Genomic DNA, 57,671 nt, shown 5'->3' with positions numbered 1-57,671 from the left:
GGGGAGACGGTCGAGAAGCCCGGGGATCTCGCCGGGGCGCTCGGACGCGCGTTCTCCGCCGGGGTGCCCTATCTCGTGAACGTCCTGACGGACCCCGAGGACGCCTACCCGCGTTCGTCGAACCTCGCGTAGCCGCTACTCCAGCCCCAGCAACCGGGGCAGGGAGCCGATCGAGCCGATGACCTCGTGCGCGCCGGCGGCCTGCAGCGCCTGCCGGTCGCCGGCCCCGGTGAGCACGCCCACGAGCAGGCCCGCGCCCGCGCGCTGGCCGGCGATGAGGTCCAGGGGCGTGTCGCCGACGACGACCATGCGGCGCACGTCCTCGACGCCGAGCTTGAGCGCCGAGACGAGCATGAAGTCGGGGAAGGGGCGGCCGCGGCCGGCGTCGGCGGGGGAGAGCACCAGGTCGACCTGGCCCCACCAGCCGAGCGCGTCGATGATCGCCTCCTGGGTGGCCCGGGCGAAGCCGGTGGTGAGCGCCACCTTGATGCCGTTCGCGCGCAGCGTCTTGATCGCCTCGATGGCGCCCGGGATCGGCAGCACGGCGCCCTCGTCGACCAGCAGCCCGTACGCCTCCTCGAACGTCTCGTTGGCGGCCTGGGCCCGTTGCTCGTCCCCGTCGAGCAGGAGGCGGAACACCTCGATCCGGCTCTGGCCCATCGTCTTGCGCACGACGGCGAGCATGCGCTCGTGCTGGGGAGTGCCGGGAGCGACGCCCTCCCCGGCGAAGGCCACCGTGAAGGCCTGCTCGACCAGGCCGTCATCACGCACCGTAGTGCCTGCCATGTCGATGCAGGCGAGTTGCCACGCGGTCATCACGCGATGGGAGCACGGCGAAGAGACCGGAGAGTGAACGGCACAAAACCGTCAGAAGGCACCCGCCCGCCGCATGCCGTGCGGCCGTCCGTCGGGGTCGTGCACGAAGCGGTAGAGCACCCCGGACCACTGCCGGGTCCACCAGGTCAGGTGCGGTGCCTCGTAGCGCTGCACGCGTCCGCGCGGCCGGGGGCCCGGGCGGCCCTCGGCGTACCAGCGTTCCAGGTCCGCGGCCGCGCGCTCGAAGGCGCCGACGAACGTTGCGTGGTCATCGTCGTCGATGTCGGCGCCGAGGTGCTCGCGGGCCAGCCGCCGGCGCAGTGACCGTGCGTACCGCCCGGTAGGGTCGGCGACCGCGCACGTCAGCTCGGAGTCGTGGGTCCACGAGCGCAGCGACACGTTGTCGGAGCCGACGGTCGCCCAGGCGTCGTCGACGATGCACACCTTGGCGTGCACGTAGATCGGCGTGCCGTCGGCGTTCTCGGGGCTGAACACGTGCACGCGGTCACCGCCGGCCTCGTCGAGCATGGCGAGGGCGCGCTCGCGGCCGTACAGCTGCGGGGTCTTGCCGATCTTGCCCGGCGCGTCGGGCTGGCGGGGCACGACGGCGACGAGGTGCAGCCCCGGCCTGGCGCGCAGCGCGTCGGCGAAGCACTCGGCGACCTGGGGCGACCACAGGTACTGGTCCTCGATGTAGATCAGGTGCCGCGCCCGCGCGACGGCCTTGCGATATCCGCGGGCCACGCTGCGCTCGCCGTCGGGGGCGAACGGGTACGCGCCCGAGCGCATGTGCGGGTACGTCCGCAGCAGCTGCACGCTGAGATCGCCGGCCGGCGGCGGGTCCGGCAGCTGCTCCGGCAGGGGGTCGGCGTGCGTGTCCTCGTGGTAGAGCCGGTCGTGCAGCCGGAAGAAGGGGTTGCGCGACAGTGGGGTCGGATCGGTCCAGCGCTCCCGGAACGTCGCCTCGACCTGCCCCACGGCCGGGCCGCGCAGCTCGACCTGCGCGTCGTGCCAGGGCGGGCGGGGGCCGTACACCGGCGCCATCGAGATCGCCTGCGGATCGCCCTCGTGCTCGTGGGAGTCGCCCCGGCTGTGGCACAGGTCGATCCCGCCCACGAACGCGACGTCGAGCTCGGGGCGGCCCGGGTGGCGCAGCACCACGAACTTCTGATGGTGCGAGCCGCCCGCGCGGACGCGCATGTCGCGCAGGCACTCCCCGCCCGCCGCCTCGATCTCGTCGCCGAGGTGCTGGTTCTCCTCCTCGTTGAACTGCAGCCGGTCGAAGTGCGAGCGCCACATCAGGCCCTTGACGATCACGCCGCGCTCGGCCGCCTCGCACAGGACCCGGGACACTTCGGTGCCGTCGCCGTCGAGACGCTGGTCGGGGTCGCCGCGCCAGTCGGTGAACAGGATCAGGTCGCCGCGGCGGGTCGCGCGGATCGCGGGCAGGAGCGCGTCGTAGTACTCGCGGCCGTCGATGAGCGGCCGCACCGCGTTGCCGTCGGTCCACGGGGCCAGGCCGGTGTGCGGGTTGCCGCGCTCCTCCGCGCTCAGAAACCAATCGCTCATTTCGCGGCCGCCTCGGCCAGCTCCGGCTCCCGCGCGGGGCCCGGCTCCGCCACCAGGTCGTGGTTGGGCCGCAGCAGCCACCACACGGCGGTGACCCAGAGCCCGGCGAGCACGCAGCTGCCCAGGATGTCGGTGGGATGGTGCATGCCGCGGTACATCCGCGACACCGCCACCCACAGCGGCATGAGCACCGCCGCGGCCACGAACAGCCAGCGCCACCACGCGCGGGTGCGCGGCAGGACGAGCACGGCCGCGGTGGCCCAGATGCAGATCGCCGCCGCGACGTGCCCGGACGGGTAGCTGGAGGTGGGCATCGGCCCGTCCATGTTCTCCACGTCCGGGCGCGCCCGCCCGACGATCGCGGCCGAGCCCAGGAACAGGCTCAGCTCGCCGAACATGACCGTGACCAGGAAGATCACGGGGCGCCAGCGGCGGGCCACGGCGAGCGCGAGGGCGCCGATGACCAGGCCGATGGCGAGGATCGCGTGGGTGTTGCCGACCTCGCTGCCGACGATCGTGACGTGGCCGAGCACGTCCGTGCGGTGCCCGGCGAACCAGTGCGGGATCGCGCGGTCGCCCAGGATGTTGCCGTTGCCGTCGCGGTAGTGCGCCAGCGGGATGCCGAGCGCGACCAGCGCCCCGAACGTCAGCACCCACGCCACGCCGAGCCCGGCGAGCACCCAGGCGCGTCCGTGCCCGGCCCGCTCCGGCTCGTGCGGGTGCTGCTCGGTCGGGCGCAGGTCGTCGGCGGCCTCCGGCTCGAGGCCCTCGGCCAGCGGGGCGGTGACGCTCTGGCCGCGCTCGTACCGCCACAGCTCGAACGCGGCCGCGCAGAGCCCGACCCAGGCCACGCCCAGCGACCAGCCACCCAGCACGTCGGACACGAAGTGCACGCCGAGCGCGAGCCGGCTGAAGCCGATGAGGACCACGATCGCGCCGACGGCGATGAGCACCGGGCGGCGCCACCGGGGCGCGAGCGCCGGGAGGAACACGAGCAGCAGCGCGGCGTAGCAGATGAACGAGTTCAGCGAGTGCCCGCTCGGGAAGCTGTTGCCGCCCCCGTGCGCGACTGGCTGCTCGACCACCGGCCGCAGGCGGCCGACGGCGTGCTTGAGCACCGGGTCGAGCACGAGGCCGCCGAGCGTCGTGGCCAGCAGGAAGCCGGTCAGGCGGAATCGGCGGCGCACCAGGAGTACCGTTGCGGCGATCGCGATCAGCCAGGCGAGCACGCCGAAGCTGCCCAGCCGGCTGATCCCGCCCATCAGGTTCACCAGGAACGCGCTCGGCGCGACCAGGGCGTTGAGTCCGTTGGCGACCCCGCGGTCGACGGACTCCAGGGGCAGCCAGCGCACGCGCACAGCGATCACCAACAGGCTGAACAGCAGGGCCGCGACCCCGAAGCTTGTCATTCTGATCAGGGTCGCCTTGTCACGTCTCACGTTTGCCAACATGCCCAGGATGGGGATTGGCAGAACATGACGAACAACGATCTCCTGAAGTACCTGACGAGGGTCGGGTTCATCGGCTACGGGCTGTTGCACCTCGCCCTCGCCTGGGTCGCCGCGCAGATCGCGTTCGGTCAGGGCGGGGAGGAGGGCGACCAGTCCGGCGCCTTCCGGAAGCTCGCCGAGCAGCCCTTCGGCGAGATGCTGCTGTGGTTCGTGATCGTCTGCCTCGTGGCCCTCGCCGTGTGGCAGGCCATGCTGGCCGTGTGGGGACACCAGGACAGCCACGGCAAGGAGCGCGTCTTCGAGCGCGTCTCCTCCGGCGCCCGGGTGGTCATCTACGGCGCCCTGGCGTGGACGGCGGGCAAGGTGGTGCTCGGCGCGCCCGCGTCCAGCGCCAACCAGCAGCAGGAGGCGGCCGCCGGGATCATGGCCAAGCCCGCGGGGGCGTGGCTGGTCGGGCTGGCCGGGCTCGCCGTGCTCGGGTTCGGCATCGGGATGGTGTGGTACGGCCTCAAGCGCAAGTTCGCCGGGAAGCTGCACTTCGCCGGGCCCCACGGGCACCAGGCGGCCACCCGCGCGGGGCAGATCGGCTACGCGGCCAAAGGTGTCGCCTTCGGCATCGTGGGGTATCTCCTTGTGGACGCGGCGGTCACGAACGACCCCGGCAAGTCCCGCGGCCTCGACGCGGCCCTGCACACGCTCGTCGGGCAGCCGTTCGGCAAGTTCCTGCTCCTCGCCGTCGCGCTGGGCGTGGCCGCGTTCGGCGTCTACTGCTTCTTCCAGGCCAAGTACCGCAAGGTCGGCTCGTGAGCGTCCGCTCGGCGGTGGTGATCAACCCGTCGAAGGTCCTCGACCTCGACGAGCGCCGCCGTGAGCTGTGCGGGGCGCTCGCCGACGCCGGCTGGCCCGAGCCGCTCTGGCTGGAGACGACGCCCGAGGACCCCGGCTGCGGCATGGCCCGCGAGGCCGTGGCGGCCGGGGTGGAGCTGGTGCTCGTCTGCGGCGGCGACGGCACCGTGATGGCGGTCGCCGGCGAGCTGGCCGGCACCGACGTCGCGATCGCGCTCGTGCCCTCCGGCACCGGCAACCTGCTCGCCACCAACCTCGGCATCCCGCGCGACGTCGCGGAGGCGGTCGCGGTCGCCATCACCGGCACGCGGCGGCGCATCGACGTGGGGGAGGTCGAGGGCGTGGGCGTGTTCGCCGTGATGGCGGGCATGGGCTTCGACGCGGCGATGGTCGGCGACACCCCCGACACCGCCAAGGCGCGCTTCGGCTGGGCCGCCTACGTCGCGACCGGGCTGCGCAATCTCACCCGCCACCGGGCCTCGGTGCGCATCCGCCTCGACGGCGGGCGCTGGCTGCACCGGCGGGCCACCAGCGTGCTCGTGGCGAACGTGGGGCGGCTGCAGGGCGGGCTGCCGCTGCTGCCCGGCGCCGAGCCGGACGACGGCTGCCTGGACGTCGCGGTGCTGACCCCGCGCCACGTGGGGGACTGGGTGCGGCTGGCGGGTGGCGTACTGCTCCGGCGCGGCCCGGCCACGCACGGGCTGGAGACGTTCCGGGCGCGATCCGTCGAGATCCACGCGGCGCGGGACGAGCCGCGGGAACTCGACGGGGACGTGATCGCGCCCGCGCGGCGGCTGGCCGCGCGTGTCCGGCCCGGCGCGCTGGTCGTCTGCGTGCCGTGAGCGGCCCGGGCTATGCGCCCGGGTTGTCGTCTTCGCGGCGTTTGAGGTCTTCCTCCCACCGGCGCAGCAGCTCGGCGTCCTTGCGCGACTGGGCCGTGTCGATGCCGCGCAGGAAGTCGGGGTCGTCGTCGGGGGCGGTCACCTTCTTGCGGGGCCGCCCGCCCGCGACCACGCCCGCGCGCTGTTCCAGCGACACCGGGCGACCGGCGAAGAACCAGGCCACGGGTCCGATGACCGGCACGAGCAGGATCACGAGCACCCACACGGGCCGGGGCAGCCCGCGAATGTCCCCGCGCTCCGAGGAGAGGCAGTCGATCAGCGCGTACAGCGTCACGACCAGCACGATCAAGAAGGGCAGTGCGCGTCCCATGGCGCCATCATGACTCAGCAACGGGGGTCATGACACCAGCAACAGGGTGCCCATCACGCAGTACAGCAGGATGAGCGCGACCAGCCACGGCAGTTCCCGCCCGATCGGGGTGGCCACCGACCGCATCCGGCGCAGCGCGAGCGCCACCGTGGCGGCCCAGAGCACCCCGACGGCGGCGAGGGCGCCCGCGGCCGCCAGATCTCGCAGGTGTACCGCGGCCAGCCGGGCGAGCAGCAGCGCGACCGCCGTCACCGAGACCAGCGTCCGCCGCCACGACAGCTGGGTGCGCTCGAGCTGCGCGCCCGGGGGCGACTCGCTCATAGCAGCGTGGCCGCCAGCAGCGCGGCCGCGCCCACGGTGACCACGAGCGCGAGGATCGCCGGAAAGCGCGACGGTGGCAGCGCCTCACCCTTGCGCATCGCCTTCTCGCTGCGGGCCCAGTGGTCGACCGCCCGGATCGCCACGAGGCCCCCGAGCGCGAGCAGTGAGACCGAGATCACGATCCGCAAGCGGTGCTCGGGCAGGAACTGCGCGACCGCGAGCCCGCCGCCGATCAGCGCCAGCGCGGTGCGCATCCAGGCCAGGAAGGTGCGCTCGTTCGCCAGCGAGAAGCGGTAGTCGGGGGTGGTGCCCACCGAGCGGACCTCGTCCGGGTCGAACCAGGTTCGGATCGCCGACCACATGGACATGGCTCGTCTGTCCCCCTCACTACAGTCGCCTGGTGCTCCGTACGACGCTCGCCGGGCTGCGTGCTCACAAGGTACGTCTTGTGCTGACCGCCGTCGCCGTGATGATCGGTGTGGGATTCCTCGCCGGGACCCTGGTCTACGGCGACACCGCGCGTGCGGCGTTCTTCGACGACCTGGCCCGGTCGGCCCGCAACGTGGACGCGTCGGCCGGCCCCGCGTGGGTGCCGTTCGGCGAGCAGTCCTCCGGGTTCAGCGAGAGCAGCCGCCGCCTCGGCCTCGAGGACCTCGACGCGGTGCGCGGCCTGCCGCAGGTGGCCCGCGCGGACGGGCGGATGGCGGAGCGGCTGTCGATGCTCGACCCGCACGGGCGCCTGATCGCCAACTTCGGCAAGGTCGGCTGGGCCGTGTCCACGCCCGGCGAGCCGAGCCTGAGCATGTTCGACGTGGCCGGCGGGCGGCTGCCGCAGCGCGACGGCGAGATCGCGATCGACGCGTCGACGGCCCGCGCCTACGGCTTCCGCGACGGCGACGCCGTGCGCGTGATCGGCGCCGACGGCCGCGAGGTCGCGCTCACGCTGGTCGGCTCGTTCGACCTCGGCGCGAACAAGCGCTTCGCGGGCCTGAGCGTCGCCGCGCTCACCCCCGGCGGCATGCGCACGGTCGCGGGCGCGTACGGCTACGCCGAGGTCGTCGCGACCGCGCGGCCGGGCGTGCGCGAGGACGCGCTCGCCGCCGCGCTGCGCGAACGGCTCGGCCCCCGGGCGCGGGTGCTCGGCGGCGAGCGGCTGCGCGAGGTGTACGCGACGGCGGCGGCCAAGTACGTCAACGGCTTCCTGGTCGTGCTCTTCGCCTTCGGCCTCGTCGCGCTCGCGGTGTCGGTCTTCGTGATCGCCAACACGTTCGCCATCCTCGTCGCCCAGCGCGTGCGGGAGCTGGCCCTGCTGCGGTGCGTGGGCGCGTCCCGGCGGCAGCTGTTCGGCTCGGTGGTGCTCGAGGCGCTCGTCGTGGGGCTCGTGGCCTCCCTGGGCGGGCTCGCGGCCAGCGTGGCGATCGGCTGGGTGCTGCTGGTCGGCCGCGACGCGCTCGGCAAGTCGGTGCGCGTCGACCACCTCGTCGTCAGCCCCGCCACGGTGCTCGCCGGGCTGGTCGCGGGCACCCTGTGCACCGTGCTGGCGTCGCTGCTGCCCGCGCGCACCGCGAGCCGGGTCCCGCCGATGGCCGCGCTGTCGGCGGCGCCGCTGGAGGCGGCCGTGCCCGGGCGCCGGCGCGCGCGCCTCCGGGCGGCCTGGATCCTGGCCGTCGGCGGGGTGCTGCTCGTCGCGGGCGGCACGCGGGCGCCGGGGTTCCTGGGGCTGCCGGTGGTGTTCCTCGGCGCCATCGGGCTGTTCGCGGCCGCGGTCGCCGCGGGGCCCTTCGTCATCGGCCCGCTCACGGCCTGGGTGGGGTGGCTGCCGGCCCGCGTCCTCGGCGCGCCCGCGCGGCTGGCCGTGCAGGAGGCGCGGCGCAACCCGAAGCGGGTCGCGGCGACCACGGGCGCGCTGACGGTCGGGCTGGCGTTGATGAGCCTGTTCGCGGTACTGCTGGCGACGACCCGCGCCCAGTCCGAGCGCGAGCTCGACGAGAACTTCGCGGTCGACTACGTCGTCACCGGCGGCTTCGTGTTCAACGAGCGCACCCCCGCCGTGCCCGGCCCGGTGCTCGACGCGCTGCGCGGGCGCCCCGAGTTCGCCGCCGTGGCCGCCGCACGGGCCCACCAGACCGAGGTGCGGGGCCGGCCCACCGAGGCGTGGTCCATGGAGCCCGGGGCGCTGGACACGGTGCTGCGGCCGGAGGTCATGCGGGGCTCGGTCGCGGGTTTCGGGCCCGGCACCGTGGCGCTGAAGGGCTCCCTCGCGGACGCGGTGGGCGCCGGGGTCGGGGCGCGGATCACGCTCGGAGGCCGCCCGCTGCGCGTGATCGCCGTCTACGACGACGCGCCCTCGACCGGCGAGATCCTGCTCGACTGGAGCGACTACGCCGCCGTGTTCGGCGCCGGAGGGCCCGACTCCGTGCTGCTCAAGGCCGCGGAGGGGGTGCCCGCGGAGACGGCGCGGGCGGCGGTGGACGGCGCCGTGCGCGAGCAGCCCCGGCTGCAGGTGTCCAGCCAGGCCGAGTGGCGGGCCAAGGTCACCGAGAGCCTCGACCGCCAGCTGCTGGTGTTCTCGGCGCTGCTGGGCATGTCGATCGTCATCGCGCTGGCCGGCATCGCCAACACGCTCGCGCTCTCGGTGCTGGAGCGCACCCGGGAGACCGCCCTGCTGCGCGCCCTGGGCCTGTCGCGCGGGCAGCTGCGGGCGATGCTGGTGCTGGAGGCGGTGTTCATGGCCGTCATCGGCGTCGTGGCCGGGATCGGGCTGGGCGTGCTCGCGGGGTCGGCGGCGGCCTTCGGGCTCATCGGGCAGTACGGCCACGGCCACCCCGTGGTCCCGGTGGGCCGGCTGGCCTCGTACGCCCTGCTCGCCACGGCCGCGGCCGCGCTCGCCGCGCTGCTGCCGGCTACGGCCTCGGCGCGTGCCACAGTTCGCGGACAGCGTCGGAGACGCAGCACTCCCGCAGGCGTCCGCACGTGCACAAATGGTCGTCCGGGGCCTCGCGGCGCCGGTGTGTGACCAATTCCGCAGCGTGCTGAGCGACCGCCGCCGACAGCGGGCGTTGCGGCTCGAAGATGCCCGTTTTATGCGACATTTCACCCACCCCCGCGGTCCAGGGTGCGCCCGATTCGTGATGCTTTTCACCGACGCAGCGAACCTACTCCCCAGTAACATACGGGAGGGCGGCCTGGTGCCGCTTCCCTTGAGCCGTAACGTGGGGCGCATGTCACCAGCGACGGCGCGGTGACTGTCAAGCAGGAGGACCTCGGACCACGATGAAGATCGTCGTACTCGTCAAGCAGGTGCCGGACTCCGGCGCGGAGCGCAACCTGCGCAGTGACGACAACACCGTCGACCGCGCGTCGGCGAACAATGTGATCAACGAGATGGACGAGTACGCCATCGAGGAGGCCCTGCGCCTCCAGGAGGCGCACGGCGGCGAGGTCGTCGTGTTGACCGTCGGTCCCGACCGCGCCACGGAGTCGATTCGCAAGGCGCTGTCCATGGGCCCGGACTCGGCCGTCCACGTCGCCGACGACGCGCTGCACGGCTCGTGCGCGGTCGCCACGTCGAAGGCGCTCGCCGCCGCGATCGCCCGGCAGAACGCCGACCTGGTCATCTGCGGCGCCGAGTCGACCGACGGCCGCGTGCAGGTGATGCCGCACATGATCGCCGAGCGGCTGGGCATCGCCGCGCTCACCGGCGCGCGCAAGGTCACCGTCGAGGGCTCGCAGCTGACGATCGAGCGGCAGACCGACGAGGGCTTCGAGGTCGTCACCGCCGCGACCCCCGCGATCGTGAGCGTCTGGGACACGATCAACGACCCGCGGTACCCGTCGTTCAAGGGCATCATGGCGGCCAAGAAGAAGCCGCTGGAGACCCTGACGCTGGCCGACCTGGGCGTCGAGGCCGGCGAGGTGGGCTTCGACGGCGCGACGAGCGCCGTGGTCGAGCACAGCAAGCGCCCGCCCCGTCAGGCCGGCAACAAGGTCGACGCGGGCGACGACGGCGGCGTGAAGCTCGTCGAGTACCTGGCCTCCGAGAAGTTCGTGTAAGGGGAGACGTCACCATGGCTGAAGTTCTGGTCGTCGTCGAGAGTTTGAAGAAGGTCACTCTCGAGATGCTCACCCTCGCGCGCACGCTGGGCGGCGACGTCTCCGCGGTCGTGTTCGGGGACCCGGCCCCAGTCGCCGACAAGCTCGGCGAGTACGGCGCCGCGAAGATCTACGCCGCGTCCGGCGCGGACCTCGACGACTACCTGGTCGCGCCCAAGGCCACCGTCCTGGCCGAGCTCATCCAGCGGGTCTCCCCGTCGGCGGTCCTGCTCGCCTCCTCCCAGGAGGGCAAGGAGATCGCGGCGCGCGTCGCGGTCAAGCTGGACAACGGCGTGCTGACCGACGTGGTCGGCCTGGAGGCCGACGGCACGGCCACGCAGGTCGTCTTCGCCGGCTCCACGATCGTCAAGTCCAAGGTCACCAAGGGCCTGCCGATCGTCACCGTCCGGCCCAACTCCCTCACGCCCACCCCCGCGCCCGCCACCCCGTCGGTGGAGGCCGTGGAGGTCAACGTGACCGACCGCGACCGTCTCGCGAAGGTCGTGGAGCGCAAGGTCGAGGCCAAGGGCGCCCGCCCCGAGCTGGCCGAGGCCTCGATCGTCGTCTCCGGCGGCCGCGGCGTGGCCAGCGCGGACAACTTCAAGCTGGTCGAGGAGTTCGCCGACCTGCTGGGCGGCGCGGTCGGCGCCTCGCGCGCGGCGGTCGACTCCGGCTTCTACCCGCACCAGTTCCAGGTGGGCCAGACCGGCAAGACGGTCTCGCCGCAGCTGTACGTCGCCCTGGGCATCTCGGGCGCGATCCAGCACCGCGCGGGCATGCAGACGTCGAAGACGATCGTCGCGGTGAACAAGGACCCCGAGGCGCCGATCTTCGAGCTGGCCGACTTCGGCGTGGTGGGCGACCTGTTCAAGGTCGTGCCGCAGGCGGCGGAGGAGATCCGCAAGCGTAAGTAGCGTCCTTGGTACGTAGCGCCCGCCGCCTGCCCGCGGCGGGCGCTTTCGTGTTCTGGTCTGCTTTCGTGTTCGGGTCAGCTTTCGTGTTCTGGTCAGCTTTCGTGTTTTTGTCAGGGCAGGGTTCCCCGCAGCATGCTCAGCCCGGAGTGTGCGGCATTGCCGTCGTGCGGCTCGACCGAGATGTCGATGATGTTGTACCTCGACAGATCCAGCGACGCCGGCACCGTCAGCTCGGACTCCTTGCCGAGCACCCCGAGCGCCTCCATGCGCACGGTGGGCTCGTCCCGATCCAGCAGCCAGGCCTCGTAGTCGGCGTCGTCCCGCACGGGCATCCCTTCGGCGTGCACGACGAGCCGCCGCTCCCCGCCGGCCACGCGCAGGCACGCGTACCCGCCGGCCCCCGCGGGCGCCCCCGGGAGCGCCTGGAGCGTGACGCGCGCGTCCTGCGCACGGCAGCCCGCTGCGGTCTCGCCGCGCCGCATCCACAGCGCCGTTCCCCCGGCCGCGAGCAGCCCTACGACGGCGGCAGCCGCGGCCGCGACCGCGACGGTGACCCGCCATCGAGGCCCCTTGTCCCGCGTCCGCGCGCTGGTTCCACTCGGCTCTTGCGCGTTCGTTTCGTCTGGAGCCGCCGGGGAACCGGGCCGGGCGGGTGGCGGGTCGGTGTGCAGGCTCACGGCCGGCGGCGGCTGGTCGCGCCCGGACGCGGCGAGTTCCGCGCGGATGCGTTGCCACACGTGCTCCGGCGGCGGCGGGAGCGCCCGCAGCCGCGAGGCCTGCCGCCCCAGCCCGGCGACGTTGCGCAGCGAGTCCATCTCCGCGCGGCACTGCTCGCAGGCGTCGAGGTGCCCGGTCTCGTGCTGCTCGAGGGCCTCTTCACCGAGCGCCAGGAGTACCAGCCGTTCGGGCTCCAGATGCGGCACCGTCCACCTCCCATCGGCTGCGCAGCCGGGCCATCCCGCGCCGCAGGTGGCTCTTCACGGTGCCGAGGGGCAGGCCGGTGAGTGCGGCGATCTGAGGATGGGTCAGGTCGTCGTAGAACGCCAACTCGAGCACGCGCCGCTGCTCGCCCGGGAGCCGGGCCATCTCGTCGGCCAGCACGAGGCGATCGACGATGCGCTCCGGGGGCGCGTCCCCGCCCCCGTCGCGCTCGGGCACGGTGAGCCGCCGGATCGCCTCGCCGATACGCCCGTCCCGCGCGGACGCGCGAATCTGGTCGACCACCTTCCGCCGCGCGATGCCGAGCAGCCACCCGAGCATGGACCCGCGCCCGGGATCGAACCCCTCGCGCCCGAGCCACGCCGCGACGAACACCGCCTGCGTGACGTCCTCGGCGTCGGTGACACTGCCGACGCCGCGCACCGCGAGGTGATACACCGCCGGGCCGAACTGCTCGTACGCCGCCCGCAGAGCCCGCTCGTCCCCGGCCCGGAACAGCTCCGCGAACCCGTCGTCGAAGGGCACCGGCTCGTCCCGCACCCGGAACGCCGCGCCTCGCTTGTCGGGCGCGTCCGGCTCGCGTACGCCGCTGTCCGACACGTCGCGTTGCACGAGGCCGTTGTCGGCTACCTCGCGTGTGCCGAGCCCGTTGTCGGCTACCTCGCGTGCGCCGAGCCCGTTGTCGGCCACGTCGCGTGCGCCGAGTCCGTTGTCGGCCGCGTCGTGTTCGCCGAGTCCGTTGTGCTGCTCCGCAGGCCCGGTGAGGCCGCCGTCGCGTGCGTCGGGCATGTCGCGTTCGGTGGGCGCAGCCTCCCGTGAGCTGCCGTTGTGCCGGCTGTGCGCGGTCGCGTTCCCTCGACCGGCCGGCGGCACGTCGGCGCGCGGAGGCGGGGCGAGGCCACCGTCGGGCGGAACGAGGCCACCGTCGGGAGGGACGGGGCCTCTGTCGTGCGGGGTGGGTTCGTCCGGGGCGCGGTGCGGCTCCGTGAAGCCGTCGTCGCCGCGCGGGCGCCGGGCACTCACCGGGGCCCGCCCGGATGCCGCGGTCGCCACCATTGCACGGGCACGTCCTGAAGCTAGCGCAGTCACGGGGGAGTTCCTGACCGAGCATTCGGCGCGCGGGGGCACCGCGGATGCGGCGAGCGGCGAAAATCTCTTCGGAAGATTCTCCCGCACCGCCTTCATCACGCTTCGTGAGCGGATCGCCGCGTTCCGGTGGCCGGATCGGGGTCGCGACCAGCATTGTTCCGGATCGATGGGTCGGCCGCGTCCGCGCGGGGCCGGGTGTGCCCGTTACAGTCGGTGCCCTGACCGGGGCGGTCGGCCGCCGCCGGCGCGCGGGAGCGTGGCAATCGCCGCCCACCGGAGGGGAGGTAAGGGGTGCCCGGCCGTTAGGCTTGGCCTCGATGCCGTACCTCGACCATGCCGCCACCACGCCGATGCTCCCGGAGGCGCTCGACGCCTACGTCGCCACCGCGCGCGAAGTCGGCAACGCCTCGTCGTTGCACGCCCCCGGCCGCCACGCCCGCCGCCGGGTCGAGGAGTCGCGGGAGCGGATCGCCGCCTCGCTGGTGGCCCGGCCGTCGGAGGTGATTTTCACCGGCGGCGGCACCGAGAGCGACAACCTCGCCGTCAAGGGCATCTTCTGGGCCCGCCGCGCCGCCGACGCGGGCCGCACGCGTGTGGTCGCGAGCTCCGTCGAGCACCACGCCGTGCTCGACTCCGTCGCCTGGCTCGAGGCCCACGAGGGCGCCGCGGTCACCTGGCTGCCGGTCGACGCGTCCGGGCGCGTCCACCCCGAGGCGCTGGAGGAGGTGCTCGCCGGCGGCGACGTCGCGGTCGTCACGTCCATGTGGGCCAACAACGAGGTCGGCACCGTCCAGCCCGTCGCCGAGCTGGCCGCGCTGGCCGCCCGCGCGGGCGTGCCCTTCCACACCGACGCGGTGCAGGCCGTCGGCCAGGTGCCCGTCGACTTCGCCGCCAGCGGCGCGGCCGCGCTCACCGTCAGCGGCCACAAGCTCGGCGGCCCCATCGGCGCGGGCGCGCTGCTGCTCGGCCGCGAGATCGACTGCACGCCCCTGGCGCACGGCGGCGGCCAGGAGCGCGACGTGCGCTCCGGCACCCTCGACGTGCCCGCCATCGTCGCGTTCGCGGTCGCCCTGGAGCTGTCGGTCAAGACCCAGCGCGAGACGGCCGAGCGGATCGGGCGCCTTCGTGACGTCCTCGTGGAGCGGGTCTGCGCGGCCGTACCGGAGGCCATCCTCAACGGCGACCCATCCGACCGCCTGCCCGGCAACGCACACTTCTCCTTCCCCGGCTGCGAGGGCGACGCGCTGCTGCTGCTCCTGGACGCCCAGGACATCGCCTGCTCGACCGGTTCCGCCTGCTCGGCCGGCGTCGCGCAGCCCTCGCACGTGCTCCTGGCCATGGGCGCCGACGACGCGCGGGCGCGCTCCTCGCTGCGCTTCACCCTGGGCCACACGTCGACCATGGCGGACGTGGATGCCCTGGTCGCCGCGCTGCCGGCGGCCGTCGAGCGGGCCCACCGGGCGGCGACGAAGAGCCGCTGACGCTTCACTCGCGCGGAGGCGTCGGGCGGCCGCCGAAGGCGCTGCTCAACGACGTTCGACCCGCGCTCTCGCGCCCCGGCGCTCCCGCGTGTCGATGGACGCGGGGCGGTCGGTGGTCGTGACCGACGCGCGCCCGCTCTGCGCACCAGCCCGCCCGCACGATCCGCCCGCTCCCGCTCCGCCCGCTCCCGCGCCCGCCCGATCCGCCCGCTCCCGCTCCGCCCGCTCCCGCTCCCGCGCCCGCCCGCTCCGCCCGCTCCCGCTCCCGCGCCCGCCCGCTCCGCCCGCTCCCGCTCCCGCGCCCGCCCGCTCCGCCCGCTCCCGCTCCCGCGCCCGCCCGCTCCGCCCGCTCCCGCTCCGCCCGCTCCCGCTCCCGCGCCCGCCCGCTCCCGCTCCGCCCGCTCCCGCTCCCGCGCCCGCCCGCTCCGCCCGCTCCCGCTCCGCCCGCTCCCGCTCCCGCGCCCGCCCGCCCGCTCGCCTGCTCCGCCCGCGCCCGCCCGCTCCGCGCGCCCGCGCGCAAGCGGACGCGGGGAGTCGGTGGTCGTGACCGACGCGGACGCGCTCCCTCGCCCGGCCTCTTCGTGGCGGCGACGGCCGGCGCTGCCCGTGCTTCGCGCCCGCGCTCGCGGCCCCCCGCGCTGACGGTCGTGGCCGAGGACGCCGACGGCTGAAGCGCGGACGCGTGCGGTGTCGCCAAGCGTGCTGGTGGGCGGCGCCGCGGGGCAGCGGTCGCGCGGCGCGGGCGCAGTGGTATCGATCTAGGCACGGCGGCGGAGTCGCGAATTCGGGACCGGGCGCGGACGTGGCACGATTCCGGCGACCGGGCCACACATGGCCGCTGAACAGCCGGAACGGCCTCATCCGAACGGCTTCGAGGAGGGTGAGACGCCGGTGAGGAACGCCGTACGAGGTCGGTCGTCGGGGTGAATCCGATTGGGTGATTCCGCACCGATCAAGGCAAATATGGCCAGCTAGCGGGGCAGCGGATTTGGTTACGGCCTTTCTTTGACGTTTTTCCTCCGCCTTAAGTGGGCCGCTCACCCTATGTTTGCGCCGTGTCTGTCGAAACCCCTTCCATGGATGAAGCAACCGACATCATCGCCAAGGGCGATCTTTCTTCGCCAGTATTCGTCGATGCGTCGGGCCGCCGGGGAAAGCGAATCCGAATTGTTTTCGGGGTGCTCGGAGCGGCAACGCTCGTCTATGGGGCCCTGGTTGCCACGAGCCTGGCCGGAGGCCCGCTCAAGCCGCAGCAGCTGGTGCCGTTCCCGGATCTGGTGAACAACCTGCCGGTGCTCGACGAGGGGCAGCCCGTGGCGCAGCCCGGCGCGAAGAACACGCCGACGGTCAAGAAGTCCCCGCTCAGCACGGCGAAGAAGATCAACGCGACCGGTCAGCCGGCCCAGGGCGGGCCGCTTCCGGTGCCGTCGGGCACCGTGCCCGGGGGGCCCGGCCCGGGCACGACCACGACGACGCCCCCGCCCGCGGAGGCGACGGACGCCCCGCCGACGACGCAGCCGAGCAGCGGGCCGACGACGCAGCCCACGCCCACGCCGACGAAGACCAAGGAGCCGACGACCGACCCGACGACGGCTCAGCCGACGCCGCGCACGAGCGAGGCCGGCACGGCGCTCCCGGGCGAGATCCCGACGATCGGCGCGACGCCGACGCGCTCGGCGGGCACGGTGCCCGTGGGTGAGACGTCGGCCGGGCTCCCGGGCGCGACGCCACTCGCGTCGAGCGTCAGCGGCGAGGGCTCCACCGGTACCGTCGCGACACCCAGCACCACCGCGAGCCTGGGCCCGGCGTGAGCCGCAGGAGGAAGGCCGCGAAGGGCGCGCGGAAGCGGTTCTCGTACACCCGCCTCGTCTTCGGCATCGTCCTGCTGAGCATGCTCGCGGGCGTGCTGTTCGTCGAGGCGTACGTCAACGCCGAGTTCGCCGCCGACCACAGCGAGAGCGCCGGCAGCCAGTCGACGGTGCCGCAGGAGGTCGTCGACGGCGGCCCGATCATCGACACCCGCAACAACCAGGTGCGCTCGTACGCGATGCCGGACAAGACGATCGCGCTCACGTTCGACGACGGGCCCGACCCGAAGTGGACGCCGGAGATCATGGAGGTGCTGCACAAGCACCAGGTCAACGCGACGTTCTTCGTCGTGGGCACGCAGGTGACCCGGCACGCCGACATCGTGACCGAACTCGCGCGCGGGGGCGACGAGATCGGCATCCACAGCTTCACGCACCCGCGCCTGGACCAGCTCTCGCAGTGGCAGCGCGAGCTGGAGTACTCCCAGACCCAGCTCGCCGTCGTCAAGGCCACCGGGCAGAAGTCCGCGCTCCTGCGCCTGCCGTACTCCTCCAGCGCGAACGCCATCGACGACGCGAACTGGCCGCTCATCAAGGACGCCGGGCGCCTCGGCTACCTGTCGATCATGACGAGTACCGACAGCCGCGACTGGAGCCGCCCGGGCGTGGACGCGATCGTGCGCGGCGCGACGCCGGAGGACGGCAAGGGCTCGATCGTGCTCATGCACGACGCCGGCGGCGACCGCCAGCAGACCGTCGAGGCTCTCGACCGCTTCATCCCGATGATGCAGCAGCGCGGGTACACCTTCACCACCGTCTCTGGGGCTTTGACCAAGGCCCTCGCCGGGCAGAGCGTGACGCTCGAGGCCCCCGCGACCCCCTCCGACCAGCGTCGCGCCCTCGCGCTCGTCACCGCCGTCTCGGTGGCCGACTGGATCATGGAACTGCTGCGCATCCTGTTCCTGATCGTTGGCATCCTCACGATCGGGCGCACCGTCGCGCTGTTCCTGCTCGCCGGCCGCCACGCGCGGAAGCGGCGCGCGAAGACGTGGCAGTGGGGCCCGCCGGTCGACGAGCCGGTGTCGGTCATCGTGCCCGCCTACAACGAGAAGGAGGGCATCGAGGCCGCGGTGCGCTCCCTCGCGGGCGGCGACCATCCCGGCGGCATCGAGGTCGTGGTCGTCGACGACGGCTCGACCGACAACACCTCCGAGCTCGTCGAGGCGTTGGGGCTGCCCAACGTGCGCGTCGTGCGCATCCCCAACGGCGGCAAGCCGAACGCGCTCAACGTCGGCGTCGCCCTGGCCAAGCACGACATCATCGTCATGGTCGACGGCGACACCGTTTTCGAGCCGGATTCGGTACGGCACCTCGTCCAGCCGTTCGCCGACCCGTCCGTCGGCGCGGTCGCGGGCAACGTGAAGGTCGGCAACCGCGAGTCCATCGTCGCGCGGTGGCAGCACATCGAGTACGTCATCGGCTTCAACCTCGACCGCCGGCTGTACGACCTCCTGCAGGTCATGCCCACCATCCCCGGCGCCATCGGGGCGTTCCGCCGCCAGGCCCTGCGCGACATCGGCGGCATCAGCCACGACACGCTCGCCGAGGACACCGACGCCACCATGGCGCTGTGCCGCACGGGCTGGCGGGTCGTCTACGAGGAGCGCGCCCGCGCGTGGACCGAGGCCCCGAGCACCCTGCGGCAGTTGTGGCTGCAGCGGTACCGCTGGAGCTACGGCACGATGCAGGCGATGTGGAAGCACCGGCGGTCCATCGTGGACCAGGGCCCGTCCGGCCGCTTCGGTCGCGTGGGACTGCCGTTCATCGCGTTCTTCGGCATCGCCCTGCCGCTGCTCGCCCCGCTGATCGACATCCTGCTCGTCTACGGCCTGTTCTTCTCCAGCTGGCAGATCACCACGATCGCGTGGGTCGCCATGTTCCTGATGCAGCTGCTCACCGCGATCGTGGCGTTCCGCCTCGACAAGGAGAAGCTGCGGCCGCTCTGGGTGCTGCCGTTGCAACAGTTCGTGTACCGCCAGCTGATGTACATCGTCCTCATCCAGTCCATGGGCACGGCGCTGACCGGCGCCCGGCTGCGGTGGCACAAGCTGCACCGCGCGGGCTCGGCGGGCGCGAGCGCCCCGATCCCGTCCCAGCCCTCGACACCCGCCGCGTCCACCGTGCCCGCCGCGTCTGCCGACCCGGCTACGTCCGCGGCGCTCACGCACGAGACGCCGGCCGCGTCCGAGCCCGCCGCGCCCGCGCACGCGCCGGCGGCGCCCGGCAGCGGGGTGTCCGGCGCGTCTACGGCGCCCGGGCACGGGAGGTCCGGGGCGTCCGCGCACGCGTCTACGACGCCTGGCCACGGGACGTCCGCCGCGTCTACGGCGCCTGGCCACGGGACGTCCGCCGCGTCTACGGCGCCTGGCCACGGGACGTCCGCCGCGTCCGCGCACGCGTCTGCCGCGGCCGGTCGCGGGATGTCCGCCGCTTCCGCGCGTGGATCGGCCGCGCATGCGTCCTCCGAGTTCGAGGACGAGCCGCCCGTCGCGCCCGGGCACGGGAAGTCCGTGCACGCGTCGGCGGGGTCCGTTTACAGGACGTCCGCGCGCGGCTTGTCATCGGCGGCTCAGGACGGCGCTCCGATGGTCGGCGACGGCTTCGCCTCGGTGAGCCGCGACGTGACCGCCTCCGCGCGCGGCGACGGCGATGCGTTCGGGTCCGACCGCGACCGGTCCGGGTCGTGGAGTGACGGCAGCGGGTTCGGGTCCGGACGCCGGCACCATGACGCGTCCGCGCGAAGCGATCGTGACGGGCACGGGGCATGGGGCCGCGACGGCCGCGAATCCGCGTACGGCGGCGATGGGGCCGGGTCCTGGCGGCATGACGATGACGCGTCCGCGCGGGGGGACGGCTTCGGGGCGGTGAGCTCGGGATCGGGCGCCTCCGCGCGCTGGGGCGGGGGGTCGGCCGGGAGCGGTGGGTCCGGCGCGTCCGCGCGGGAGCGGGTGCCGGGGGACGGCGAGGGCTCGCAGAGTCGTGGGGTTGCTCAGGTGCCGCAGGCCTCTGCGCCCGGGCACCGGGTTTCTGAGCACACGGCCGTGTTGTACGCGTCGTCGTACTCCTCGGTGCTGCGGTCGCGGGCGGCCGAGCTCGACGGGGAAGAGGACTGAGCGCTCGGCTGGGCGGGGATTGCCGCCGGCCGGGGTCCAGAGGACTGAGTGCCGCGGTCGCGTTCGGCTTCGGGTGGGTGGGGAATTGCCGCCCGGCCCGGGGCCGAGGGGACTGGGTGCTGTCGTTGCGTTCGGCTTCGGGTGGGGGGATTGCCGCCCAGCCGGGGTCAAAGGGGAGGAGGACTGAGTGATGCGGTCGCATTCGGCCGTGGTCGCGCGGGGATTGCCGCCCGCTGCGGTCGAAGGGGAGGTGGACTGAGTGCCGCGCATCTCGTTGCGCCGGGGGCTCGGCGTCGCGGCGTTCATGGTCGCCTCGCTCGCGGTGCGGGCGGTCGAAGGGGAGGTGGACTGAGTGCCGCACGTCTCGTTGCGCCGGGGGCTCGGCGTCGCGGCGTTTATCGTCGCCTCGCTCGCGTTGGCCTCGCTTGCGGTGCGGGCGCCCGAAGGCGGGGATGTCGGGGGCGCCGAGCAGACCGCGGCGCACGCGTCGCCGATTGGTTCGCAGACGCCCGGAGCCGCCGGGACGGTGCCGAGCAGCCCCGACGGGCGGCGCTCCGTGCGCGTCGGGCCCATGCAGAAGGTCGCCGGGGATCTGTCCGACCCGCAGAAGAAGGATATCGCCATGCGGCTGGTGTCCAGTGCGGAGAACTCGACGCTCGACTGGACGGCGCAGTACGGCTACATCGAGGACATTCACGACGGCCGGGGGTACACGGGCGGGATCGTCGGGTTCTGCAGCGGTACCGGGGACATGCGCGCCGTCGTCCAGCGGTACACGGAGGCCGTGCCGGGGAACCGGCTCGCGAAGTATCTGCCGGCGCTCAAGCGGCTCAACGGCAGCGCCGCGCACACCGGGCTCGATCCGACGTTCACCGCGGACTGGAAGGCGGCCGCGGCCGATCCCGCGTTCCGGGCCGCTCAGGATGCCGAGCGGGACCGCATGTACTTCAATCCGGCCCTCAGCCAGGCCAAGCAGGACGGGCTGCGGGTGCTCGGGCAGTTCATCTACTACGACGCGATCGTGATGCACGGCGCCAACGGGCTCGCGAAGCTGCGGCGGGCGGCGGCGGCCAAGGCGGCACCTCCGGCGCGCGGGGGCGACGAGGCGGCGTACCTCGAGGCCTTCCTCAACGCCCGGGTGGGGCTGATGGAGGCCGAGGAGGCGCACGACGACGAGAGCCGGGTCGAGGACGCGCAGCGCGTGTTCCTGGCGGCGCGCAACTTCGATCTCGATCCGCCGCTGCGGTGGCGGGTGTACGGGGACTCGTACGAGATCTCGGTCTGATCGCCGGTCACGCCCACGCGCCGCGGCCGCGCGTGGGCGTCCGGCGTCGGCCGCGGTGGCGGGTGCAGGGACGCGTACGAGGAGCCCGCGCGCCGCGGCCGGGCGTGGGTGTTCGGCGTTCGCGGCGGGGCGGACGGTGCGGGTTTGTCCTTGCCCCGCGGACCTGGCTGGGCGGTCCTCTCCGGCCGAAGGCCCTCAGGACCGCCCATTTGTCTGGCGGGAGCAACGGTCAGTGACTGACGCGGACCCGAGTCATGGAAAAACCGCCCCGGAAAATACGCCCCCGCGCGCCGGTAGGCTGGGGGTGTGAGAGTGCTAGCGGCGATGTCCGGCGGGGTCGACTCGGCCGTTGCGGCTGCTCGGGCGGTTGCGGCCGGGCATGACGTGACGGGCGTGCACCTCGCGCTGGCGCGCAACCCGCAGACCTATCGCACGGGCGCGCGCGGGTGCTGCACGCTCGAGGACTCGCGGGACGCCCGGCGGGCCGCGGATGTGATCGGGATCCCGTTCTACGTGTGGGACATGGCGGAGCAGTTCCACGAGGACGTGGTGGACGACTTCGTCGCGGAGTACGCGGCCGGGCGGACGCCGAACCCGTGTCTGCGGTGCAACGAAAAGATCAAGTTCGCGGCGGTGCTCGATCGCGCGGTCGCGCTCGGGTTCGATGCCGTCGTCACGGGGCACCACGCGCGGCTCGGGGGCGACGGGCTGCTGCGGCGCAGCGTCGACCTGGCCAAGGACCAGTCCTACGTGCTCGCCGTCCTCACGCGCGCGCAGCTGGACCGGGCGATGTTCCCGCTGGGCGACTCGACCAAGGCCGAGGTGCGCGCGGAGGCGGCCGCGCGCGGGCTCGCCGTCGCCGACAAGCCCGACAGCCACGACATCTGCTTCATCGCCGACGGCGACACCAAGCGCTTCCTCGCGGAGCGGCTCGGGCAGGCGCCCGGCGACATCGTCGACGCCACCAGCGGGGCCGTCATCGGGCGGCACGAGGGCGCCTACGCCTACACGGTCGGCCAGCGCCGCGGGCTCGACCTGCGCGTCTCCGCGCCGGACCGTCAGCCGCGCTACGTGCTGTCGATCACGCCCGTGACGAACACGGTGACCGTCGGGCCCGCGTCCGCGCTCGACGTGTCGACGGTGGTCGGGGAGCGGCCGGTGTGGACGGTGCCGTCGGGCGGCGACGTCGCGTGCGAGGTGCAGATGCGCGCGCACGGCGAGACGCTGCCCGCGACCGTGCGGCTCGAGGAGGGCCGCCTCGTCGCCGCGCTCGGGCGCCCCGCGCGCGGGATCGCGACCGGGCAGGCCATCGTCTGCTACGAGCCCTCGCCCGGGGGCGACATCGTGCTCGGGTCGGCCACCATCTCACACACCTCGTGACCACGGAGCGGTAGTGACCTCTTTCCCCTGGCCGGTCGGGGCGGCGACCGGCATCGGCTCCATGCCCGGCACCGACGTCGCCGAGGCACAGCGCGTCGTGCTCGGCGAGCTGCCCGACCTGCCGCACCTGCCGGAGCTGCCCGCGCGGGGGCCCGGGGCGGACATGATCGGGCGCGGGGGCGCGTTCCTGACCGAGCTGCCGATCGAGCTGTACGCCGCGCGGTGGCGCGTCGCGGCGCGGCCCGGCCACGATCTGCGCGTCGCGCGCGACCTGCTCGAACGCGACCTGGACCAGATGACGGAGCAGGCGGGCGAGTTCGCCGGGACGTTCAAGGTGCAGGTGCCCGGGCCGTGGACGCTCGCCGCGTCGCTGGGTCTGCCCATCGGCGGGCAGGTGCTGCGCGATCCCGGCGCCGCGCGCGACCTCGCGGCGTCGCTCGCCGAGGGCGTTCGCCTGCACGTCGCGGAGGTCAAGGCCCGGCTCCCGCGCGCGAGCGTGCTGCTGCAGCTCGACGAGCCGTCGCTGCCCGCGGTGCTGGGCGGGCGCGTGCCGACCGAGAGCGGGTTCGGGACGCTGCGGTCCGTGGACCCGTCGGTCGCGCGGTCGGCGCTGTCGGCGGTCATCGCCGCGGCCGGGGTTCCGGTCGTCGTGCATTGCTGTGCGCCGTCGGTACCGCTCTCGCTCCTGCGCGAGGCCGGCGCCGTCGGGGTGGCCCTCGACCTGTCGCTGCTGCGCGACCTCGACGCGCTGGGCGAGCAGCTGGACACCGGGATGGGCCTGCTCGCCGGCGTGTCCGGGCGCACGGCCGCCGCGCAGGCCGATCAGGTGCGCGACCTGTGGCGCAAGCTCGGCTTCCCGCCGAAGTCCCTGCCCGCGCAGGTGGTCGTGACGCCGCCGTGCGGGCTGCCGGCCGAGCCCCGGATCACCGCCGCGCTCACGGCGGTCCGCGAGGCCGGTCGGCGTCTGACGGCTGACCTGGACTGACGCAGTTTTTGTCGTACCCGCGGGGTAAGTTCACAGCCATGACCGACGCTGAGTCCGAACCGACCGTCGAGGCGCGTGAGCGGCACGCGGAACTGGCCCGTGAGCTGGACGAGCATCAGTACCGCTACTACGTGCTGCAGTCGCCCGCGGTGGACGACTCGGTCTACGACGGGCTCATGCGCGAGCTGGAGGCGATCGAGCAGCAGTATCCGGCGCTGGTCACGCCGGATTCGCCCAGCCAGCGGGTCGGCGGCACGTTCTCGACCGAGTTCGCCTCCGTCGACCACCGCGAGCGCATGCTCAGCCTCGACAACGCGCTCAACGAGCCGGCGCTGGACGCCTGGGCGGAGCGGGTCGAGCGGGACGCGGGGAGCCCGCCGCGATACCTGTGCGAGCTCAAGATCGACGGGCTGGCGCTGAACCTGACCTACGAGCACGGGCGGCTCACCCGGGCCGCGACCCGTGGCGACGGGCGCACCGGCGAGGACATCACGTTCAACGCCCGCACGATCCGCGAGATCCCCGAGCAGCTGGCCGGCGACGACGTGCCCGAGCTGCTCGAGGTGCGCGGCGAGGTGTTCTTCACGCTGGAGGGTTTCCAGGAGGTCAACGCGGCCCAGGTGGCGGCGGGGGAGCGGCCGTTCGCCAACCCGCGCAACGCGGCCAGCGGCAGCCTGCGCCAGAAGGACCCGCACATCACCGCGAGCCGGCCGATGCGGATGCTGGTGCACGGGTTCGGCGCGCGGGAGGGGTTCAACCCGGCCAGCCAGTCCGAGGCCTATGAGCTGATGCGCGCGTGGGGGCTGCCGACCTCGGCCCGATACCGGGTGTGCGAGGACATGGCGGGGGTGCGGGCGTATATCGCGGAGTACGGGGAGCGGCGGCACAAGCTCGAGCACGAGATCGACGGCGTGGTCGTGAAGATCGACCAGATGTCGATCCAGCGCCGGCTCGGCTCGACCAGCAAGGCGCCGCGGTGGGCCATCGCGTTCAAATATCCGCCTGAGGAGGCGATGACCAAGCTCGTCGACATCCAGGTCAACGTCGGGCGGACCGGGCGCGTCACGCCGTTCGCGGTGATGGAGCCGGTCTTCGTCGGCGGGGTCACGGTGCGGCAGGCGACCCTGCACAACGCGCAGGAGGTCGTGCGCAAGGGGGTGCTGATCGGCGACACGGTCGTCATCCGCCGCGCGGGCGAGGTGATCCCCGAGGTGCTCGGCCCGGTCGTGGACCGCCGCGACGGCTCCGAGCACGCGTTCGTGATGCCGGTGGAGTGCCCGTCGTGCGGGACGACCCTCGCCCCGGGCAAGGAGGGCGACGTCGACATCCGCTGTCCCAACGCCCAGCACTGCCCGGCCCAGCTGCGCGAGCGGCTCTTCGGGCTGGCCGCCCGGGGCGCCCTCGACATCGAGGCGCTCGGCTGGGAGGCGGCCGCGGCGCTGCTGGAGTCGGTGATCCCCAACGAGAGCGAGCTCTTCGACATCGACGCCGAGCGCCTCGCCAAGTCCCCGTTCTTCGTCAACATGAACGGCGCCCTCGGCACCAACGCGGTCAACCTGCTGGCCAACCTCGAGGAGGTCAAGCAGCGCCCGCTCTGGCGGGTGCTCGTCGCGCTGTCGATCCGCCACGTCGGGCCGACCGCAGCTCAGGCCCTGGCCCGCTCGCTCGGGTCGATGGACGCGATCGCCAACGCGACCACCGAGGAGCTTGTCGCCGTCGAGGGGGTCGGGCCGACGATCGCCCGCGCCGTGCACGAGTGGTTCGCGGTCGACTGGCACCGCGCGTGGGTCGAGCGCTGGGCCGCGGCCGGGGTACGCATGGAGGAGGAGCGCGTCGACACCGGCCCGCGCCCGCTCGAGGGCGTGACGGTCGTGGTGACGGGGTCGCTGGAGCGGTACTCGCGCGACCAGGCCACCGAGGCGGTGACCTCGCGCGGCGGCAAGGTCTCGGGCTCCGTGTCGAAGAAGACGCACTTCGTGGTCGTGGGGGAGTCGCCGGGCTCGAAGGCGGAGAAGGCGGCGTCGCTGAAGGTGCCGATCCTGGACGAGGCGGGGTTCGACGTCCTGCTCACCGAGGGGCCGGACGCCGCGCGGGCGGCGGCCCAGCCGGCGGACGAGGAGGCGGCGGCGGACGCCGAGGCGGCCGCGAAGGCGGAGGCCGCGGCGGCCGAGTAGGCGTGGCGCATGGGTTCGGCGTCGGTCGGCTGCCGTGCACGGGCAGCGCCGGGCGTTGCGGATGGGCGCCGCAGCCGAGTAGGGCACGACGGCTGCTCATGGCCGGGTGTGAAGCGTCGGCTGGCTCAGGCAAACGTTGCGCACGGGAAGGGCCTGGCCGCTGCGGTGGAGGCGGAGGGCGGCGGCTCCAAGCTATCCGCGGCCGCGCGGGCCGTGCTCGCAGTGCGGGTGTCGCGCTCGGGGCACTCGCCGGTGCTGGGTGCTGCCCGTTGGCTCGGTCCTGACCCGCCGAGCCAGGCCGAAGTCCGGAGTTCGCGACACCCGGGCTCGCCCAGCGCCCGCGGACGGAGCGGGTGGCGGCTCAGCCGGTGGGCGCCGCAGCAGAAGCGGAGAGCGGCGGCGGCCGAGTAGGGGTGCGGCGACCTCCCGCGCCTGGGCAGGAGCGGCCGTGGGGTCGCGCTGGCCGGCTCAGGCCGGCGCCGCGCATGGGGAAGGGCCGGGCGCTGCGGCGGAGGCGGCGGTTTCCTGTGCTCGCGCAGTGACGGCTCCTGCGTTCGGCGTCGAGGAGCTTCAGCGTGCGCCTCCACCGTGCGCTCGGCGAGCCGCAGCCGCGTCGCGACCGCCGCCGTTCGAGTGGCCCTCCGCCACCAGGCGTCGGGTGCGGTCGTCGGCTAGCCCCAATGCCGTTCAGTTAGATGGGTGGCTGGCCTGTCAAGGTTCGCCGGTCGATGTTGGGTCCGCGGGCTTGGTTATTGGAGTTCGAGCGTTTGATCATGCGGGATCTGGTCCGGATGCGGCGTTCTGATAGCAGGTTGGCCAGGACGCGTTCACCGATGACACCGACTTAGGTCGATGACGGTGTCGGCGATGACGCCGGCGGCTGGCACGATCTGGTCGCGGGCGGCGTGCAGGGCGGTGGTGAAGCTGGCTCGGGTTGGGACTAGCCCCGCCGTTCGGCGGCCAGCCGGGCCAGCTCCGTGCGGTTGGCCACGCCCAGCTTGGCGTACACGTGGGCCAGGTGGGTCTTGACCGTGCCGCGGCCGATGTACAGCCGGGCGGCGATGTCCGGGTTGCTCAGGCCCTGCGCGGCCAGGTCGACCACGGACCGCTCGGTCGGGGTGAGGCTGTCCCAGCCGGAGGCGGGCCGGCCGCGCGGGCCGCGGGCGCGTTGCGCCAGGGCCACGGCGTCGCTCAGCTCCATCGTCCGGCCCTTCTCCACCGCCTCGATCGGGTACGGCTCGGCGAGCGGCGCGGGTTCGCCGTGGTACCCGGCCACCTCGCGCGCCTGTTCGGCCGCGCCGGCCAGCACGCCGGCCAGGTTCCGGTCGGCCAGCAGCGCGGCGATCGCCTCCAGGCTGTCCACGCAGACCAGCGTGAGCTCGTGCGCCGACCGTACGCGCAATGCCTCGTGCTGCAGGTCCAGCGCCGCGTCCCCGTGCTCGGCGAGGGCGGCCGCCTGCTCGGCGAGCGCCGTCGCGCGGATCGACGGCAGCGGGGACGTCAGCAGCGGAGCCAGCACCTCCTTGGCGGCGGCGGTGTCGCCGGCACGGCGCAGTGCCCGGGCGCGGACGAGCTGGCCGGCGGGGGTCGGCGGCGCTCCCCATGCCTGTTCCCGGTCCAGCCAGTCCTGCGCCTCCGCCACCTGATCGACGGCCAAGGCGACCAGCGCATGGGCCCGGCCCCAACCGGGCACGTACACCGCGTCGGCTCCGGTGGTGAACGGATCCAGCGGGGCCAGCGTTGCCGCGGCGGCGGAGTACAAACCCTGCTTGGTCTGGATTTCCGCCAGCGTGGCCCGGGCGAGGCCGATGCGGTGGACCTCGCGCAGCGGCGCCGCCGTCGCCACGGCCTGCGCCGCGAGGCCGGCCGCCCGTTCGAGGTGACCGAGCTGGGCGGCGGCCAGGGCCAGCCAGGTCAGCGCCGAGGAGGCCACGCCCCGGTCGCCGAGGGCGTGCAGCGCGGCCGCGGCCGGGGCGAGCAGGTCGATCGCGGCGCGGTGTTCGTCTCGGAGCAGGTGCAACAGGCCCAGCAGAGCGGCCGATGCCTCGGCGACGAACACGTCACCCGCGGCGGCGGCCTCGGTCCGGGCCCGCAGCGCCTGCTCCCGCGCCTGGTCCGGGTCGAGGGCCAGCAGCCCGACCGCGGCGATCGACCTGGCCAGCCGGCTCGCGGCCGCCGCGCCGGTCTCCTCGGCCAGTTCCAGCGCAGTGCGCACGGACGGATACGGCGGGCCGCCGGGCCCCGACGTGAGCTCCACCATGGTCAGGCCGACCAGGCACTCCGCCTGCAACGAGGTGCGCTCGTCCCGGCCCAGCTCGACCGCCCGGCGCATCAGCCGCAGCCCCTCCCGGCCGTACTGCTCGTCGTGCCACAGCCAGGCCAGGCCGGCCGCGAGCCGGCGGCCGTCGGTCGGATCGTCCCGCGCCAGTCCCCACTCGATCGCGGCGCGCAGGTTCGGGTAGTCGGCGGCGATCCGGGTCCGCCACGCCTCACGGTCGGTACTCAGCAGGGGAGCGAGCTCGGTGAGCGTGGCCAGCTGCAGGTTCAGGTGCGCGTCGCGGGCGGCCGAGGTCTCCCCGGCCTCGGCGAGCCGGGCCAGGCCGTAGTCACGGACGGTCGCGAGCATCCGGTACCGCGCGGTGGGCCCGGTCGTGTCCGCCATGACGAGCGACGCTCCGATCAGGCTGCGCAGGGCACGCAGCGCCGCCGGCTCATCCAGGTCGCCGGCCGCCGCGACGTGCAGCGCGCCGGCGTCGAAGCCGGGCTCGAAGACACAAAGGCGGCGGAACAGTACCCGCTCAGGCACGCCGAGCAGGTCATGGCTCCACCGCATCGACTCGGCCAGGGTGCGCTGCCGGAAGGGCGCGGTGCGGCTGCCGCCCTCCAGCATGGCGTACGGGTCGGTGAGCGAACCGGCGATCTGGGCCGGGGTCAGCGTCGCGGTCCAGGCCGCGGCCAGCTCCAGCGCCAGCGGCAGCCGGTCGAGCCGGTCGCAGATGCGCCGGGCGGCGGCCCGCTGATCCTGCTCCACGGGATGCTCCGCGCGCGCCAGGAACAGCGCGAGCGCGTCGGGCAGGGACAGCGGGGGTACCGGCCAGGTCCGCTCGCCGGGCACCCCCAGCGGGATCCTGCTGGTGGCCAGCACGCGCACGCCCGGGCAGGCGCCGAGCAGCGCGGCAACGGCCGCCGCCACGCCGTCGAGCACGTGCTCGCAGTTGTCCAGCACGATCAGCAAGCGGCGGTCGCGCAACTCCCGCACGTCGGTCACTTCCAGCGCGGCCGCGATGTGGTCGGCCACGTCGTCCGGGTGGGACAGTTCCTCCAGCCTGATCCAGCAGGCGTCCTGCGGATCTTCCACGCGGAACCCGGCGGCCAGCCGCAGCGCGAGCCGGGTCTTGCCGCACCCGCCAGGCCCGACCAGGGTCAGCAGCCGCCCGGGCACCGCCAGACGGTCGAGCGCGGCCAGCTCCTCCGCCCGTCCCACGAAGGCGGCCAGCTCGGGCGGAGCGTGCCGGATAGATCTCACCCGAGCGAGTATCCCGCATATCTCCCAGGTGGCAGATGTTCCGGGCCGCGCCATCCAACAGGCTTGTCCCCATGAACACACGCCGAGTTGTTGCCAACATCTCCCTCTCGCTCGACGGCCGGATCAACGGCCCCGCCGGCGACTACGACATGGGCTGGATCGTCCCGCACGCGATGACCGACGCGGCCCGCGAGCACATGATCGCGGTCACCGGCAAGGCCACCACGGCCCTGCTGGGCCGCAAGAACTACGAGGGCTTCGCCGGATTCTGGCCGGGCGTGGCCGCCAACGAGGACGCCGATCCGCGGGACCGGGCGTTCTCCGCCTGGCTCAACGACGTGGAGAAGGTGGTCTTCTCCACCACGCTGCCCGGCACCACGCCGAGCTGGAGCGGTACGCGGGTCGTGTCGACCGACCCGGCCGCCGAGGTCCGCCGGCTGCGCGCCCAGGAGGGCAGCGACATCGTGATCCTGGCCAGCTCGAGCATCATCCGCGCGCTACTGACCGCGGACGAGGTGGACCGGCTGAGCATCACGCTGTGCCCGGCCGTGGCCGGCGGCGGCGCCCGGCTGTTCGAGGACGGCCTGCCGGCGAGTGGGTGGACGGTCGTCGATCTCGCCAGTACCGACTCCGGAGCGGTTTGCCTGCTGTACGACCGGGCGCGCTGACCGCCCTTGCCAAGGCTGGCCGGGCGCCTCTCGGACGGGCGGGTGGCGGCTCAGCCGGTAGAGCACGGCGACGCGAGGCTCGTTACGCTCGGCGTCGACTCGCTCACGCGGCCGTTGCGCGCTGACCGTTCCGAGTCCGAGCGGGGTGCAAGAAAGCGGCGGAGCGTAGTCGACCGGAGCTGTATCCGTAATGTGCACCCAAGGTGATCGTAGTCAATGCGGAATCGTCACGGAAAGCTTTGTCGCCGTTACGCGGCAGGGATATCCAAGCTGATCTGTCTACGTGGGGATCGCCCGGTCGGTTGAATGCGGGTCCCGTTCTGCATCGATTCGGCATCCTTTCCGGAAATTTCCCTCGGGGAGGGTGCAGGCTCGCAAGGCGTCCGAATCGGTACGGCCGGCCTAGCGCGGGGAGCGGGGGGAACGGATGGAGCAGAGCGCGCTGCGCAACGTCGCGCCGCCTCGGCATCGTCATCGGTTCTTCGCGTACGTCGCGGTCGTCGTCGCGCTCGCGGCGCCGCTGTTCGTGGGCAGCTTGGCGCACGAGCTGCGGGAGGGGATCCGGCTCGACACCGCGTTCTGGGTGTTCGCCGCGCTCGCGGTCATCGCGGACACGCCGCCGTTCGTGCAGGGCCTGCGCGACGAGAACATCCAGACCTTCCCGTCGGTGTGCTTCACGTTCGCCATGCTGATCGCGTACGGCTGTGGCCCCGCCGTCGCCGTCCAGCTCGTCGCCGTCCTGGTCGCCGCGGTGTGGCTCAAGCATACGTTCTGGCGGGCCGCGTTCAACGCCGCGCAGTACGTGCTGTCGTTCCTGGCCGCCGGGATGCTGCTGCCCCAGGGGGCGCGCGGCGACGCCCACGACCTGCTGGACGCCGGCGGCATCGGCTGGGTGCTCGCCGCGGCCGTGACCTGGTTCGTCGTGAACAACTTGCTCGTCTCCACGGCGCTGTGGCTGCGCTTCGGGGGCCGCTGGTGGGTCGTATTCTCGCGGGCGGTCCGCAACGACGCACTGCCGAACGGGGCGCTGCTGCTGTCCGCCCCGGGGCTGGTCGCGGCCGCGCACGTCGACGCACTGCTGGTACCGCTGGCGCTGTTGTCGCTCTTCGCCGTTCGGCGCATGACGAAGCTGGCGGCCCAGCGGGCGCAGGCCGGGCGCCTCGACCCGCTGACCGGACTGGCGAACCGCAAGGGCCTGGAGCGCGAGGTCGCGGCCCGGCTGCAGGAGCACGCCGAGCGGGCCGAGGGCGGGGCGGCCGAGCGGCGCCTCGCGCTGCTGCTGCTCGACCTCGACGCGTTCAAGCAGGTCAACGACGCGCTCGGGCACCGGGTCGGGGATCGGCTGCTGGTCGAGGTCGGCGAGCGGCTCACCGCGGCCGCGCGCGCGTCCGGGGCCGACAACCTGGTCGGGCGGCTCGGCGGCGACGAGTTCGCGGTCGTCGTGCCGCATCTGCGCGACGTCGCCGACGCGCGCCGGTGCGCCGCGGAGATCATGTCCGCGCTCGGCGAGCCGGTGCTGCTCGACGGGCTGCCGATCGACGTGGGCGCTTCGGTCGGCGTGGCCGTGTACCCGGAGCACGGCGCCGACTTCGCCGAGCTCATGCGGCACGCCGACGTCGCGATGTACGACGCCAAGGGCCGCGGCGACAACCTCGCCGTCTACGCGCCCGAGTCCGACCACAACACCCCGGAGCGGCTCAGCCTGCTCGCTGACCTGCGCAAGGCGCTCGAGTCGGGGCCGGAGGGCGGCATCGAGCTGTACTACCAGCCGCAGGTCGAGCTCGCGACCGGCACGGTCGTCGGCGTCGAGGCCCTGCTGCGCTGGCGCCACCCGCAGCGCGGCCCGATCGACCCGGAGGAGCTGATCCGCGTCGCCGAGCACAGCCCGGTGATGCGGCTGCTGACGCTGCGGGTCATCGACGAGGCGATCGAGCGGCTCGCGGCCTGGCGCGACAGCGCGCCCGCGGCCGAGGGCCTGCGCGTCGCGGTGAACGTCAGCGTGCGCGACCTGCACACCGGCGAGATCGCGGACCGGATCGCGGCGCGGCTGGCCCAGATGTCGGTCGACCCGTCGCGGCTGGAGCTGGAGATCACCGAGAGCGCGCTGATGGCCGACCCGCGCCGGGTGCTGACCACGCTCGCGCGGCTCAAGAAGCTCGGGGTCGCGATCGCGCTGGACGACTTCGGCACCGGGTACTCCTCGATGCTCCACCTGCGCCGCCTGCCGCTGGCCGAGGTCAAGATCGACCGCTCGTTCGTGCTCGGCGTGGCCACCGATCCCGACGACGCCGCGATCGTGCGCTCCATGATCGATCTGGCCCGGGCGCTCGGCCTGCGCGTCGTCGCGGAGGGCGTCGAGGACGAGCGCACCTGGCGGATGCTGGTGGAGGCCGGCTGCGACGTCGCGCAGGGCTGGTACTTCGCCCGTCCGATGCCGCCGGATCGCCTGCTCGACTGGCTGTCCAAGACTGCCGCACGCCCCGTCATCACCACGAAATAGACTCGTCGGGTTGACGCGCGCATGTCACGCTGCGTCCCGAGCCGACGATCTGAAGGAGAAGCGCGCCGATGGCCACGATTTCCCGCGAGGAGGTGGCGCATCTCGCGCGCCTCGCGCGGCTTGCCGTCACCGATGAAGAACTCGAGACCTTCGCCGGGCAGCTCGACGTGATCCTGCAGGCCGTCGCCCAGGTGGGTGAGGTCGCCGCCGCCGACGTGCCGCCGACCTCGCACTCGGTGCCGCTCACGAACGTGTACCGCGACGACGTCGTCGTCCCCGGCCTGGCGCGCGAGGACGCGCTGGCCGGCGCGCCCGACGCCGAGCAGAACCGCTTCCGCGTCCCGCGGATCCTGGACGAGGAGGCCTGAGCCGTGAGTGACCTGACCAAGCTGTCCGCGGCCGAGCTGGGCCGGCGCCTGGACGCCAAGGAGGTCTCGGCCGTCGAGGTCGCGACCGCGCACCTGGATCGCATCGAGGCCGTCGAGGACAAGGTCCACGCGTTCCTCTACGTCGACCGCGATGGTGCGCTCGAGGCCGCCCGCGCCACCGACGAGCGCCGCGCCCAGGGTGCCGCGCTGGGGCCGCTCGACGGCGTGCCGATCGGCGTCAAGGACGTCATCACCACGCGCGGCGTGCCCACGACCGCGGGCTCGAAGATCCTCGAGGGCTGGCGCCCGCCGTACGACGCGACGATCATGACGCGCCTGCGCGAGGCCGGGCTCGTGATGGTCGGCAAGACCAACATGGACGAGTTCGCGATGGGCTCCTCGACGGAGTACTCCGCCTACGGCCCGACGTACAACCCCTGGGACACCACGCGGATCCCGGGCGGCTCCGGCGGTGGCTCCGCGGCGGCGGTGGCCGCGTACGAGGCGCCGCTGGCCATCGGCACCGACACGGGCGGCTCGATCCGCCAGCCGGCCGCCGTCACCGGCACCGTGGGCGCGAAGCCGACCTACGGAGGCACGTCGCGGTACGGACTGATCGCCTTCTCCTCGTCCCTCGACACACCCGGCCCCTGCGCGCGGACCGTCGAGGACGCGGCGCTGCTGCACGCCGTCATCGGCGGCCACGACCCCCGCGACTCGACCTCGATCCCGCAGCCGGTGCCGGACGTCGTCGCGGCGGCGCGCCTGGGCGCGACGGGCGACCTGAGCGGCGTGCGCCTGGGCCTGGTGAAGGAGTTCGCGGGCGAGGGCGCCGAGCCCGGGGTCGCCGCGGCGTACCGCGAGTCGATCGACGCCCTGGTGAAGCTGGGCGCGGAGATCGTCGAGGTGTCGTGCCCGAGCTTCAAGTTCGCGCTGCCGGCCTACTACCTGATCGCGCCGAGCGAGTGCTCGTCCAACCTCGCGCGCTTCGACGGCGTGCGCTACGGCCTGCGCACCGGCGACGACGGCAGGCACTCGCTGGAAGAGGTCATGTCCCTCACGCGCGACGCGGGCTTCGGCCCGGAGGTCAAGCGGCGCATCATCCTCGGCACCTACGCGCTGTCGGCCGGGTACTACGACGCGTACTACGGCCAGGCCCAGAAGGTGCGGACGCTGATCACCCGCGACTTCACCGCCGCGTTCGAGGTCGCCGACGTGCTCGTCGCGCCGACCACGCCGTTCGTGGCGTTCCCGCTGGGCTCGCGCACCTCGGACCCGTACCAGATGTACCTGGCGGACCTCTACACGATCCCGTCGAACCTCTACGGCGGGCCGGCCATCTCGGTGCCGGCCGGCACGAGCGAGGGGCTGCCGGTCGGGCTGCAGATCATGGCCCCGACGATGGCCGACGACCGGATGTACCGAGTGGCGGCCGCGCTGGAGTCAGCGCTGCCGCCACTCATCCCGCCGGCGTTGTGACCGCGGCCGGATCAGCCCCGGCTGCCCTGGCGCCAGGAGAACGGGCCGGGCAGGTCCACGCGGTTCTTCTTGCTACGGGAGTTCCACGACCAGGGGCCCAGCTTGAAACTCCACGAGGAGAAACCGTCCTGCGTGAAGTGGAAAATGAACGGGCCGATCTTCTTGCTCTTCCGAAACTGCACCGGCATGACGTCGCTCCCTCCAGGTATGCGAGGGATACCCAATGTCGTGCGTTGATACACCAAGGCTGAAAGCAGGCACTTCATGAGCACCGTGACGCACTTGTCGTACGAGGAGGCGGTGGCCGCGTTCGAGCCGGTCATCGGCCTGGAGACGCACGTCGAACTCGGCACCAACACCAAGATGTTCTGCGGCTGCCCGACCGTGTTCGGCGCCGAGCCCAACACGCAGGTCTGCCCGGTCTGCCTCGGCCTGCCCGGCGCCCTGCCGGTCGCCAACCGCGCCGCGATCGAGGCCACGATCCGCATCGGTCTCGCGCTGAACTGCTCGATCGCGCCGTGGGGCCGCTTCGCGCGCAAGAACTACTTCTACCCCGACATGCCGAAGAACTTCCAGATCAGCCAGTACGACGAGCCGCTGTGCGTCGAGGGCTACCTCGACGTCGAGGTCGACGGCGAGATGGTGCGCATCGGCATCGAGCGCGTGCACCTCGAGGAGGACACGGGCAAGACGCTGCACGTCGGCGGCGCGACCGGGCGCATCCACGGCGCGACGGAGTCCCTCGTGGACTACAACCGCGCCGGCATCCCGCTGGTCGAGATCGTGACCAAGCCGGTCCCGGGCACGGGCGCCCGCGCGCCGGAGATCGCCAAGGCGTACGTCGCCGAGCTGCGCGACGTCGTGCGCACCCTCGGCGTGTCCGACGTGCGCATGGAGCAGGGCTCGATGCGCTGCGACGTGAACACCTCGCTCAACCGCCCGGGCGCGCAGTGGGGCACCCGCACGGAGACGAAGAACGTCAACTCCCTGCGCAGCGTCGAGCGCGCCGTGCGCTCCGAGATCATCCGCCAGGCGGGCGTGCTCACCGACGGCGGCACGATCATCCAGGAGACGCGCCACTTCCACGAGGACACCGGCGACACGACCTCGGGCCGCAGCAAGGAGACGGCGACGGACTACCGGTACTTCCCGGAGCCCGACCTCGTCCCGCTCGCCCCGTCCGCCGAGTGGATCGAGGAGCTGCGCGCGGCCCTGCCCGAGCTCCCGCGCGTGCGCCGCGAGCGCCTGCAGTCCGAGTGGGGCTTCAGCGACCTCGACATGCAGTCGGTGATCAACGCCGGCGCCGTCGAGCTCATCGCCGCGACGGTGGAGTCGGGCGCATCGGCCGCGTCCGCGCGCAAGTGGTGGCTCGGCGAGCTCGCCCGCCGCGCCAACGAGACCGAGACCGAGCTCGACGCCCTGGGCGTGACCCCCGCCGCGGTAGCCGAGCTGCAGTCCCTGGTCGACAGCGGCAAGATCAACGACAAGCTCGCCCGCGTCGTCCTCGAGGGCGTCATCGCCGGCGAGGGCACGCCGTCCGAGGTCGTGACCGCGCGCGGCCTGGAGGTCGTCTCGGACGAGGGCGCCCTGACCAAGGCCGTCGACGACGCGATCGCCGCCAACCCGGACATCGCCACGAAGGTCCGCGAGGGCAAGGTGGCGGCCGCGGGCGCCCTGGTCGGCGCGGTCATGAAGGCCACCGGCGGCAAGGCGGACGCGAAGACCGTGCGCGAGCTGATCATCGCCCGGCTGTCCTGACGGTTCGTTTCATCCTTGCTCGGGTCCGCGTCACTTGCGGACCGTTGCTCCCGCCAGACAATGGGCGGTCCCGGAGGGCCTTCGGCCGGAGGGGACCGCCCAGCCAGGTCCGCGGCGCCAAGAACAAAAGCCGCCGTCACTCCTGCGGCACCTCCCAGCCGCCCCGGAGCCTCGCACTGTCACCCGAGCCGGCCTCCCACACCTGGACCCCTCGTGCGGCTCGCTTCAGCGCCTGCTTTCGGCTCCCGCACGTCGACTCTTCGCGGGCTTGCTCCCGCGCTCGCTTTCGGCTCTCGCCGTCGACTCTTCGCGGCTCGCTCCCGCGCTCGGCTCCCGCACGTCGACTCTTCGCGGCTTGCTCCCGCGCTCGCTTTCGGCTCTGGCCGTCGACTCTTCGCGGCTCGCCTCAGCACCCGCCCTCGGCTCTCGCGCCTCGCTCTCTCGCACAAGCCGCTCCCGAGCGCGGGCTCCCGGGCCGGAGTTTCCCCGAGGCATCCCGCGCCCGACCTCGGCTTTCGCACCCCGTCGCCTCGTAAAAGCCGCTCCCGCACTCGGCTCCGACTCGCGCACCTCGCCCTCTCGCGCAGGCCGCTCCCGCGCGCCGGCTTCGACTCGCGCACCTCGCCCTCCCGCGTGGACCGCTCCCGCGCGCTCCGCTCCGACTCGCCCCGTCGAACCGCCGACTCCGCCTCGCGCACCCGCCAAAAGGCGACCCGGCCGCAAAATCCTCCCAAACCGGATTTACAACCCGACAGGCGAAAAATCCGAAAAGTCGCGGCGCGGAGCGCCCGACTTTTCGCGTCCAAACGATCCCTACGGCGTAGGACTCGGCGACGGAGCCGGCGACGAGGACGACGCCGATGCCGAGGGTGCCGGCGTCGGAGCCCCCTTCGTGTCCGGCTGCACGATGTGCCGCTGCAGCGCCACCTCGGTCAACCCGGTGCCCCCGACCTGGATGTCGTCGTAGGCGGAGAGGTGGCGGTCTTCGTCGAAGTACAGGATGGAAAGCGCGAGTGGCAAGGGCTTCGAGCTCTCCAGCCCGCGCAGCCCCGCCCCGCCCGTCGAGCCCTCCACCATGAGCAGGGTGCGCTCCTGCAGGGCCCGCGCGGCCGCGGACGCCGAGGCCGAGGCCGAGGGCGACGTCGCGGGAGCCGGCACCGCCACCGGCGCGGCCGCGCCCGGGTTCGGGTTGAGGCGCGCGATCGAGCGCTCGTGCTTGTGCCCGGCGAGGACCAGCGGGCACAGCCCGGCGAGCTCCTGGGCCGCCACCGGGTCGTGCACCATCGCGACGTCGACCGGCTTGGTGCTGGAACGGATCTTCTCCGCCAGGATGTCGCCCGAGGTCACGACCTGCTTGTGCTGCTCGTCGTTCGACTCGTCGGTCGACTTGTCCGGCGTGAACCGCGGATCGCCGATGCCGGCGAAGGTGAGGCCCTTCACGCTCACGATCGTGTCGTCGAGCACCGTGGCGTTGGGCTGGCGTGCGACCGCGGCGGCGGTGACGGCCGAGTCGTGGTTGCCGCGGATGTAGAGGTACGGGACCTTCAGATCGCCGATGACGTTGACGTAGGACGCCTCGGGCTCGCTGCCCCAGTCGTTGATGTCGCCCGTGTCGACGATGATGTCGATGTCGAACTGGTCCGCGACCGAGCGCACGACGCCCCAGGCCGCCGGGTTGAGGTGCATGTCGGAGATGTGCAGGACCTTGGTGGTGCTCTTGTCCGGCTCGTACACCGGCAGCGCCGAGATCGTGCCGTAGAGCTTGCTGACGTTGAGCACCAGCTTCTGCAGCTGCGAGCGGTACTCCTCGTACCGGTCGGTGATCCGCTTCGCGTCGCCGATGATGGCCGGGGCGTTGACGAGCAGGCCGCGGTACGTCGGCTCCTGGATCGCCGCGGGATTGAACGTGAGCAGCGTCGCGGCCCCGGTCGAGGCCAGCACCCCGATCACCACGAGGCCCCCGGCCGCCGTCGCGCGCCGCGCCCGGAACACCAGCGCGACCAGGATCATCGCGCCGAGCAGGCCGCTGCCCGCCGTCTGCAGCGCCAGCCGCCGCACGCCGAGGCTGAGCTGGTCCACCGCGTCGTGGCTGATCTGCTCGAGGTTGCCGGTCTTCGCCGCGAACGCGCGGGTGCGCGCCTCGTCCAGCGACTCCAGCCGGATGCGCAGGTGCACGGGGCCGTCGTGGCTGTTCAGCTCCAGTGAGCCCAGCGGCGGGATCTCCACCGAGGTGTCGCCGTGCCAGGACGGGACAAGCGAGAGCTGCGCGCGGAAGGGCCCGATGTCCTGCGTCGTGGTCCCGCCGAGCTCGACGCCGATGATCATCCCGATGACCGCGACGGCGCCCACGAGCAGCCCGTGGCCGATCCGCCGCAGGCGTTTGTGCCTCGGTGCCCGGGCGCGGCCGCTCCCGGGCCCGGCCGGGTGCCTCCGGCGACCGGCGGCCATGATGGTCGCGCGGCGCCGGGCCCGTTGGGCGGCCAGCGCGGCACGACGGCTGAACGGCGAGCTCAACTCTTGCCGGCCTCGCCGACGTCGCTGATCACCAGGCGCAGGAGCATGTCGTCATCCGGCTTCGGCGTGCCGCGGCCGTCCTTGTTGGACGTGGAGATCCACAGGCTGCCGTCGGGCGCGACCGCGGCCGCGCGGAGGCGACCGTACTTGTCCTGCAGCAGCGGCACCGGCGCACCCAGGAGCGTGCCGGCCTCGGTGACCTGCATGACGTACATCCGCTGCCCCTTCAGGCACGAGGTCACCAGGTAGCCGCTTAGATAGGCCAGCCCCGAGCACGAGGCGTCGGCGGTCTTCCAGGTCATGATCGGGTTGGTGAACTTCGGGTCGGTGCCGCGGCCCTCGACCGTCGGCCACCCGTAGTTCTTGCCCGCCTCGATCACGTTGAGCTCGTCGGCATCGCTGGCCCCGTACTCCATCGCGTACATGCGCTGGTTCTTGTCCCACGCGAACCCTTGCACGTTGCGATGTCCGTAGCTGTACACGGCGGTTCCGAACGGGTTACCGGGCGCCGGCTTCCCGTCCGGCTGGATGCGCAGGATCTTGCCGCCGAGGCTGTTGAGGTCCTGGGCGCTCTCGGGCTTGTTCCCGTCGCCGGTGGCCACGTAGAGGAATCCGTCCGGCCCGAAGCGCAGCTGGCCGCCGTTGTGGATGCCCGCCTTGGGGATGCCGGTCAGGATCGGCACCGGCGCCTGCCCGAGGGTCAGCTTGGCGACGCGGTTGTCGTCCTGGGCGGTGTAGTACACAAACACCGTTTTATCCGTGTCGTACTGCGGCGAAACCGCGATGCCGAGCAGCCCGCCCTCGCCGCCCGGCACCGCGGCGTCGATCTTCTGCAGCTCCGCCACGAGCATGCCGTCGGACGTGGTCTCCTTGCCGACCTTGAGCAGCCGCTTGCTGTCACGCTCGGTGACCAGCCCGGAGCCGTCCGGCAGGAACGCGATGCCCCACGGCACCGCCAGCCCCTTGGCCAGCACGGTGACCGAGACCTCGGCCCCGCCCTCGTCGCTGCTGCCGGAGCTCGACGGCGACGGGTACGGCGACAGCTTCGGCGGCGACCCCAGCTCGTCCGGCGGCGGTGGCCCGAACGAGCAGCCCGCGAGGGCGAGGGCCGCCGCGGCCGCGCAGAGCACGGCGAGGCTCCGACCAGCGGGCCGGCGGGCAGAACGGTGCGTCCGGGCGTTCACCGGGCCAAGCGTAGCGTTGCCGCTCGGGAGCGGCCTTTTCCGCCGTCGTTCCCACCCCGCGCGTCTTGCTCATATCACCGCGCGCGTCGTTTTGCCCGGGCCGCGGGGACCTGCATCATCGACCGCATGGTGAAGATCTGGGTCGCCCACGAGTACGGCTCGGAGCTCCTCCGCGCCGCGACCGCGCGGCAGGAGGCGGTCGTCGAGGTCATGCCGGCGCCGGGAGAGCTGCCGTCGGACCCGGACGACGTGGCCTTCTGGGTGCCCCCGTTCCTGGCCAAGCCCGAGGTCACCGCGCTCACCCGCGAGATGCCGAAGCTGCGGGTCATTCAGCTGCTGAGCGCGGGCGCGGACGCGTGGGCGGGCCGGGTCCCGGACGGTGTGGCCCTCTGCGACGCCCGGGGCGTGCACGACTCCTCGACGGCCGAGTGGGTCGTCGGGGCCGTCCTGGCCTGCGTGCGTGAGTTCCCGTCGTTCGCGCGGGCGCAGGAGCGGGGGGAGTGGGCGTACCGGCGCACGGACGAACTGGCCGGCAAGCGCGTGCTCATCGTCGGCTCCGGCTCGATCGGCCGCGCGACCGAGGCGCGCCTGGCCCCGTTCGACGTCGAGGTGACCCGCGTCGCGCGGCGCCCGCGCGAGGGCGTGCACGGCGTCGAGGAGCTGCCGCGGCTGCTGCCCGACGCCGATGTGGTCGTGCTGCTGGTACCGCTCACTCCCGAGACCCGGGGCCTCGTCTCGGCCGGGTTCCTGTCGCACATGCGCGACGGCGCCCTGCTCGTCAACGCCGCCCGCGGCCCGGTGGTCGACACCGAGGCCGTGACCGCGACCGCGCGCACCGGCCGCATCGCCTTCGCCACGGACGTCACCGACCCCGAACCGCTACCGCCCGACCACGAACTGTGGCGCCTTCCTAACGTCTTCATCACGCCTCACGTCGCCGGCTCGGTGCCGGGCCTGTGGCGCCGCGGCTACACCCTCGCCGCGTCCCAGCTGCGCCGCTTCCTCGCGGACGAACCCCTGGACAACGTGGTCACCGACGGCTACTGAACGCTCTGGCCCGCCGGCTGCGGAGCGCTCTCGCCGTCGTCGGCCGCGTCCGAGTCGTCCTCGCCGGCGGGGGTCGCGGTGCGGTCGCCCCCGAGCGGCTGTCCGCTGGCCTTGATCAGGCGTGGTACGTCCGCGGCGCGCACGGCGTCCAGCAGCACCAGGTGGCCGTTGGCCAGGCGCGCCTGCACCCGCGCGCCGTCGATGACGAGGCCGTCCACGGCGTTCCACGGGACCGTGCGGCGGCCGAGCAGGGCGCGCACCGTGAACCCGCGCTCGTCGACGTCGGTGCCCGCGCGCCAGGCCCAGATGGCGATGGCGAGGGGAATCAGGAGCACCAGCAGGAACCAGACACTCTCGGCGAGCAGTGGAATGGCGCCGATCACGGTGATGCCCGCCGCCACGGCGAGGGCTGCGCTGCGCCGGAACTTGACCTTGACCTGGTTGCTCACACAGCCATCCTCCCACCTTTCGAGGAACTGCCTCCGGGCGCCCGGCCGGGCATACTGAGCGCCGTGGGGGATGAGAACGGCCGCCCTTCGCCGCCACCGGCGGCCGGGGTTACGCTCGGTGCCGTGTTAGACGAGATCGCGACCGGCCGGGGGGCTCGTCGGGCGATCCGCGCGAATATGTCCGGCTTTGCGGGAGCCTGCCCGTGGGGGGAGGGCAGAACGTGACCGCCACGTTCCGTCGAGACACACCCGCCCCGTGGGCCGAGGGCATCAAGCGCAGCAAGCGCGTCACCGTGCGCCCGACCGGAGCCGTGGCCGCCGGGCTGCTGGGCGCATCGGTCCTGGTCGCGCTGGCCGTGGCCGGCTGGGGGATCAAGGAGCTGAGCATCCTGTGGGGTGCCGCGGCGATCCTGGCGCTCGCCGGTGTGGTGGTGCTCACGCTGCGGGGCTTCCCGCTCTTCGCGATCCTGACCATCGCCGCGGGCGCCGTCGCCTGGGGCGTGGCCACGCGCGGTCGCCTGCCGGACAGCTGGTTCGACCTCCCCGGTGTGCTGGGCTTCATCGGGATCAATCTCGCTTATGTCGTACCGTTGGCAGGCTCTTTTCTTTCCGCCCTGCTCCTCGACGCGCGTCGGGTGTCCCGGTCCTCCATCGACGAGGCCGTGAGCGGGCGCCGCTGGTGGGGCAAGCCCGACGACACGCTCCCGCGCCTGAAGGAGCTCGAGGTCATTCCGAGCTCCCGCTTCTTCGCCCTGGGCGAGGGCGGCTGCACGCATCTCGTCTCCGCCGGCCGCCGCGTCGCACTGTTCCTGCCGACGGTCTGGCCGCACGGCGATTTCACGATGGACGCCGCGGGCCAGGTGCTGCGCGGCGGCCGCCTGTTCGTGCCCGGCTCGGAGGACGTCGACGGCCTCGCCGCGGAGGTGCACACCTGGCGCGAGCAGCTGGCCAAGGTCGGGGGTTCCGTCCGGGGGTACCTCGTGGTCGCCCCCTCCCGCGGCGACGTCTCCGAGGACCTGGTGATCTCCGTCGCACCCGGCGAGCACCTGCACCTCGTGCACGCCCACGAGATGGCGGACGCGGCCGGGCGCTGGCTGGCGGCCGAGCCCTACCGCGTCGACCTGCACGTCATGGAGCGCCTCCTCGTCCTCGCGGCGGGCAACGAGCTGCCGGAGCCCCTGTCGCTCCCGCGCACCTTCGCCCGCGAGGCGACCGCGTCGTCCGCCGAGCGCTCGGACACGGCGTCGCCCACGGACGCGGCGTTCGCCGCCGCCGCGTCCTCGCCGTCGGGCCCGTCCGCCGCGGCGGGCATGCCGACGGTGCTGGGCGGCACCGGCGAACCCACCGCCCCGACCACCGCCTGGCGCCCGGGCAACGGCGTCATGCGCGCACGCCTGAGTCGCCTGGCCAAGAGCGCCGCCGCCCGCGGCGAGCATGCGGATGCCCCAATCGCCGCCCGCGGCGAGCATGCGGATGCCACAATCGCGGGCTCCGAGCCAGCCCCCGAACCGCCCACAGATGGCAACGGACCTGACCCCGCTACCCCGGAGGCCGCGTTGCGCTCCCAAGCCGATTCAAACTTCGGCCCAGCGTCCCGCTTCGACCGCGATCACGACCGTGACGCGGATTTCGGAGCCCCGTCCCGCCGCGACCGCGACGCCGAGTACGGCGCCCCCGCACGCGCCGACCGCGACTCGGACTTCGGCGCGGCGCAGGGCTACGACCGCGACTCGGACTTCGGCGCGGGGCCGGGCTACGACCTCGGCCGCGACGCCGACTTCGCCGCCTCCGCGCGCGCCGGTCGCGACTCGGACTTCGGCGCGGGGCCGGGCTACGACCACGGCCGCGACGCCGACTTCGCCGCCTCCGCGCGCGCCGGCGGCCGCGGCTCGGGTCGCGACGCGGACCTCGGCGGCCCGTCCCGATTCGACCGCGGCTACGACGCCTCCGACCGCGGCTACGACGACGCCTCCTCGCGCGGGCGCGACGGTGCGTCCGGCCGCGGGGGTGCCTCCTCGCGCGGGGACGACGACGCCTCCTCGCGCGGCCGCGACGGTGCCTCCGGCCGCGGGGACGACGACCCCGAGAGCTCGTGGGAGGCCCGCTCGACCCGCGAGCTCGTCGGAAACTGGGACAACGACTCGGCCAGCCGGATCGCGGCCTGGGCCGCCGAGGACACCTCCGAGCCCGACGCCCGCGCCTCCGCGCGGCGGTCCTGGTCCCCGATGGGCGGCGAGACACCGGCCCCGGGCGAGCGCTTCCGCTGGTCGAGCGAGGCGGAGGACGACTTCCCCGCGGCGTACGAGGTAGGCAGCTGGCCCGACCCCACCACCGACACCCAGCCGGCCCGCCCGGACGCGCGGCGCACCGAGGCGAGCGGCGACCCCCGCACCCCCGAGCCGAACGCGGACTCGTGGCGCGACTCGCGCGCCCCCGAGCCGGTGGTGGAGCCGTCGTGGCGCGAGACGCGCACGCCGGAGCCGGTGGCGGACTCGTGGCGTGACTCGCGCGCTCCCGAGCCGGTGGTGGAGCCTTCGTGGCGCGAGACGCGCACGCCGGAGCCGGTGGCCGATTCGTGGCGGGAGAACCGTGCTCCCGAGCCGGTGCAGGAGCCGTGGCGGGAGCGCCGGGCCCCCGAGCCGATCGCGGAGACGCGGGCGCCGGAGCCGGTTGCTGACTGGCGTACGCCGGGTCGGGAGCCATGGGCGGGCGACTCCCAGGACGCGCGGCGGGCGGATGAGCGGCCGGTCGTGGAATGGCCGCCGCCGCCAGCCGAGTCGCGGGGGGCCGAGCGCCTTCAGGTGGACTGGCGGACGCCCGATTCCTCCGCGCCCGAGCGGCCGTCGGTCGAGTGGCGATCCGCGCCGGACGCGCCCGCGCCCGAGCGGTCGTCGGCTGACTGGCTGGGGGCGCCGGAGCGGCCCGCGGCGGAGTGGCAGTCCGGGGCGGAGCGGCCCGCGTCCGAGCAGTCGAACGTTGGCTGGCAGGCCGCGTCCGAGCGGCCCTCCGTGGAGTGGCGGTCCGCGTCCGAGGCGGGTCCGTCGCAGCGGCCGTCCGTGGAGTGGCGGTCCGCCGAGGCGCCCGCGGCCGGGCGTGGTGCCGATGAGGTGCGGCCGAGTGCGCGGCCGTCCGTCGAATGGCAGCCGGCGGCGGAGAACGGCGCGTCCGGGCGACCTTCGGTTGAGTGGCAGCCCGCAGCGGAGAACCGGCCGTCCGTCGAGTGGCAGGCCGCGTCTGAGCGGCCGTCCGTTGAGTGGCAGGCCGCGTCTGAGCGGCCGTCCGTTGAGTGGCAGCCCGCGGCGGAGGCTGGGCCGTCCGTCGACTGGCGGACGTCGCCTCAGGCGGGGGCCGCCGGTGGGGACTGGCGGAACTCGGAGCCGGGCCGGGAACAGCAGCCGACGGCCGGAGAGGCGCGGCGGCGGCCTGAGCGGGCGCCCTTCACCGGGAGCCTGTTCGACGGCGATTCGCCCGAGCTCGTGGCCAAGCCGCTCGAGTTGCGGCGGTCCTGGGAGTCGTCCGATGCCGCGTCGCGGTCGATTCGGCGGCGGGATCGGCAGCAGGCGGGCGAGGCCGAGAACGTCGACGCGCGGGAGCAGCGGACCGCGAGCTGGCCCAGCGTGCCGGGTGCGGATGCCGGACCGATGCCGGGCATGGGGCAGCCGATCGCGGGCCCGGGCGGGAACGGGCGTACCACCGACGCGTGGGAGGCCCAGGCCGGCAGTGGGCGTGCCGCCGACGCGTGGGAGGCCCAGACCACAGCCGCAGGCGGCGGTGGGCGTGCCGCCGACGCGTGGGAGGCCCAGACCACAGCCGCAGGCAGCAGCGGGCGCCCCGCCGACGCGTGGGACCCCAGGTCCGAGAACCCGAACACGCAGGCCCAGCCCGCCGCCCCGGCCGGGGGTGGATGGAACAGCCAGCCGTGGGCTTCCCACCCCTCGGGCCGGGAAGCCCAGGGCCAGCCCGACTTCGCGGCCGGGGGAGGAGCGGGCACCCAGCAAGGAGCGGGCACCCAGCAAAGAGCGAGCACCCAGCCGTGGGAGGCGCAGGCCCCGAGCCGCGACGAGCCGGCCACTCAGGCGTGGCCGAGCCGGAACGGGCGTACCACCGACGCGTGGGAGTCCCGGCCGCAGCGGCCCGCGCCGCCGCCGGTCGACAACCACGCGCCCGCGGGGCGTGCCGGTGAGGAGGCCTGGTGGGACGGGCCCGCGCAGGCGCCCGTGCCGCCGCCCGTCGCCGACGGCGGGGGCGGCAGTCCCGAGAAGGCCAAGAAGTCCCGCTGGGGGCGCAACAAGGACAAGGACAAGCAGGAGCGCAACAGCCCGGAGGAGACCGCCGGCGCCTGGGCCTCCGAGCCGGGCGAGCGCTGGGAACCCGCGGCGCCCAGGAGCGAGGAGCCGCGCAACGAGGGCTGGGAGCGTGCCGCGCCCAGGAGCGAAGAGCCGCGCAACGCCGGCTGGGAGCGCGCCGCGCCCAGGAACGAAGAGCCCGGCAACGAGGGCTGGGGCGGCGGCGAGCGCATCCCGGAGCAGCGCAAGCGCGAGCAGCAGCAGCTCTCCGCGTTCGAGGACCTCGCCCCGCTCGAGCTCAACCTCGACGAGGAGCCGAAGGAGAAGACCCGCAGGTTCCTGCGCCGGAAGTGATCGAAGAGCCGAACGAGGGGGCGCGCCGCGCAGAGCGGAGCGCCCCCTCGGGCGTCAGCGCAGCGGGTAGGACGAGAGCAGCTCCCGAACCTCACCGGCGATCACGTCGAGCGCGTCGTCGTCCGACTTCAGGGCGGCGTCCACGGCGCGGGAGATCCACGAGGCCACCTGGGGCATCGCGGACTCCGTGAGGCCGCGGGTGGTCAGCGCGGGAGTACCCAGGCGCAGACCCGACGGGTCGAAGGGCTTGCGGGTGTCGTACGGCACCGTGTTGTAGTTCGTCTCGATCCCCGCGCGGTCGAGGGCCTTCGCGGCCGGCTTCCCGCCGATGCCCTTGCTGGTGAGGTCGAGCAGGAGCAGGTGGTTGTCGGTGCCGCCCGACACGAGGTCGAAGCCGTGCTCGAGGAGGGCCGAGGCCAGGGCGCGGGCGTTGGCGACGACCTGCTGGGCGTACACCTTGAAGGAATCCTGTGAAGCCTCGCCCAGGGCGACCGCGATCCCGGCGGTGGTGTGGTTGTGCGGGCCGCCCTGCAGGCCCGGGAACACGGCCTTGTCGATGGCGGACGCGTGCTCCGCGGTGCACATGAGCATGGCGCCCCGCGGGCCCCGCAGCGTCTTGTGCGTCGTGGTCGAGATGATCTCGGCGTGCCCGACCGGGGACGGGTGCGCCCCGCCCGCCACGAGGCCGGCGATGTGCGCGATGTCCGCGACGAGGACCGCGCCCACCTCGCGGGCGATCTCGGCGAAGCGCGGGAAGTCGATCGTGCGCGGAATGGCCGTACCGCCGCAGAAGATGAGCCTCGGGCGCTCCCGCAGGGCCAGGTCACGCACCTCGTCGAGGTCCACGCGGCCGGTCTCGCGACGGACCGAGTACTGCACCGGCCGGAACCACTTGCCCGTCGCCGACACCGGCCAGCCGTGCGTGAGGTGCCCGCCCATCGGCAGCGCCATGCCCATGACGGTGTCGCCGGGCTTGGCCAGGGCCAGGTAGACGGCGAGGTTCGCGGGCGAGCCCGAGTACGGCTGGACGTTCGCGTGCTCGACGCCGAACACGTGCCTGGCCCGCGCGATCGCGAGCTCCTCGATGGGGTCGACGAAGCGCTGGCCCTCGTAGTACCGCTTCCCGGGGTAACCCTCGGAGTACTTGTTGGTCAGCACGGAGCCGGTCGCCTCGAGGACGGCGCGGGAGACGTAGTTCTCCGAGGCGATCATCCGCAGCGTGTCGTGCTGACGCTGCTCCTCGCCCTCGACGAGCGCGGCCAGCTCGGGGTCCACCAAGCGCAAAGAAGACATGCAGCCTCCTGATACGTCGGGACACCCAGGCGCGCGGTGCCCGCGATCGGAAGCTCCCCGGTGGTCGGTTCCACCTTGATGTGCGCCAGTCGCGTTGACTGACGCACATCCTAGTGGAACTTTACGGAACCCGGCGGTAAGCGCCGTCACTCGCCGACGTCGCCATCGACGCGTACGCCCGCAGCGCCGCCGACACCGGCCGCTCGCGGTCGAGCGGGGTGTAGGGCCGCTCCCGCTTGTCCTGCGCGATCTTGCGCGCGGCCAGCTCCTCGTCGCCGACGACGAGCTGGATGGAGCGGGCCGGGATGTCGATGTCGATGCGGTCGCCGTCCTCGACGAGCGCGATGAGCCCGCCGCCGGCCGCCTCCGGGCTGATGTGCCCGATCGACAGGCCCGACGTGCCGCCGGAGAAGCGCCCGTCGGTGATCAGCGCGCAGGCCCGGCCGAGCCCGCGGCCCTTGAGGAAGCTGGTCGGGTACAGCATCTCCTGCATCCCGGGGCCGCCCTTCGGGCCCTCGTAGCGGATGACGACGACGTCGCCCTCCACGACCTCCTTGGCGAGGATGCCGTCGACGGCGGCCTCCTGCGACTCGAAGACCTTCGCGCGGCCGGAGAACGTCAGGTTCTCCTCGGGCACGCCGGCCGTCTTGACCACGCAGCCCTCGGGCGCGAGGTTGCCGAAGAGGATCGCCAGGCCGCCGTCCTTGGTGTAGGCGTGCTCGACGCTGCGGATGCACCCGTTCTCGCCGTCGGTGTCGAGCGAGTTCCACCGGTTCTCCGTGGAGAACGGCTCGGTGGTCCGCACGCCCCCGGGCGCGGCGTGGAACAGCTCGAGCGCCTGCTCCGAGGCCTTGCCGCCGCGGATGTCCCACTCGTCGATCCACTCGCGGAACGTCGGGGAGTGCACCGACCAGACCGACTCGTCGATCAGCCCGCCGCGCGACAGCTCGCCGAGGATGGCGGGGATGCCGCCGGCGCGGTGCACGTCCTCCATGTGGTACTTCTGCGTGTTCGGCGCCACCTTGGCCAGGCAGGGCACGCGGCGCGAGATCCCGTCCATGTCGGCCACGGAGAAGTCGAGCTCGGCCTCCCGGGCGGCGGCCAGCAGGTGCAGCACGGTGTTGGTGGACCCGCCCATCGCGACGTCCAGCGCGACGGCGTTCTCGAAGGCGGGCCGGGAGGCGATCGCGCGCGGCAGCACCGAGGCGTCGTCGGAGAAGTAGTAGCGCTTGGCGAGGTCGACGATCAGCGAACCGGCCCGCTCGAAGAGCGCCTTGCGCGCCGCGTGCGTGGCCAGCGTCGAGCCGTTGCCCGGCAGGGCCAGCCCGATCGCCTCGGTCAGGCAGTTCATGGAGTTGGCGGTGAACATGCCGGAGCAGGAGCCGCACGTCGGGCAGGCGGAGCGCTCGATCTGGCCGAGCTGCTCGTCCGTGACGGACTCGTTGGCGGAGGCGATCATCGCGTCGATGAGGTCGAGCTTGGCGTCCTTCTCGTGGACGATGCCCTCGATCGAGACGGTCTTGCCGGCTTCCATGGGGCCGCCGGAGACGAAGACGGTGGGGATGTTGAGGCGGAGGGCGGCGAGCAGCATGCCGGGCGTGATCTTGTCGCAGTTGGAGATACACACGAGGGCGTCGGCGCAGTGGGCCTGCACCATGTACTCGACGGCGTCGGCGATGAGCTCGCGGCTGGGCAGCGAGTAGAGCATCCCGCCGTGGCCCATGGCGATGCCGTCGTCGACGGCGATGGTGTTGAACTCCTTGGCGACCCCACCGGCCTCGGCAACCGCGTCGGCGACGATCATGCCGAGGTTGCGGAGGTGGACGTGGCCCGGCACGAACTGCGTGAAACTGTTGGCGATGGCGACAATCGGCTTGCCGAAGTCGGAGTCGGTCATGCCGGTGGCACGCCACAGGGCGCGCGCGCCGGCCATGTTGCGACCAGAAGTGGAAGTCTTGGACCGCAGCTCGGGCATACTTGGAGTCTGACACGTTCCGCATCCTGGGATAGGTTGACTCAGGCCGTGAGATGCGCCAGAGTGGGCTCATGTCGTCGAGGTCGCTCCGAGTACTTATCATCTAGCGCGCCGACGCCTGCCGTCAGCGCGCTAGCCCCCCGTGCCGAGCACGTGGGGTTTTTTCATGTCCGGAGCCTTGCCTAGACACCTTCGAGCGAAAGTGCGAAAGCGATGACGAGACCCACGCCAGAAGTCCTCGCCCACCGGGGGCACCCCGCACCGCCCGCCACCGCGCCGGCCGCCGACAAGAAGGCCCAGCCGGAGCTGCTCACCGGGGCGCAGGTACTCGTCCGCTCGCTCGAGGCCCTCGGCGCCGACGTCGTGTTCGGCATTCCGGGCGGCGCGATCCTCCCGGCGTACGACCCGCTGTTCGACTCCGAGAGCGTCCGGCACATCCTGGTCCGCCACGAGCAGGGGGCCGGCCACGCCGCCACCGGCTACGCGCAGGCGACCGGCAAGGTCGGCGTGTGCATGGCCACCTCCGGCCCGGGCGCGACGAACCTGGTGACCCCGATCGCCGACGCCTACATGGACTCGGTCGCCATGGTCGCGATCACCGGCCAGGTCGCCTCCGGCTCGATCGGCACGGACGCCTTCCAGGAGGCGGACATCGCCGGCATCACGCTGCCGATCACCAAGCACAACTACCTGGTCCAGTCGGGCGAGGAGCTGCCCCGGGTGCTCGCCGAGGCGTTCCACCTGGCCGGCACCGGGCGCCCCGGCCCCGTCCTGGTCGACATCCCCAAGGACGTGCTGCAGAACAAGACCACGTTCAAGTGGCCGCCGACCATGGAGCTGCCCGGCTACCACCCGACCCTGCACCCGCACGGCAAGCAGATCCGCGAGGCGGCCCGCCTGATCGCCGGGGCCAAGCGCCCGGTGCTCTACGTCGGCGGCGGCGTCATCAAGGCCCACGCCTCCGAGGTGCTGCTGAAGCTGGCCGAGCTGACCGGCGCCCCGGTCGTCACGACGCTGATGGCCCGCGGCGCCTTCCCGGACTCCCACCCGCAGCACATGGGCATGCCGGGCATGCACGGCTCGGTCGGCGCGGTCTACGCGCTGCAGAAGTCCGACCTGCTCATCACCATCGGCGCCCGGTTCGACGACCGCGTGACCGGCGAGCTGTCGACGTTCGCGCCGAACGCGGCGGTCATCCACGCCGACATCGACCCGGCCGAGATCGGCAAGAACCGCACCGCGGACGTGCCGATCGTCGGCGACGCCAAGCACGTGATCGAGGAGCTGCTCGCCGCGGTCTCGGCCGAGCACGCGGCCGGGCGCAAGCCGGTGCTCACGGACTGGTGGGCGACCCTGGACGACATCCGCGGCCGCTACCCGCTGGGCTACGAGGAGCCCTCGGACGGGACGCTGTCGCCGCAGTACGTCATCGAGCGCATCGGCAAGCTGGTCGGCCCGGAGGCGATCTACACCGCGGGCGTGGGCCAGCACCAGATGTGGGCCGCGCAGTTCATCAAGTACGAGCACCCGGCCACCTGGCTCAACTCGGGCGGCCTGGGCACGATGGGCTACGCGGTGCCGGCCGCGATGGGCGCCAAGGTCGGCCGCCCGGACAAGACGGTCTGGGCGATCGACGGCGACGGCTGCTTCCAGATGACCAACCAGGAGCTGGCCACCTGCGCGCTGGAGGGCATCCCGATCAAGGTCGCCGTCATCAACAACGGCAACCTGGGCATGGTCCGGCAGTGGCAGACGCTCTTCTACGACCAGCGGTACTCCAACACCGAGCTCGGCACCCACAAGCACCGCATCCCGGACTTCGTGAAGCTCGCCGACGCCCTGGGCTGCTTCGGGCTGCGCTGCGAGACCAAGCGCGACGTCGACGCGACGATCGAGGCCGCGATGAAGGTCAACGACCAGCCCGTCGTCATCGACTTCGTGGTCGGCAAGGACGCGATGGTGTGGCCGATGGTCGCCGCCGGCACGAGCAACGACGAGATCATGTTCGCGCGGGGCGTCCGTCCCGCGTTCGACCAGGACGACGTGTAGGAGTAGCACCGACATGGCCAAGCACACCCTCTCCGTCCTGGTGGAGAACAAGCCCGGCATACTGGCCCGCGTCGCGGGGCTGTTCGCCCGCCGCGGCTTCAACATCGACTCCCTGGCCGTCGGCGAGACCGAGCACCCCGAGGTCTCCCGGATGACGATCGTGGTCAACGCGGACGAATCCCCGCTGGAACAGGTGACCAAGCAGCTCAACAAGCTCGTGCAGGTCCTGAAGATCGTCGAACTCGACACCACCGCCAGCGTGCAGCGCGAGCTGTTGCTGGTGAAGGTGCGCGCGGAACGCCCGGTGCGCTCGCAGGTCCTCGAGACCGTGAACCTGTTCCGGGCCCGCGTGGTCGACGTCGCCGCCGACGCCCTCACCATCGAGGCGACCGGCACGTCGGAAAAGCTGGACGCGCTGCTTCGTGACCTGGAGCCGTTCGGTATCAAGGAAATGGTCCAGTCCGGCGTCGTGGCCATCGGCCGCGGCTCCCGCTCCATCACGACCGGTCCGGCGCTCCGCGCCGCCTCCTGAAATTCTCGAAAGGAACAAGCACATGCCCGCCGAGGTGTTTTACGACGACGACGCCGACCTGTCGTTGATCCAGGGCCGCAAGGTCGCGGTGCTGGGGTACGGCAGCCAGGGTCACGCCCACGCGCTGAGCCTGCGCGACTCCGGCGTCGACGTGCGCATCGGCCTGCCCGAGGGGTCCAAGAGCCGCGCCAAGGCCGAGGAGCAGGGCCTGCGCGTCCTCACCCCGGCCGAGGCGAGCGCCGAGGCAGACGTGATCATGATCCTCGCGCCCGACACGGCGCAGCGCTCGCTGTACTCCGAGCACGTGGCCCCGAACCTGACCGCCGGCAAGGCGCTCTTCTTCGGCCACGGCCTCAACATCCGCTTCGGGCTCATCACGCCCCCCGCGGACGTCGACGTGTGCATGGTCGCCCCGAAGGGCCCGGGCCACCTGGTCCGCCGCCAGTTCGTCGACGGCAAGGGCGTGCCCTGCCTCGTCGCGGTGGAGCAGGACGCGACCGGCAACGCGCTGCAGCTGGCGCTGGCCTACGCGGCCGGCATCGGCGGCACCCGCGCCGGCGTGATCAAGACCACCTTCAAGGAGGAGACCGAGACGGACCTCTTCGGCGAGCAGGCCGTGCTCTGCGGCGGCGCGTCGGCCCTGGTCCAGACCGGCTTCGAGGTGCTCACCGAGGCGGGCTACGCCCCGGAGATCGCCTACTTCGAGTGCCTGCACGAGCTCAAGCTCATCGTGGACCTGATGTACGAGGGCGGCATCGCCCGCATGCGCTACAGCGTCTCCGACACCGCCGAGTACGGCGACTACACCCGCGGCCCGCGCGTCATCGACGCCCGGGTCAAGGAGGAGATGAAGCGCATCCTGGGCGAGATCCAGTCGGGCGAGTTCGCCCGCGAGCTGATCGCCGAGGACGACGCCGGCCGCCCGAACTTCACCAAGTACCGCGAGCAGGGCGCCAACCACCCGATCGAGGAGACCGGCAAGCAGCTGCGCTCGATGATGAGCTGGGTCGACCGGCCCATCACCGAGACCGCCTGACCTGAACAAACGCGGCCCCTCTCGCTTTGAGAGGGGCCGCGTTTGTTCATGGCTCGGGTCCGCGGTGGTCCGGACCGTCGCTCCCGCCAGGAATCCTGACGTCCGTGGGTGGCAAAGAGCCGGCTCAGCGCACCCGGGCCGCGTTGGCCCGGATGGCATCGCGGATGTACGCCGCGAGCCCCGGGTGCTCGGCGTCGTAGTTCGCGGTGAACCGGGGATCGGACACGTACATCTCCCCGAGCCCCTGATGAATCTCGGCCGAGCAGTCGTAGAACCAGCGGCTGATGTGCTGCCGGTGCGCCTCGGCGAGGTCCATGGCGCGCTCGTCGCCGGCCGGAACGCCGCTGTCGAACGCCGCGGCGAACTGCGCGGTGTTCTCGGCCGCCTCGCCCTTGATCCGCTCCCAGTCGGCCTTGGTGTACTGCGCCGTGCGGCGGGCGGACTGCTGGTACGCCTCGGTGGAGCCCCAGCGCTGCTCGGCCTCCTCGGCATGCTGATCGGGATCGAAGGAGCCGAACAGCTCCCGCTTCTCCTCGGGTGTCAGGTTCATCGTCATGCCCATCAGCCTGATGTCTCCAGTCGCTGGAGAGTCAACACCTGGGACCGGATAACTCCGAACACTCCGTGTCCGGACTTATCCGACTTATCAGCATAAAACGCACGCTGTTACGGTGATTCGATGAGCGAGCTGGAGCGGTTTCTCGCGCCATATGTCCGGTCCGGCGCCATTCCCGGCGCCGTGGCCGTGATCGATCGCGCCGGCCGGCGCGAGGTCGCCGTCGTCGGCGACGCGGTCCTCGGCGCCGCCCCGATGACCGAGGACGCCCTCTTCCGCATCGCCTCCGCGACCAAGCCCATCACCGCGGCGACCTTGCTGACGCTGGTCGACGAGGGCGCGGTACACCTGGAGGATCCGGTGCGGGAATGGCTGCCGGAGCTGTCGGCCCCGCTGGTGGCCCGCACCCCGGACGCGCCCGCCGCCGACGTGGTCGAGGCGGCCCGCCCCATCACCGTGCGCGACGTGCTCACCTCGACGACGGGCTGGGGCTTCCCGTCCGACTTCACCCTGCCCGCGGTCGAGGCCCTGTTCCCGGTCCAGCCGGACGGCCGCAACGTGCAGGCGTTCCCCCCGCGCGACCAGTGGCTGTCGGCGCTGGCCCGCGTGCCGATGCTCTACCAGCCGGGCGAGGCGTGGCTGTACGACACCAGCTCCACCATCCAGGGCGCCCTGGTCGAACGCGTCACGGGCCGCGGCCTGGGCGAGGTGATGACCGAGCGCGTCTTCGCCCCGCTGGGCATGGCGGACGCGGCGTTCTCGGTCCCGCGTCGAAGCTGGGCCGCCTGACCGCGTACTACCGCTCGGGCCCGGAACCCGGCCGATTCGAGCTCGGCGACGCGCCCGAGGGCCAGTGGAGCACCGCACCGGCGTTCGAGCTCGGCAACGGCGGCCTGGTCATGACCGTGGCCGACTGGGTCGCGTTCGGCCGGATGCTCCTGACCGGCGGCACGGCCCCGGACGGCCGCCACGTGCTGTCCGAGGCGTCGGTCCGCGCGATGACCACCGACCAGACGACTCCCGCCCAGCGCGCCCCCGGGGGCCTGTTCCTGGAGGACGGCCAGGGCTGGGGCTACGGCGGCTCCATCGACCTCGCGGCCGCGGCTCCCGGGCTGGTGCCGGGCCGCTACGGCTGGGTCGGCGGCACCGGCACATCGGCGTACGTGACCCCGTCCACATCCACCGTGGCCGTCCTCTTCACCCAGCTCGGGGCGGACAGCCCGGAGCTGGCGGCCTGGGTGCGTGACTTCTGGCGATACGCGGCGGCCTGACGAGGCATAGCCCTTGTTCGTGGCGTCGTAGGTGTCGTCCGCATTGTGGTCCCGCTTCGTGTCCTCGCCGGCGGTGGGGAGCCGTAAGAGCGCGGTGCCGTCGACCGCCGGCGCCGACGCGACTGTGCGGCGACGTTGGGCGTGAGGCGGTCGCGTGGGGGCCGGGCCGGTGGGGTGTTCGTGCGGGAAAGCGCTCTTACAAGGGGATATCGGGCGCGGAGGCGAGGGGCTCGGCCGGCTCACGCTGTGATCGCGCTCACTTGATTGGGTCGGGAAGGGGTGGGGCGGCGGGCCTACCATCGCCTGAAGAGGCCGTCCGCCCGGCCCCGTCGCGGTTTCCCAGTGCGTGGCGGGCAGTGTCGCGCGCCCCGCAGCCGACGCCAACCGAAGCCTGGAAGTCGAGGTCCCATGACCCTCCCTCCTGACCGCCCGGTGGTGCTCATCGCCGAGGAGTTGGCTCCGTCCGCTCTCGAGGTGCTCGCCGACGACTACGAGGTTCGTCACATCGACGGTACCGACCGCCCCGCTCTGCTGGCCGAGCTCGCCGACGCCAGCGCCGTGATCGTCCGCAGCGCCACCCGCATCGACGCCGAGGCGGTCGCCGCGGCGCCTCGGCTCAAGGTCGTCGCCCGCGCCGGGGTCGGCCTGGACAACGTCGACGTGCCGGCCGCCACCGCGCGCGGCGTCATGGTCGTCAACGCGCCCACGTCCAACATCGTCTCCGCGGCCGAGCAGGCCGTCGCGCTGCTGCTCGCCGTCGCGCGCAACACCGCCGCCGCGTCCGCGGCGCTGAAGGCGGGGGAGTGGAAGCGCTCGAAGTACACCGGCGTGGAATTGTCCGGGAAGGTCGTCGGAGTGGTCGGGCTCGGGCGCATCGGTGTGCTCTTCGCCCAGCGCATGGCGGCGTTCGGGGTCCGGCTGGTCGCCTACGACCCGTACATCCAGCCGGCGCGCGCGGCGGGGCTCGGAGTGCGGCTGCTGGGGCTGGACGAGCTCCTCCGGGAGAGCGACTTCATCTCGATCCACCTGCCCAAGACGCCGGAGACCGTCGGGCTGATCGGCGTGCGCGAGCTGTCCATCGTCAAGCCGGGCGTGCGCATCATCAACGCGGCCCGCGGCGGCCTCGTCGACGAGCAGGCCCTCGCCGACGCGATCGCCGACGGGCGGGTGGCGGGCGCGGGCATCGACGTGTTCAGCAAGGAGCCGTGCGTCGCCTCGCCGCTGTTCGCCTTCGACAGCGTGGTCGCCACCCCGCACCTGGGCGCCTCCACGGTCGAGGCGCAGGACAAGGCCGGGCTCGCGGTCGCGCGCTCCGTCAAGCTGGCCCTCGACGGCGAGTTCGTGCCCGACGCGGTGAACGTCCAGGTCGGCGGCATGGTCGCGGAGGAGGTGCGCCCGCTGCTGCCGCTGGCGGAGAAGCTCGGCGCCGTGTTCACCGCGGTCGCGGGCGGCATCGCGGCGTCGGTGACCGTCGAGGTGCACGGCGAGGTGGCCAAGCACGATGTGTCGGTGCTCAAGCTGGCCGCCACGAAGGGGCTGTTCGGCAGCGTGGTGGCGGAGCAGGTGACGTACGTCAACGCCCCCCATCTGGCGGCCGACCGCGGGGTCGAAGTAGCACTCGCGGTCTTCACCGACTCATCCGACCAGCCCAACCTGGTGACCGTGCGTGGAGCCCTGCCGGACGGGCGGGTAGCCTCGGTGTCCGGTACGTATGTCGCGGGCCCGCGTGAGGCGCTGAAGCTGACCGAGATCGACGGCTTCAGTCTCGAGCTGGCTGCGGAAGGCGTGCTGCTGTTCTTCCGCTACGCCGACCGCCCCGGCGTGGTGGGCACGGTGGGGTCGATACTGGGTTCCGCGGGGGTCAACATCGGTTCGATGCAGGTCGCTCGGCGCGAGGCCGGCGGGGAGGCGCTCATGACGCTGACCGTCGACCAGGCGGTGGCGGCGGATCTGCTCGGCGAGGCCCAGCAGGCCATCGGTGCGACCGCCGCGAGCACGGCGGACTTGTCTGCCGACTAGGGACTTTCCTCTGCGAGGGCGGGGAGCGTGGCGGCGCTCCCCGCCCTCATTCCTTGCGCGGCCCCGGTCGCGCGGGTGCGGGGGCGCAGTGCTCGGCAACGACCGGCCGACGCCCGGACGCGGCTCAGCGGGCGCTCGGGCGGGGCACGGCGGGCGCTCGGGCGGGTGCTCGGGCGCGGCTCGGCGGCGCTCGGGCGCGGCTCGGCGGTGCTCGGGCGCGGCTCGGCGGTGCTCGGGCGCGGCGCGACGGTGCTCGGCGGCGACCAGACGTCCTCGGGGGCGTCAGGCAATCGCTCGGGCGCGGTGTGCTCACGCGGTGCGGAAGTGGGTGCTGCATCGTCGCGCGGACGCGAATGGGAGAGTGGCCGCACGCGAACACGAGTCCGCGGCCGCCCGGACGCGAGCGGTCACCGCGGGTCGCGGCAGCCGTGACCGGCCCGGCATCACGGCACGTGTTCTCATGGAGCGGGACGCCCGTCCACGGAATAGGACAGCGGCGTACGGTTGAGCGGTCTACGAAAGGGGTCAGAGGTGGCGAAGATCGCGGTTGTGGCCGGTGACGGCATCGGCACCGAGGTAGTGGCGCAGGCGCTGAAGGTGTTGCGCGTGGTCCTGCCCGGCGTCGAGACGACCGACTACGACCTGGGCGCCGCCCGGTACAACCGCACCGGCGAGGTCCTTCCCGACAGCGTGCTCGAGGAGCTGCGCGGCCACGACGCCATCCTGCTCGGCGCGGTCGGCGACCCCAGCGTCCCGCCGGGCGTGCTGGAGCGGGGCCTGCTGCTGAAGCTGCGCTTCGACTTCGACCAGTACGTCAACCTGCGCCCCTCCCGCCTCTGGCCGGGCACCACCAGCCCGCTGGCCGGGGTGAAGCCGGGCGAGATCGACCTCGTCGTGGTCCGCGAGGGCACCGAGGGCCTGTACGTCGGCGCCGGCGGCAACCTGCACCCCGACACCGCGGCCGAGGTCGCCACCGAGGAGAGCCTCAACACCCGCCACGGCGTCGAGCGCGTCATCCGCGACGCCTTCGCCCGGGCGGCCAAGCGCCCGCGGCGCAAGGTGACGCTCGTGCACAAGACCAACGTGCTGACCCACGCCGGTGGTCTGTGGGCGCGGACCTTCAACGCGGTCAAGGGCGAGTTCCCGGACATCGAGACCGAATACCAGCACGTCGACGCGGCCGCGATGTTCCTGGTCACGAATCCGCAGCGGTACGACGTCGTCGTCACCGACAACCTGTTCGGCGACATCCTCACCGACATCGCCGCGGCG

The 57,671-nt window shown here is 73.1% G+C and carries 43 protein-coding genes and 1 riboswitch (2 of these 44 cut by a window edge); of the genes, 27 read left to right on the top strand and 16 right to left on the bottom strand.

Features of this window, described 5'->3' with window-relative positions:
* Nucleotides 1-132, top strand: partial view of an acetolactate synthase gene (locus AC6JBM_RS36895; protein WP_497978536.1) — the 3' portion only. Its footprint begins 1,491 nt before the window's first position; 132 of the gene's 1,623 nt are visible here — the last part of the coding sequence; the start codon falls outside the window, past its left edge; the stop codon is at nt 130-132.
* A 3-nt stretch (nt 133-135) separates the two neighbouring features.
* Here the strand turns inward: AC6JBM_RS36895 and AC6JBM_RS36890 are convergent, their stop codons facing one another.
* The 3 genes from AC6JBM_RS36890 to AC6JBM_RS36880 are packed head-to-tail and all read right to left on the bottom strand — an operon-like array spanning nt 136 to nt 3,794.
* A complete protein-coding gene (locus AC6JBM_RS36890) occupies nt 136-816 on the bottom strand; it encodes a phosphonatase-like hydrolase (RefSeq protein ID WP_350624309.1) in 681 nt (226 codons plus the stop codon).
* A gap of 51 nt (nt 817-867) precedes the next feature.
* Nucleotides 868-2,385: a phospholipase D family protein gene (locus AC6JBM_RS36885; RefSeq protein WP_497978535.1), complete on the bottom strand. Its 1,518-nt coding sequence runs from the start codon at nt 2,383-2,385 to the stop codon at nt 868-870.
* Entirely contained in the window at nt 2,382-3,794 is a 1,413-nt protein-coding gene (locus tag AC6JBM_RS36880) for a phosphatase PAP2 family protein (RefSeq protein WP_497978534.1), read from the bottom strand. The genes AC6JBM_RS36885 and AC6JBM_RS36880 overlap by 4 nt, the downstream gene beginning before the upstream one ends.
* 66 nt (nt 3,795-3,860) lie before the next feature.
* Here AC6JBM_RS36880 and AC6JBM_RS36875 point away from each other — a divergent pair, with 66 nt between their 5' ends.
* A complete protein-coding gene (locus tag AC6JBM_RS36875; RefSeq protein WP_497978533.1) occupies nt 3,861-4,643 on the top strand; it encodes a DUF1206 domain-containing protein in 783 nt (260 codons plus the stop codon).
* Nucleotides 4,640-5,524, top strand: a complete 885-nt coding sequence (locus AC6JBM_RS36870; protein ID WP_497978532.1) for a diacylglycerol/lipid kinase family protein — start codon at nt 4,640-4,642, stop codon at nt 5,522-5,524. The genes AC6JBM_RS36875 and AC6JBM_RS36870 overlap by 4 nt, the downstream gene beginning before the upstream one ends.
* A gap of 10 nt (nt 5,525-5,534) precedes the next feature.
* On the opposite strand, the gene AC6JBM_RS36865 is transcribed toward AC6JBM_RS36870, so the two are convergent.
* The 3 genes from AC6JBM_RS36865 to AC6JBM_RS36855 are packed head-to-tail and all read right to left on the bottom strand — an operon-like array spanning nt 5,535 to nt 6,577.
* A complete protein-coding gene (locus AC6JBM_RS36865; protein WP_350624299.1) occupies nt 5,535-5,894 on the bottom strand; it encodes a PLD nuclease N-terminal domain-containing protein in 360 nt (119 codons plus the stop codon).
* Nucleotides 5,895-5,921: 27 nt separating this feature from the next.
* Nucleotides 5,922-6,215, bottom strand: coding sequence for a DUF202 domain-containing protein (locus AC6JBM_RS36860; protein ID WP_497978531.1), 294 nt, complete (start codon nt 6,213-6,215; stop codon nt 5,922-5,924).
* Nucleotides 6,212-6,577 carry a YidH family protein gene (locus tag AC6JBM_RS36855; RefSeq protein ID WP_497986603.1) on the bottom strand — a complete coding sequence of 122 codons (366 nt, stop codon included), beginning with the start codon at nt 6,575-6,577 and terminating at the stop codon, nt 6,212-6,214. The genes AC6JBM_RS36860 and AC6JBM_RS36855 overlap by 4 nt, the downstream gene beginning before the upstream one ends.
* A gap of 38 nt (nt 6,578-6,615) precedes the next feature.
* Here AC6JBM_RS36855 and AC6JBM_RS36850 point away from each other — a divergent pair, with 38 nt between their 5' ends.
* From AC6JBM_RS36850 to AC6JBM_RS36840, 3 genes are all read left to right on the top strand, one after another.
* Nucleotides 6,616-9,231 carry an ABC transporter permease gene (locus tag AC6JBM_RS36850; RefSeq protein ID WP_497978530.1) on the top strand — a complete coding sequence of 872 codons (2,616 nt, stop codon included), beginning with the start codon at nt 6,616-6,618 and terminating at the stop codon, nt 9,229-9,231.
* A gap of 257 nt (nt 9,232-9,488) precedes the next feature.
* Nucleotides 9,489-10,268, top strand: a complete 780-nt coding sequence (locus AC6JBM_RS36845) for an electron transfer flavoprotein subunit beta/FixA family protein (protein ID WP_497978529.1) — start codon at nt 9,489-9,491, stop codon at nt 10,266-10,268.
* A 14-nt stretch (nt 10,269-10,282) separates the two neighbouring features.
* Complete coding sequence (locus tag AC6JBM_RS36840; protein WP_497978528.1) at nt 10,283-11,221, top strand: electron transfer flavoprotein subunit alpha/FixB family protein; 939 nt, start codon at nt 10,283-10,285, stop codon at nt 11,219-11,221.
* Nucleotides 11,222-11,331: 110 nt separating this feature from the next.
* On the opposite strand, the gene AC6JBM_RS36835 is transcribed toward AC6JBM_RS36840, so the two are convergent.
* Both AC6JBM_RS36835 and AC6JBM_RS36830 read right to left on the bottom strand, forming a co-directional pair.
* On the bottom strand, nt 11,332-12,144 hold the full coding sequence (locus AC6JBM_RS36835) for an anti-sigma factor (RefSeq protein ID WP_497978527.1): 813 nt from the start codon (nt 12,142-12,144) through the stop codon (nt 11,332-11,334).
* Nucleotides 12,098-12,700 carry an RNA polymerase sigma factor gene (locus AC6JBM_RS36830; RefSeq protein ID WP_497986602.1) on the bottom strand — a complete coding sequence of 201 codons (603 nt, stop codon included), beginning with the start codon at nt 12,698-12,700 and terminating at the stop codon, nt 12,098-12,100. Before AC6JBM_RS36830 ends, AC6JBM_RS36835 begins: the two co-directional genes overlap by 47 nt.
* Nucleotides 12,701-13,566: 866 nt before the next feature.
* On the opposite strand from AC6JBM_RS36830, the gene AC6JBM_RS36825 reads away from it, so the two are divergent.
* The 7 genes from AC6JBM_RS36825 (at nt 13,567) to ligA (ending at nt 25,535) form a co-directional block, all read left to right on the top strand.
* Nucleotides 13,567-14,730: a cysteine desulfurase family protein gene (locus AC6JBM_RS36825; RefSeq protein ID WP_497978526.1), complete on the top strand. Its 1,164-nt coding sequence runs from the start codon at nt 13,567-13,569 to the stop codon at nt 14,728-14,730.
* Nucleotides 14,731-15,908: 1,178 nt separating this feature from the next.
* Nucleotides 15,909-16,541: a hypothetical protein gene (locus tag AC6JBM_RS36820; RefSeq protein ID WP_497978525.1), complete on the top strand. Its 633-nt coding sequence runs from the start codon at nt 15,909-15,911 to the stop codon at nt 16,539-16,541.
* The gene (locus tag AC6JBM_RS36815) at nt 16,538-19,711 is read left to right on the top strand and encodes a bifunctional polysaccharide deacetylase/glycosyltransferase family 2 protein (RefSeq protein WP_497978524.1); all 3,174 of its coding nucleotides are present in this window, start codon (nt 16,538-16,540) and stop codon (nt 19,709-19,711) included. Before AC6JBM_RS36820 ends, AC6JBM_RS36815 begins: the two co-directional genes overlap by 4 nt.
* A gap of 352 nt (nt 19,712-20,063) precedes the next feature.
* A complete protein-coding gene (locus AC6JBM_RS36810) occupies nt 20,064-20,996 on the top strand; it encodes a chitosanase (RefSeq protein ID WP_497978523.1) in 933 nt (310 codons plus the stop codon).
* 306 nt (nt 20,997-21,302) lie between these two features.
* Nucleotides 21,303-22,376, top strand: coding sequence for a tRNA 2-thiouridine(34) synthase MnmA (mnmA, locus tag AC6JBM_RS36805; protein ID WP_497978522.1), 1,074 nt, complete (start codon nt 21,303-21,305; stop codon nt 22,374-22,376).
* 61 nt (nt 22,377-22,437) lie between these two features.
* Nucleotides 22,438-23,361: a uroporphyrinogen decarboxylase/cobalamine-independent methonine synthase family protein gene (locus AC6JBM_RS36800; protein ID WP_497986601.1), complete on the top strand. Its 924-nt coding sequence runs from the start codon at nt 22,438-22,440 to the stop codon at nt 23,359-23,361.
* A 38-nt stretch (nt 23,362-23,399) separates the two neighbouring features.
* A complete protein-coding gene (ligA, locus tag AC6JBM_RS36795; RefSeq protein ID WP_497978521.1) occupies nt 23,400-25,535 on the top strand; it encodes an NAD-dependent DNA ligase LigA in 2,136 nt (711 codons plus the stop codon).
* A 940-nt stretch (nt 25,536-26,475) separates the two neighbouring features.
* On the opposite strand, the gene AC6JBM_RS36790 is transcribed toward ligA, so the two are convergent.
* Nucleotides 26,476-29,061 (bottom strand): helix-turn-helix transcriptional regulator, encoded by a 2,586-nt coding sequence (locus AC6JBM_RS36790; RefSeq protein WP_497978520.1) that lies wholly within the window; start codon nt 29,059-29,061, stop codon nt 26,476-26,478.
* Between the two features lie 71 nt (nt 29,062-29,132).
* Between AC6JBM_RS36790 and AC6JBM_RS36785 the strand changes: the two genes are divergently transcribed.
* From AC6JBM_RS36785 to gatA, 4 genes are all read left to right on the top strand, one after another.
* Complete coding sequence (locus AC6JBM_RS36785; protein ID WP_497978519.1) at nt 29,133-29,729, top strand: dihydrofolate reductase family protein; 597 nt, start codon at nt 29,133-29,135, stop codon at nt 29,727-29,729.
* Nucleotides 29,730-30,156: 427 nt separating this feature from the next.
* Nucleotides 30,157-32,229 (top strand): putative bifunctional diguanylate cyclase/phosphodiesterase, encoded by a 2,073-nt coding sequence (locus tag AC6JBM_RS36780; protein ID WP_497978518.1) that lies wholly within the window; start codon nt 30,157-30,159, stop codon nt 32,227-32,229.
* A gap of 68 nt (nt 32,230-32,297) precedes the next feature.
* Nucleotides 32,298-32,597: an Asp-tRNA(Asn)/Glu-tRNA(Gln) amidotransferase subunit GatC gene (gene gatC, locus AC6JBM_RS36775; RefSeq protein ID WP_497978517.1), complete on the top strand. Its 300-nt coding sequence runs from the start codon at nt 32,298-32,300 to the stop codon at nt 32,595-32,597.
* Nucleotides 32,598-32,600: 3 nt separating this feature from the next.
* Nucleotides 32,601-34,076: an Asp-tRNA(Asn)/Glu-tRNA(Gln) amidotransferase subunit GatA gene (gatA, locus tag AC6JBM_RS36770; protein WP_497978516.1), complete on the top strand. Its 1,476-nt coding sequence runs from the start codon at nt 32,601-32,603 to the stop codon at nt 34,074-34,076.
* 11 nt (nt 34,077-34,087) lie between these two features.
* Here the strand turns inward: gatA and AC6JBM_RS36765 are convergent, their stop codons facing one another.
* On the bottom strand, nt 34,088-34,264 hold the full coding sequence (locus AC6JBM_RS36765) for a DUF4236 domain-containing protein (protein ID WP_350624267.1): 177 nt from the start codon (nt 34,262-34,264) through the stop codon (nt 34,088-34,090).
* 76 nt (nt 34,265-34,340) lie between these two features.
* On the opposite strand from AC6JBM_RS36765, the gene gatB reads away from it, so the two are divergent.
* Nucleotides 34,341-35,834, top strand: coding sequence for an Asp-tRNA(Asn)/Glu-tRNA(Gln) amidotransferase subunit GatB (gatB, locus tag AC6JBM_RS36760; protein ID WP_497978515.1), 1,494 nt, complete (start codon nt 34,341-34,343; stop codon nt 35,832-35,834).
* Nucleotides 35,835-36,647: 813 nt separating this feature from the next.
* On the opposite strand, the gene AC6JBM_RS36755 is transcribed toward gatB, so the two are convergent.
* Nucleotides 36,648-38,183: a metallophosphoesterase family protein gene (locus tag AC6JBM_RS36755; protein ID WP_497978514.1), complete on the bottom strand. Its 1,536-nt coding sequence runs from the start codon at nt 38,181-38,183 to the stop codon at nt 36,648-36,650.
* A 161-nt stretch (nt 38,184-38,344) separates the two neighbouring features.
* Entirely contained in the window at nt 38,345-39,532 is a 1,188-nt protein-coding gene (locus tag AC6JBM_RS36750; protein WP_497978513.1) for a PQQ-dependent sugar dehydrogenase, read from the bottom strand.
* A gap of 129 nt (nt 39,533-39,661) precedes the next feature.
* Between AC6JBM_RS36750 and AC6JBM_RS36745 the strand changes: the two genes are divergently transcribed.
* Nucleotides 39,662-40,579, top strand: a complete 918-nt coding sequence (locus tag AC6JBM_RS36745) for a 2-hydroxyacid dehydrogenase (protein ID WP_497986600.1) — start codon at nt 39,662-39,664, stop codon at nt 40,577-40,579.
* Here AC6JBM_RS36745 and AC6JBM_RS36740 read toward each other — a convergent pair.
* Nucleotides 40,573-41,028 carry a PH domain-containing protein gene (locus AC6JBM_RS36740; RefSeq protein ID WP_497978512.1) on the bottom strand — a complete coding sequence of 152 codons (456 nt, stop codon included), beginning with the start codon at nt 41,026-41,028 and terminating at the stop codon, nt 40,573-40,575. The two genes, AC6JBM_RS36745 and AC6JBM_RS36740, sit on opposite strands and share 7 nt — an antisense overlap.
* A 221-nt stretch (nt 41,029-41,249) precedes the next feature.
* On the opposite strand from AC6JBM_RS36740, the gene AC6JBM_RS36735 reads away from it, so the two are divergent.
* Nucleotides 41,250-45,668, top strand: a complete 4,419-nt coding sequence (locus AC6JBM_RS36735) for a hypothetical protein (protein WP_497978511.1) — start codon at nt 41,250-41,252, stop codon at nt 45,666-45,668.
* Nucleotides 45,669-45,722: 54 nt separating this feature from the next.
* Here the strand turns inward: AC6JBM_RS36735 and glyA are convergent, their stop codons facing one another.
* Both glyA and ilvD read right to left on the bottom strand, forming a co-directional pair.
* A complete protein-coding gene (gene glyA / locus AC6JBM_RS36730; protein WP_497978510.1) occupies nt 45,723-46,961 on the bottom strand; it encodes a serine hydroxymethyltransferase in 1,239 nt (412 codons plus the stop codon).
* Nucleotides 46,962-46,977: 16 nt separating this feature from the next.
* Nucleotides 46,978-47,064: riboswitch (ZMP/ZTP riboswitch) on the bottom strand.
* Nucleotides 47,065-47,082: 18 nt separating this feature from the next.
* On the bottom strand, nt 47,083-48,936 hold the full coding sequence (gene ilvD / locus AC6JBM_RS36725; protein ID WP_497978509.1) for a dihydroxy-acid dehydratase: 1,854 nt from the start codon (nt 48,934-48,936) through the stop codon (nt 47,083-47,085).
* 213 nt (nt 48,937-49,149) lie between these two features.
* Here ilvD and AC6JBM_RS36720 point away from each other — a divergent pair, with 213 nt between their 5' ends.
* Genes AC6JBM_RS36720 through ilvC form a run of 3 tightly spaced genes read left to right on the top strand, consistent with a single transcriptional unit; the run spans nt 49,150 to nt 52,553 of the window.
* Complete coding sequence (locus AC6JBM_RS36720; RefSeq protein ID WP_497978508.1) at nt 49,150-50,985, top strand: acetolactate synthase large subunit; 1,836 nt, start codon at nt 49,150-49,152, stop codon at nt 50,983-50,985.
* A 13-nt stretch (nt 50,986-50,998) separates the two neighbouring features.
* On the top strand, nt 50,999-51,517 hold the full coding sequence (gene ilvN, locus AC6JBM_RS36715) for an acetolactate synthase small subunit (protein WP_344613581.1): 519 nt from the start codon (nt 50,999-51,001) through the stop codon (nt 51,515-51,517).
* Nucleotides 51,518-51,539: 22 nt separating this feature from the next.
* Entirely contained in the window at nt 51,540-52,553 is a 1,014-nt protein-coding gene (ilvC, locus tag AC6JBM_RS36710; RefSeq protein WP_350624249.1) for a ketol-acid reductoisomerase, read from the top strand.
* Between the two features lie 124 nt (nt 52,554-52,677).
* Here the strand turns inward: ilvC and AC6JBM_RS36705 are convergent, their stop codons facing one another.
* Nucleotides 52,678-53,109, bottom strand: a complete 432-nt coding sequence (locus AC6JBM_RS36705) for a TipAS antibiotic-recognition domain-containing protein (RefSeq protein ID WP_497978507.1) — start codon at nt 53,107-53,109, stop codon at nt 52,678-52,680.
* Nucleotides 53,110-53,232: 123 nt separating this feature from the next.
* Between AC6JBM_RS36705 and AC6JBM_RS36700 the strand changes: the two genes are divergently transcribed.
* From AC6JBM_RS36700 to AC6JBM_RS36685, 4 genes are all read left to right on the top strand, one after another.
* A complete protein-coding gene (locus AC6JBM_RS36700) occupies nt 53,233-53,898 on the top strand; it encodes a serine hydrolase domain-containing protein (RefSeq protein ID WP_497978506.1) in 666 nt (221 codons plus the stop codon).
* A gap of 110 nt (nt 53,899-54,008) precedes the next feature.
* Nucleotides 54,009-54,380, top strand: a complete 372-nt coding sequence (locus AC6JBM_RS36695) for a hypothetical protein (RefSeq protein WP_497978505.1) — start codon at nt 54,009-54,011, stop codon at nt 54,378-54,380.
* Between the two features lie 408 nt (nt 54,381-54,788).
* Nucleotides 54,789-56,399: a phosphoglycerate dehydrogenase gene (gene serA / locus AC6JBM_RS36690; protein WP_497978504.1), complete on the top strand. Its 1,611-nt coding sequence runs from the start codon at nt 54,789-54,791 to the stop codon at nt 56,397-56,399.
* 531 nt (nt 56,400-56,930) lie between these two features.
* A protein-coding gene (locus AC6JBM_RS36685; RefSeq protein ID WP_497978503.1) for a 3-isopropylmalate dehydrogenase crosses the window boundary here: on the top strand, nt 56,931-57,671 show its 5' portion. It continues 288 nt past the right edge of the window; 741 of the gene's 1,029 nt are visible here — the first part of the coding sequence; it begins with the start codon at nt 56,931-56,933; its stop codon lies beyond the right edge, outside the window.

Source organism: Dactylosporangium thailandense (genome assembly GCF_059739745.1).
The sequence above is the reverse complement of the archived record's forward strand: the minus strand, read 5'-3'. Positions and strand labels throughout refer to the sequence as shown.

Excerpts from the sequence above, each read along its gene's own strand:
- AC6JBM_RS36890 (WP_350624309.1), bottom strand. The coding sequence starts at position 816 with ATGACCGCGTGGCAACTCGCCTGCATCGACATGGCAGGCACTACGGTG.
- AC6JBM_RS36885 (WP_497978535.1), bottom strand. The coding sequence starts at position 2,385 with ATGAGCGATTGGTTTCTGAGCGCGGAGGAGCGCGGCAACCCGCACACC.
- AC6JBM_RS36880 (WP_497978534.1), bottom strand. The coding sequence starts at position 3,794 with ATGACAAGCTTCGGGGTCGCGGCCCTGCTGTTCAGCCTGTTGGTGATC.
- AC6JBM_RS36875 (WP_497978533.1), top strand. The coding sequence starts at position 3,861 with ATGACGAACAACGATCTCCTGAAGTACCTGACGAGGGTCGGGTTCATC.
- AC6JBM_RS36865 (WP_350624299.1), bottom strand. The coding sequence starts at position 5,894 with ATGGGACGCGCACTGCCCTTCTTGATCGTGCTGGTCGTGACGCTGTAC.
- AC6JBM_RS36860 (WP_497978531.1), bottom strand. The coding sequence starts at position 6,215 with ATGAGCGAGTCGCCCCCGGGCGCGCAGCTCGAGCGCACCCAGCTGTCG.
- AC6JBM_RS36855 (WP_497986603.1), bottom strand. The coding sequence starts at position 6,577 with ATGTGGTCGGCGATCCGAACCTGGTTCGACCCGGACGAGGTCCGCTCG.
- AC6JBM_RS36845 (WP_497978529.1), top strand. The coding sequence starts at position 9,489 with ATGAAGATCGTCGTACTCGTCAAGCAGGTGCCGGACTCCGGCGCGGAG.
- AC6JBM_RS36840 (WP_497978528.1), top strand. The coding sequence starts at position 10,283 with ATGGCTGAAGTTCTGGTCGTCGTCGAGAGTTTGAAGAAGGTCACTCTC.
- AC6JBM_RS36825 (WP_497978526.1), top strand. The coding sequence starts at position 13,567 with ATGCCGTACCTCGACCATGCCGCCACCACGCCGATGCTCCCGGAGGCG.
- AC6JBM_RS36800 (WP_497986601.1), top strand. The coding sequence starts at position 22,438 with ATGCCCGGCACCGACGTCGCCGAGGCACAGCGCGTCGTGCTCGGCGAG.
- ligA (WP_497978521.1), top strand. The coding sequence starts at position 23,400 with ATGACCGACGCTGAGTCCGAACCGACCGTCGAGGCGCGTGAGCGGCAC.
- AC6JBM_RS36785 (WP_497978519.1), top strand. The coding sequence starts at position 29,133 with ATGAACACACGCCGAGTTGTTGCCAACATCTCCCTCTCGCTCGACGGC.
- AC6JBM_RS36780 (WP_497978518.1), top strand. The coding sequence starts at position 30,157 with ATGGAGCAGAGCGCGCTGCGCAACGTCGCGCCGCCTCGGCATCGTCAT.
- gatC (WP_497978517.1), top strand. The coding sequence starts at position 32,298 with ATGGCCACGATTTCCCGCGAGGAGGTGGCGCATCTCGCGCGCCTCGCG.
- AC6JBM_RS36765 (WP_350624267.1), bottom strand. The coding sequence starts at position 34,264 with ATGCCGGTGCAGTTTCGGAAGAGCAAGAAGATCGGCCCGTTCATTTTC.
- gatB (WP_497978515.1), top strand. The coding sequence starts at position 34,341 with ATGAGCACCGTGACGCACTTGTCGTACGAGGAGGCGGTGGCCGCGTTC.
- glyA (WP_497978510.1), bottom strand. The coding sequence starts at position 46,961 with ATGTCTTCTTTGCGCTTGGTGGACCCCGAGCTGGCCGCGCTCGTCGAG.
- ilvD (WP_497978509.1), bottom strand. The coding sequence starts at position 48,936 with ATGCCCGAGCTGCGGTCCAAGACTTCCACTTCTGGTCGCAACATGGCC.
- AC6JBM_RS36720 (WP_497978508.1), top strand. The coding sequence starts at position 49,150 with ATGACGAGACCCACGCCAGAAGTCCTCGCCCACCGGGGGCACCCCGCA.
- ilvN (WP_344613581.1), top strand. The coding sequence starts at position 50,999 with ATGGCCAAGCACACCCTCTCCGTCCTGGTGGAGAACAAGCCCGGCATA.
- ilvC (WP_350624249.1), top strand. The coding sequence starts at position 51,540 with ATGCCCGCCGAGGTGTTTTACGACGACGACGCCGACCTGTCGTTGATC.
- AC6JBM_RS36705 (WP_497978507.1), bottom strand. The coding sequence starts at position 53,109 with ATGACGATGAACCTGACACCCGAGGAGAAGCGGGAGCTGTTCGGCTCC.
- AC6JBM_RS36700 (WP_497978506.1), top strand. The coding sequence starts at position 53,233 with ATGAGCGAGCTGGAGCGGTTTCTCGCGCCATATGTCCGGTCCGGCGCC.
- AC6JBM_RS36695 (WP_497978505.1), top strand. The coding sequence starts at position 54,009 with ATGACCGTGGCCGACTGGGTCGCGTTCGGCCGGATGCTCCTGACCGGC.
- serA (WP_497978504.1), top strand. The coding sequence starts at position 54,789 with ATGACCCTCCCTCCTGACCGCCCGGTGGTGCTCATCGCCGAGGAGTTG.